The sequence below is a fragment of the Streptomyces sp. NPDC046716 genome (assembly GCF_040645755.1).
In the GTDB taxonomy this organism is placed as follows: Bacteria; Actinomycetota; Actinomycetes; order Streptomycetales; family Streptomycetaceae; genus Streptomyces.
The window spans coordinates 1-45,848 of the sequence record NZ_JBEYYU010000064.1; the positions used below are offsets into that span (position 1 = coordinate 1).

45 protein-coding genes, 1 rRNA gene and 1 riboswitch are annotated in these 45,848 nt (G+C 71.0%); of the genes, 13 read left to right on the top strand and 33 right to left on the bottom strand.

The window, feature by feature from the left end; genetic code table 11:
• Positions 1-229: 229 nt before the first annotated feature.
• Positions 230-1,135 carry a Gfo/Idh/MocA family oxidoreductase gene (locus tag ABZ930_RS33895; RefSeq protein WP_361556680.1) on the bottom strand — a complete coding sequence of 302 codons (906 nt, stop codon included), beginning with the start codon at positions 1,133-1,135 and terminating at the stop codon, positions 230-232.
• A 152-nt stretch (positions 1,136-1,287) separates the two neighbouring features.
• Here ABZ930_RS33895 and ABZ930_RS33900 point away from each other — a divergent pair, with 152 nt between their 5' ends.
• The gene (locus ABZ930_RS33900) at positions 1,288-1,755 is read left to right on the top strand and encodes a hypothetical protein (protein WP_361556683.1); all 468 of its coding nucleotides are present in this window, start codon (positions 1,288-1,290) and stop codon (positions 1,753-1,755) included.
• A 26-nt stretch (positions 1,756-1,781) separates the two neighbouring features.
• On the opposite strand, the gene ABZ930_RS33905 is transcribed toward ABZ930_RS33900, so the two are convergent.
• From ABZ930_RS33905 to ABZ930_RS33940, 8 genes are all read right to left on the bottom strand, one after another.
• Entirely contained in the window at positions 1,782-2,333 is a 552-nt protein-coding gene (locus ABZ930_RS33905; RefSeq protein ID WP_361556686.1) for a hypothetical protein, read from the bottom strand.
• 90 nt (positions 2,334-2,423) lie between these two features.
• The gene (locus tag ABZ930_RS33910; RefSeq protein WP_361556689.1) at positions 2,424-3,107 is read right to left on the bottom strand and encodes a uracil-DNA glycosylase; all 684 of its coding nucleotides are present in this window, start codon (positions 3,105-3,107) and stop codon (positions 2,424-2,426) included.
• A gap of 119 nt (positions 3,108-3,226) precedes the next feature.
• Positions 3,227-4,750 carry an ABC transporter substrate-binding protein gene (locus ABZ930_RS33915; RefSeq protein ID WP_361556792.1) on the bottom strand — a complete coding sequence of 508 codons (1,524 nt, stop codon included), beginning with the start codon at positions 4,748-4,750 and terminating at the stop codon, positions 3,227-3,229.
• A 187-nt stretch (positions 4,751-4,937) separates the two neighbouring features.
• A complete protein-coding gene (locus tag ABZ930_RS33920; RefSeq protein ID WP_353941207.1) occupies positions 4,938-5,693 on the bottom strand; it encodes an SDR family oxidoreductase in 756 nt (251 codons plus the stop codon).
• Between the two features lie 17 nt (positions 5,694-5,710).
• A complete protein-coding gene (fabG, locus tag ABZ930_RS33925; protein ID WP_111663656.1) occupies positions 5,711-6,472 on the bottom strand; it encodes a 3-oxoacyl-ACP reductase FabG in 762 nt (253 codons plus the stop codon).
• Positions 6,473-6,607: 135 nt separating this feature from the next.
• Positions 6,608-7,000 carry a DUF3037 domain-containing protein gene (locus ABZ930_RS33930; RefSeq protein ID WP_361556693.1) on the bottom strand — a complete coding sequence of 131 codons (393 nt, stop codon included), beginning with the start codon at positions 6,998-7,000 and terminating at the stop codon, positions 6,608-6,610.
• Positions 6,997-7,812 carry a HipA family kinase gene (locus ABZ930_RS33935; protein WP_361556696.1) on the bottom strand — a complete coding sequence of 272 codons (816 nt, stop codon included), beginning with the start codon at positions 7,810-7,812 and terminating at the stop codon, positions 6,997-6,999. The genes ABZ930_RS33930 and ABZ930_RS33935 overlap by 4 nt, the downstream gene beginning before the upstream one ends.
• Before the next feature lie 90 nt (positions 7,813-7,902).
• Positions 7,903-8,505 (bottom strand): DJ-1/PfpI family protein, encoded by a 603-nt coding sequence (locus ABZ930_RS33940; RefSeq protein WP_361556699.1) that lies wholly within the window; start codon positions 8,503-8,505, stop codon positions 7,903-7,905.
• A gap of 248 nt (positions 8,506-8,753) precedes the next feature.
• Here ABZ930_RS33940 and ABZ930_RS33945 point away from each other — a divergent pair, with 248 nt between their 5' ends.
• Positions 8,754-10,181 (top strand): SMI1/KNR4 family protein, encoded by a 1,428-nt coding sequence (locus tag ABZ930_RS33945; protein ID WP_361556702.1) that lies wholly within the window; start codon positions 8,754-8,756, stop codon positions 10,179-10,181.
• A 54-nt stretch (positions 10,182-10,235) separates the two neighbouring features.
• Here the strand turns inward: ABZ930_RS33945 and ABZ930_RS33950 are convergent, their stop codons facing one another.
• The gene (locus ABZ930_RS33950; protein WP_361556705.1) at positions 10,236-10,814 is read right to left on the bottom strand and encodes a DUF6245 family protein; all 579 of its coding nucleotides are present in this window, start codon (positions 10,812-10,814) and stop codon (positions 10,236-10,238) included.
• A 121-nt stretch (positions 10,815-10,935) separates the two neighbouring features.
• On the bottom strand, positions 10,936-13,485 hold the full coding sequence (locus tag ABZ930_RS33955) for a discoidin domain-containing protein (protein ID WP_361556708.1): 2,550 nt from the start codon (positions 13,483-13,485) through the stop codon (positions 10,936-10,938).
• Between the two features lie 661 nt (positions 13,486-14,146).
• Here ABZ930_RS33955 and ABZ930_RS33960 point away from each other — a divergent pair.
• Entirely contained in the window at positions 14,147-14,617 is a 471-nt protein-coding gene (locus ABZ930_RS33960; protein ID WP_361556711.1) for a Rieske (2Fe-2S) protein, read from the top strand.
• A gap of 24 nt (positions 14,618-14,641) precedes the next feature.
• Here the strand turns inward: ABZ930_RS33960 and ABZ930_RS33965 are convergent, their stop codons facing one another.
• On the bottom strand, positions 14,642-15,274 hold the full coding sequence (locus ABZ930_RS33965; RefSeq protein ID WP_361556714.1) for a cysteine hydrolase: 633 nt from the start codon (positions 15,272-15,274) through the stop codon (positions 14,642-14,644).
• 124 nt (positions 15,275-15,398) lie between these two features.
• On the opposite strand from ABZ930_RS33965, the gene ABZ930_RS33970 reads away from it, so the two are divergent.
• Positions 15,399-15,866 carry a pyridoxamine 5'-phosphate oxidase family protein gene (locus ABZ930_RS33970; protein ID WP_361556717.1) on the top strand — a complete coding sequence of 156 codons (468 nt, stop codon included), beginning with the start codon at positions 15,399-15,401 and terminating at the stop codon, positions 15,864-15,866.
• Between the two features lie 10 nt (positions 15,867-15,876).
• Here ABZ930_RS33970 and ABZ930_RS33975 read toward each other — a convergent pair whose 3' ends face one another.
• Complete coding sequence (locus ABZ930_RS33975; protein ID WP_361556720.1) at positions 15,877-16,794, bottom strand: LysR substrate-binding domain-containing protein; 918 nt, start codon at positions 16,792-16,794, stop codon at positions 15,877-15,879.
• Between the two features lie 202 nt (positions 16,795-16,996).
• A complete protein-coding gene (locus ABZ930_RS33980; protein ID WP_361556723.1) occupies positions 16,997-18,328 on the bottom strand; it encodes an aminotransferase class I/II-fold pyridoxal phosphate-dependent enzyme in 1,332 nt (443 codons plus the stop codon).
• Between the two features lie 37 nt (positions 18,329-18,365).
• On the opposite strand from ABZ930_RS33980, the gene ABZ930_RS33985 reads away from it, so the two are divergent.
• Positions 18,366-19,055 (top strand): pyridoxamine 5'-phosphate oxidase family protein, encoded by a 690-nt coding sequence (locus ABZ930_RS33985; protein WP_361556726.1) that lies wholly within the window; start codon positions 18,366-18,368, stop codon positions 19,053-19,055.
• Positions 19,055-19,699: an FMN-binding negative transcriptional regulator gene (locus ABZ930_RS33990; protein WP_361556729.1), complete on the top strand. Its 645-nt coding sequence runs from the start codon at positions 19,055-19,057 to the stop codon at positions 19,697-19,699. Before ABZ930_RS33985 ends, ABZ930_RS33990 begins: the two co-directional genes overlap by 1 nt.
• Before the next feature lie 8 nt (positions 19,700-19,707).
• Here the strand turns inward: ABZ930_RS33990 and ABZ930_RS33995 are convergent, their stop codons facing one another.
• From ABZ930_RS33995 to ABZ930_RS34005, 3 genes are all read right to left on the bottom strand, one after another.
• Positions 19,708-20,595, bottom strand: a complete 888-nt coding sequence (locus ABZ930_RS33995; RefSeq protein ID WP_361556795.1) for an EamA family transporter — start codon at positions 20,593-20,595, stop codon at positions 19,708-19,710.
• A 328-nt stretch (positions 20,596-20,923) separates the two neighbouring features.
• On the bottom strand, positions 20,924-21,946 hold the full coding sequence (locus ABZ930_RS34000; RefSeq protein ID WP_361556732.1) for an EamA family transporter: 1,023 nt from the start codon (positions 21,944-21,946) through the stop codon (positions 20,924-20,926).
• Between the two features lie 97 nt (positions 21,947-22,043).
• The gene (locus ABZ930_RS34005; protein ID WP_361556735.1) at positions 22,044-22,556 is read right to left on the bottom strand and encodes a Clp protease N-terminal domain-containing protein; all 513 of its coding nucleotides are present in this window, start codon (positions 22,554-22,556) and stop codon (positions 22,044-22,046) included.
• Between the two features lie 199 nt (positions 22,557-22,755).
• On the opposite strand from ABZ930_RS34005, the gene ABZ930_RS34010 reads away from it, so the two are divergent.
• Positions 22,756-22,944 carry a hypothetical protein gene (locus tag ABZ930_RS34010; protein ID WP_361556738.1) on the top strand — a complete coding sequence of 63 codons (189 nt, stop codon included), beginning with the start codon at positions 22,756-22,758 and terminating at the stop codon, positions 22,942-22,944.
• 109 nt (positions 22,945-23,053) lie between these two features.
• The gene (locus ABZ930_RS34015; RefSeq protein WP_361556741.1) at positions 23,054-23,482 is read left to right on the top strand and encodes an SRPBCC family protein; all 429 of its coding nucleotides are present in this window, start codon (positions 23,054-23,056) and stop codon (positions 23,480-23,482) included.
• A gap of 119 nt (positions 23,483-23,601) precedes the next feature.
• On the opposite strand, the gene ABZ930_RS34020 is transcribed toward ABZ930_RS34015, so the two are convergent.
• Entirely contained in the window at positions 23,602-24,213 is a 612-nt protein-coding gene (locus ABZ930_RS34020; protein WP_361556744.1) for a PadR family transcriptional regulator, read from the bottom strand.
• Positions 24,214-24,389: 176 nt separating this feature from the next.
• Between ABZ930_RS34020 and ABZ930_RS34025 the strand changes: the two genes are divergently transcribed.
• The gene (locus ABZ930_RS34025) at positions 24,390-25,205 is read left to right on the top strand and encodes a PhzF family phenazine biosynthesis protein (RefSeq protein ID WP_361556747.1); all 816 of its coding nucleotides are present in this window, start codon (positions 24,390-24,392) and stop codon (positions 25,203-25,205) included.
• A gap of 68 nt (positions 25,206-25,273) precedes the next feature.
• Here ABZ930_RS34025 and ABZ930_RS34030 read toward each other — a convergent pair whose 3' ends face one another.
• Together ABZ930_RS34030 and ABZ930_RS34035 are read right to left on the bottom strand one after the other, a co-directional pair.
• Complete coding sequence (locus ABZ930_RS34030; RefSeq protein WP_361556750.1) at positions 25,274-25,813, bottom strand: class I SAM-dependent methyltransferase; 540 nt, start codon at positions 25,811-25,813, stop codon at positions 25,274-25,276.
• A gap of 36 nt (positions 25,814-25,849) precedes the next feature.
• Positions 25,850-26,650, bottom strand: coding sequence for a type II CAAX endopeptidase family protein (locus ABZ930_RS34035; RefSeq protein ID WP_361556753.1), 801 nt, complete (start codon positions 26,648-26,650; stop codon positions 25,850-25,852).
• Positions 26,651-26,839: 189 nt separating this feature from the next.
• Between ABZ930_RS34035 and ABZ930_RS34040 the strand changes: the two genes are divergently transcribed.
• Positions 26,840-28,612 carry a substrate-binding and VWA domain-containing protein gene (locus ABZ930_RS34040; RefSeq protein ID WP_361556756.1) on the top strand — a complete coding sequence of 591 codons (1,773 nt, stop codon included), beginning with the start codon at positions 26,840-26,842 and terminating at the stop codon, positions 28,610-28,612.
• 15 nt (positions 28,613-28,627) lie between these two features.
• Here the strand turns inward: ABZ930_RS34040 and ABZ930_RS34045 are convergent, their stop codons facing one another.
• Positions 28,628-30,148, bottom strand: coding sequence for a glutamate-cysteine ligase family protein (locus ABZ930_RS34045; protein WP_361556759.1), 1,521 nt, complete (start codon positions 30,146-30,148; stop codon positions 28,628-28,630).
• A gap of 531 nt (positions 30,149-30,679) precedes the next feature.
• On the opposite strand from ABZ930_RS34045, the gene ABZ930_RS34050 reads away from it, so the two are divergent.
• Both ABZ930_RS34050 and ABZ930_RS34055 read left to right on the top strand, forming a co-directional pair.
• Entirely contained in the window at positions 30,680-31,267 is a 588-nt protein-coding gene (locus ABZ930_RS34050; protein ID WP_361556762.1) for a hypothetical protein, read from the top strand.
• 357 nt (positions 31,268-31,624) lie between these two features.
• Positions 31,625-31,825 carry a DUF5999 family protein gene (locus ABZ930_RS34055; protein ID WP_361556798.1) on the top strand — a complete coding sequence of 67 codons (201 nt, stop codon included), beginning with the start codon at positions 31,625-31,627 and terminating at the stop codon, positions 31,823-31,825.
• A gap of 70 nt (positions 31,826-31,895) precedes the next feature.
• On the opposite strand, the gene gcvP is transcribed toward ABZ930_RS34055, so the two are convergent.
• On the bottom strand, positions 31,896-34,784 hold the full coding sequence (gene gcvP / locus ABZ930_RS34060) for an aminomethyl-transferring glycine dehydrogenase (protein WP_361556765.1): 2,889 nt from the start codon (positions 34,782-34,784) through the stop codon (positions 31,896-31,898).
• Positions 34,785-34,968: 184 nt separating this feature from the next.
• A riboswitch (glycine riboswitch) is annotated at positions 34,969-35,065 on the bottom strand.
• A gap of 114 nt (positions 35,066-35,179) precedes the next feature.
• Here gcvP and ABZ930_RS34065 point away from each other — a divergent pair.
• Complete coding sequence (locus ABZ930_RS34065) at positions 35,180-35,554, top strand: PRC-barrel domain-containing protein (RefSeq protein WP_361556768.1); 375 nt, start codon at positions 35,180-35,182, stop codon at positions 35,552-35,554.
• Between the two features lie 64 nt (positions 35,555-35,618).
• Here the strand turns inward: ABZ930_RS34065 and ABZ930_RS34070 are convergent, their stop codons facing one another.
• From ABZ930_RS34070 to rrf, 11 genes are all read right to left on the bottom strand, one after another.
• Positions 35,619-36,980 carry a DNA polymerase IV gene (locus ABZ930_RS34070; RefSeq protein WP_361556771.1) on the bottom strand — a complete coding sequence of 454 codons (1,362 nt, stop codon included), beginning with the start codon at positions 36,978-36,980 and terminating at the stop codon, positions 35,619-35,621.
• Between the two features lie 46 nt (positions 36,981-37,026).
• The gene (locus tag ABZ930_RS34075; RefSeq protein WP_361556774.1) at positions 37,027-37,647 is read right to left on the bottom strand and encodes a MerR family transcriptional regulator; all 621 of its coding nucleotides are present in this window, start codon (positions 37,645-37,647) and stop codon (positions 37,027-37,029) included.
• A gap of 206 nt (positions 37,648-37,853) precedes the next feature.
• On the bottom strand, positions 37,854-38,327 hold the full coding sequence (locus tag ABZ930_RS34080; protein ID WP_005475662.1) for a bifunctional nuclease family protein: 474 nt from the start codon (positions 38,325-38,327) through the stop codon (positions 37,854-37,856).
• A gap of 86 nt (positions 38,328-38,413) precedes the next feature.
• Complete coding sequence (locus tag ABZ930_RS34085; protein WP_361556777.1) at positions 38,414-39,148, bottom strand: MerR family transcriptional regulator; 735 nt, start codon at positions 39,146-39,148, stop codon at positions 38,414-38,416.
• Between the two features lie 27 nt (positions 39,149-39,175).
• Positions 39,176-40,120 (bottom strand): FHA domain-containing protein, encoded by a 945-nt coding sequence (locus ABZ930_RS34090; RefSeq protein WP_361556801.1) that lies wholly within the window; start codon positions 40,118-40,120, stop codon positions 39,176-39,178.
• An 82-nt stretch (positions 40,121-40,202) separates the two neighbouring features.
• Positions 40,203-41,078, bottom strand: a complete 876-nt coding sequence (locus ABZ930_RS34095) for a DUF881 domain-containing protein (RefSeq protein WP_361556780.1) — start codon at positions 41,076-41,078, stop codon at positions 40,203-40,205.
• Positions 41,079-41,083: 5 nt separating this feature from the next.
• Positions 41,084-41,416, bottom strand: a complete 333-nt coding sequence (locus ABZ930_RS34100; RefSeq protein WP_111663691.1) for a small basic family protein — start codon at positions 41,414-41,416, stop codon at positions 41,084-41,086.
• Positions 41,413-42,315: a DUF881 domain-containing protein gene (locus ABZ930_RS34105; RefSeq protein ID WP_361556784.1), complete on the bottom strand. Its 903-nt coding sequence runs from the start codon at positions 42,313-42,315 to the stop codon at positions 41,413-41,415. The genes ABZ930_RS34100 and ABZ930_RS34105 overlap by 4 nt, the downstream gene beginning before the upstream one ends.
• A gap of 87 nt (positions 42,316-42,402) precedes the next feature.
• On the bottom strand, positions 42,403-44,898 hold the full coding sequence (locus tag ABZ930_RS34110) for a mannose-1-phosphate guanyltransferase (RefSeq protein ID WP_361556787.1): 2,496 nt from the start codon (positions 44,896-44,898) through the stop codon (positions 42,403-42,405).
• 115 nt (positions 44,899-45,013) lie between these two features.
• On the bottom strand, positions 45,014-45,622 hold the full coding sequence (locus ABZ930_RS34115) for a CDP-alcohol phosphatidyltransferase family protein (RefSeq protein ID WP_361556790.1): 609 nt from the start codon (positions 45,620-45,622) through the stop codon (positions 45,014-45,016).
• Positions 45,623-45,754: 132 nt separating this feature from the next.
• A 5S ribosomal RNA gene (rrf, locus tag ABZ930_RS34120) occupies positions 45,755-45,848 on the bottom strand; the annotation flags it as partial.

The window sequence follows — 45,848 nt, forward strand, 5'->3', positions numbered from 1 at the left end:
CGCCACCGACGCGGACGAGCGCTTGTTGTTCTCGGGGTGGTAGGCGACCCCGCGCCCCTGAAGGCATGCGCTGCGCGCAGCCTTCCCCTGGATGCCGCAGGCATCTCAGGGGCGCGGGGAACTGCGCGAGAAGCGGCCACCGGCCCGCGGCCGACCCACAACCCATGAGGGGCGCGGGGAACTGCGCGACCAGCCCCCACCGGCCCGCAGCCGGAAGCGCACCCCACCCTCAAACCCCGCCGAGCCCAACCCCCCGCACCACCTGCTCGCACAGCTCATGCGTGACCAGCGCATCCCGCCCGCTCACGACCTTCCCGGCCCGCACGGCGTCCAGGAACGCCAACGCCACCTGCTCGATCCCCCGCTGCCGCGCGACCGGCACCCAGTCCCCGCGCCGCCGCACCGACGGCTGCCCCTTGTGATCCACGACCTCGGCGAGATTGAGCACCTGCCGCTTGGTGTCCTGCCCGGAGACCTCGAGGATCTCCTCCGCTGAGCCGCTGAGCCGGTTCATCACCCCGAGCGCGGTGAACCCGTCCCCCGCGAGCTGCAGCACGACGTGGTGCAGCAGCCCGTCCTCGACCCGGGCGCGGACGGTGACGTCGTCGATCGTGCCGGGCACCAGGAAGCGCAGGGTGTCCACGACGTGGATGAAGTCGTCCAGGATCATCGTGCGCGGCTCCTCGGGGAGCCCGACCCGGTTCTTCTGCATCAGGATCAGCTCGCGCGGATGCTCCACGCACTGCGCGTACCCGGGCGCGTAACGCCGGTTGAAGCCGACGGCGAGACTGACCCCGCGCTCCTCGGCGAGTTCCACGAGACGTGCCGACTCGGCGAGTTCGTAGGCGAGGGGCTTGTCGACGTAGGTCGGCACGCCCGCTTCGAGCAGCCGCGTCACGATCTCGGGGTGCACGGCCGTCGGCGCGTGCACGAACGCGGCGTCGAGTCCCCGCGCCAGCAGCGCGTCCAGGTCGGCGTGGCGCTGGGCCGCCGGGATCCGGTACTGCTCGGCGACGCGGGTGAGGGTCGTGGCGGTGCGGGTCTGCAGATGCAGTTCGATGCCGGGTTGTGCGGCGAGCACGGGCAGATAGGCCTTCTGAGCGATGTCGCCGAGTCCGATGCAGCCGACCTTCACGTCCCGTACTCCTCTGTCTCGCCCCGTTGCCTGCGTCCGGGCAGCATACGGCGGGCGCGGCGCGGTCCACCCGGCCCGCCCCATCACCCGTGTGGGGCAACCTCGCCGCATCCTGTTCCCCCACCGGGCCACGGTCCGCCAGAGTGGCGCGGGTGCTCAGAACCACCAGCTCAGCCACGCTTCTGCTGACGGCGGCGGCCGCGGCCGTCACCGCTGCCACCGCCTCCGGATGTGTGAGCGTCAGCGCGCCGCCCGCTCCGGCCGCGGCCGCCCCGTCCGCCACGGCGCCCGCGCCGCGCCCGGAGGGTCACACCGCCGGCCGGCCGCTCGTCCAGGGCCCCGCACGCGAGGCCCTGCAGCGGACCGAACCGTCCCCCCACCGCTCCCCCGCCACCCGGCGGCCCGCGGAGCCGCCCCGCGCCCCCGTGCGCCATACCGTGCCGTCACCGCGCACGGCGCCGGACGCCGCGGCTCCCGCCCACACCACGGCGCCGCGCACCGCGATTCCCGCCGTCCCGGTGCCCCCGGGGACCGACGTCTGCGCCCTGGGCCGCCGGTACGGCGGCTGGGACCCGGACAGCCCTCAGGCGGTCGCCTGCAAGGACACCTACGGCGGTTGACCGCCCGCCCCGCTCGGAACAGCCCGTCAGGACCCGCTCCGCGGCGGCCCGAGCGGCTCGCCGCCGGGTCGGCCGTGTCCCCCGCCCTCGCCGGCGTCCCCGTCCTCCCCCGGCAGCCCCGCAAGCTCCCCCTCCAGCCGGGTCAGCGCGGCCCGCACCCCGACCGCGTGCCCGTCGTCCGCGGCTCCCCCGAGCGCGGCGGCCGCGGCCCGCGCCCGGGTCAGCTGTCCGCGGGCCGCGCCGGGGCGGCCCAGCTTCACGTAGTCGCCCGCCAGCCTCAGGTACAGCGACGGGTACAGGGCCCGCAGCGCCGCCGACGGCGGCTCGACGCAGGAGTCGGCGGCCGTCAACGCCCGCAGGTCCCATGCCAGTTCGTCCGTCGGGTCGGTCTGGGTTCGGGCCAGGTAGTGCGCGAGGGTGCAGCGGTGCAGTGGGTCGCCATGCTCGCCCAGCTCCGCCCACAGGCCGAGGAGACGGTCCCTCGCCTCCTCGCGGTCTCCGGCGTGGTGCAGCATGACCAGCTGCCCGATCCGGGTGGGCAGCGCGTCGTCCGCCGCCTGCTCGCGCTGCTCTGCCAAGGGTGCCTCCCAGCTCGGAAACCGGCTCGCCCACCGGTCACGGCTTCCGACGCTAACCGCCGCCGACGGCGATCCAGGGCAGGCGCGGCCTCAGCCGAGGTCCGGGATGCGCCAGTCGATCGGCTCGTGGCCCTGGGCCGCCACCGCCTCGTTGATCTGCGTGAAGGGCTGGGAGCCGAAGAACTTCTTCGCGGACAGCGGCGAGGGGTGCGCGCCCTTCACGACGATGTGCCGGTCGGTGTCGATGAGCGGGAGCTTCTTCTGCGCGTAGTTGCCCCACAGCACGAAGACCGCCGGGTCGGGCCGGTCGGCGACGGAGCGGATCACGGCGTCCGTGAACTTCTCCCAGCCCTTGCCCTTGTGCGAGTTGGCCTCGCCGGAGCGGACCGTGAGCACCGCGTTCAACAGCAGCACGCCCTGCTCGGCCCAGGGCATCAGATAGCCGTTGTCCGGGATCGGGGTGCCCAGCTCGGCCTGCATCTCCTTGTAGATGTTGCGCAGCGAGGGCGGCGTCTTCACCCCGGGGCGCACCGAGAAGCACAGGCCGTGCCCCTGGCCCTCGCCGTGGTACGGGTCCTGGCCGAGGACGAGGACCTTGACCTTGTCGTACGGCGTGGCGTCGAGCGCGGCGAAGACCTGGTCACGCGGCGGGTAGACGGGACCCTTGGCGCGCTCCTCCTCGACGAACTCGGTGAGCTCCTTGAAGTAGGGCTTCTGGAGTTCCTCGCCGAGGACGCCGCGCCAGGACTCGGGCAGCATCGCGGTGTCGGTCACGTCAACAACCTCCGGGGTACGAGCACTTGCACGGCCGCGCGCGCCGTCATGACACGCGCGGCCGCATCGACACCCAAGAACCTACCGGCGGCCACTGACAATCCGGGACGCTCCCCGGCTCACCAGCTCGTCTTGCGCTCCAGCTCCCACATCAACATGATCGTCGACGGGTCGAGGGCCCGCTCGCCGCCGGCGATCTCCTCGCTCGCGGCGATGTACTGCTTGCCCTGCCACAGCGGCAGCAGCTGGGCGTCCTCGGCCATGATCTGCTGGGCCCGCGCGAACTGCCGGACCACCGCGCCGCGGTCGCTCTCCCGGCGGGACTGCGGCAGCAGCTCGTCGGTGATCTCCGGCGAGATGTACGGCGTGCTCACCGCGTTCTCCTCGCCGACGAAGGGCGCGATGAAGTTGTCCGCGTCGGGGAAGTCGGGGAACCAGCCGCGTCCGAAGACCGGGTACTCGCCCTTGCGGTATCCGGCTTCGAAGGTGTTCCAGGGCCGGCTCTCCAGCTTCACCTCGAACAGCTTGGAGTCCTCCAGCTGCCGCTTCAGCTCCTCGAACTCGGGCTCGGTCGCGGAGCCGTACCGGTCCGTGGTGTACCAGAGGGTGAGCGGGACGGGCGCGTGGATGCCCGCCTTGGAGAGGATCCGGGCGGCCTTGGCGGCGCTCGGCGTGCCGTAGTCGTCGAAGAAGTCCGTGGTGTGCCCGACGAGGCCCGCCGGGACCATGGAGTACAGCGGGGTGACGGTGTCCCGGTAGACCGAGTGCGCGATGGCGCCGCGGTCGACGATCTGAGCGACCGCCTGGCGCACGGCCTTCTTGCCCGCCCACGGGTCCTTGGGGTTGAAGACGAGGTAGCTGGTCTCCATGCCGGCGCCCTCGACGAGCTGGAGCTCCTTCTCGTTCTTCTTGTCCTGGAGCTTCACCGCGTCGGAGGCGGCGAGACCGCGGAAGGTGGCGTCGATCTTCTTCGCCCGCAGGGCGGCGACCATGTCGGACGACGACGTGAAGTAGCGGATCGTCACGGCGCCGTTCTTGCGGTCGGCGAACCCCTTGTACGAGTCGTTCTTGACCAGCTCGGCCTTGTCGCCGGGGCTGTAGGACTTGAGCGTGTACGGGCCGGAGCCGGACACCTCCCGGTCCTTGCGCACGGACTTGGCCGGGTAGTCGTCGGGGTCGACGATCGACATGGCCGGGGTCGCGAGCACGTAGGGGAACGTGGCGTCGGCCTTCTTCAGGTGAAACGTCACATCACGATCGCCGCTGGTCGTGACGCGGTCGAGGCTGCCGAGCAGCCCCTCGGGGCCGCCCTTGAGCCCGATCGTCCGGATCCGGTCGATGGAGTACTTCACGGCGGCGGCGTCGAGGGCGTCCCCGTCGGAGAACGTCATGTCCTCCCGCAGCCGGCAGTGGTAGGTGCGGTTCCCGGTGCCCTTGAAGGAGCACTCGGCCGCGTCCGCCTTCGGCTGGGAGGCTCCGGACGGGAAGGCGACGAGCGTCTGGTAGACGTTCCGGAACAGCTCCCACGAGCCGTCCCAGGACGCGGCGGGATCCAGTGTGCTCGGGGCACTGGTGGTGCCCACCACGATCGGATCCTCGTCCTCGGAGTCGCTCGCGTTCACCACCCCGCATCCGGCCACCAGGGGTATGAACGTAGTCGCCGCCAACACGCGGGGGGCAAGCAACCGTCTGAACACGCGCACGCTCCTCGTTCGGCCATGCCATGGGATCGGCAGACCATATCGCAGTGCCCCGCCGGATCAACTACCTGATTCGGCGGGGCACTTGAGCTGCGGGAAGTTTGTCTGGTGTCGCCCGCAATCTGACGCGTCAGGCGACGCCCGCGTTGAGGAAGATCCCGCCGTCGACGACGAGTGTCTGCCCCGTGATCCAGTCCGACTGGGCCGAGGTGAGGAACGCGGCGGCGCCGCCGATGTCCTCCGGCACGCCGAGCCGGCCCAGCGGGTAGGCGGCCGCCGCCTCGGCCTCCCGGCCCTCGTACAGGGCCTGGGCGAACTTGGTCTTCACGACCGCCGGGGCGATCGAGTTGACCCGCACCTTCGGCGCGAACTCGTGCGCCAGCTGGAGCGTGAGGTTGACCATGGCGGCCTTGCTCATGCCGTACGCGCCGATGAACGGCGAGGCCGAGACCCCGGCCACGGAGGCGATGTTGACGATCGCGCCGCCGTTCTCGCTCTGCCACGCCTTCCAGGTCTGCTGGGCGAAGCCGAGCGCCGAGACGACGTTCGTCTCGAAGACCTTCCTGGCCACATTCAGGTCGAGTTCGGCGATCGGGCCGAACACGGGGTTCGTACCGGCGTTGTTGACGAGGAAGTCGACGCGGCCGAACGCCTCCATGGTGCGCTCGACGGCGGCGGCCTGGTGGGCCTCGTCGTGCGCCTTGCCCGCCACGTAGATGGCGCGGTCGGAACCGAGCTTCTCCACGGCCTCCTTGAGCGCGTCCTCACCGCGGCCGGTGATGCACACGCGGTCGCCGCGCGCGACGAGCGCCTCGGCGATGCCGTAGCCGATGCCCCGGCTCGCGCCGGTGACGAGGGCGACCTTGCCCGAGAGTTCAGCAGTCATGTCCGTTGTCCCCAGCCTTAGTTGAGCGGTCCGCCGGCCACGTACATGACCTGGCCGGAGACGAAGCCGGCCGCCTCGCCCGTGAAGAAGGCGATGGCGTTGGCGATGTCCTCGGGACGGCCCACGCGCTGCACCGGGATCTGGGTGGCGGCGGCCGCCTGGAACTCCTCGAAGCCCATGCCGACGCGCTCGGCGGTGGCCGCGGTCATGTCGGTGACGATGAAGCCCGGGGCGACGGAGTTGGCGGTGACGCCGAACTTGCCGAGTTCCTTGGCGAGGGTCTTGGTGAAGCCCTGGAGGCCGGCCTTGGCGGCGGAGTAGTTGACCTGGCCGCGGTTGCCGAGCGCCGAGGACGACGACAGGTTGACGATGCGGCCGAACTTGGCGTCCACCATGTGCTTCTGGACGGCCTTCGACATCAGGAACGCGCCGCGCAGGTGCACGTTCATGACGGTGTCCCAGTCCAGGGCGCTCATCTTGAACAGCAGGTTGTCGCGGAGCACGCCCGCGTTGTTGACCAGAATGGTCGGGGCGCCGAGCTCCTCGGCGATGCGCGCGACGGCGGCCTCGACCTGCGCCTCGTCGGACACGTCGCAGCCCACGGCGAGGGCCTTGCCACCGGCGGCGGTGATCTTCTCGACGGTGTCCTTGCAGGCGGCCTCGTCGAGGTCGATCACGGCGACGGCGCGGCCCTCTTCGGCCAGACGGATCGCGGTGGCGGCGCCGATGCCGCGCGCGGCTCCGGTGACGATCGCTACGCGCTGCTCAGTGGTGGACATGCTCTTCGGTCTCCTCGCCCTAGAGGTCGGCTGCTCGGCTTCGACATCGCTGAGCAACCGCTTAGTACCCTGTGCGTGTGACGCTAGAAGTCCTGACACCCGGTGTCAACGTACCCACCGGGTGCCCCTGATCACTCAGCGCACCAGAAGGGTGAGCAGCCGCTGTGCCTCGGCGGCCGGATCGCTGGTCAGCCCGGTGTGCACCGGCCCCGGCTGCACCACGGTCGAGCGCGGTGCGACGAGCCAGCGGTAGCGCCGCCCGGCGTCGTCGGCGGCCGCCTGCCCGGCCGCGGCTCCCCCGGCGCAGTGCCGCTCGACGGCGCCGAGCAGGGCCCGCACGCCCGCCACGTCCGCCTCGGGGTCGAGGGCGAGCAGCCGCGCTTCGTCGAGATGGGTGAGCGCGGTGACGTAGGACCGGGCGCGGCAGTAGACGACGACCCCGGCGTTGATCTGCTCGCCGCGTTCGACGCGGGGCACCACGCGCAGCAGGGCGTACTCGAAGACGTCGCGGGTCTCGTGCTGGCTCACCGGCCGGCTCCTTCGTGCGTGATCCAGCCGGTGGTCCGCGGCCCGGATCCGGCGGCAGGCCGCGGCAGGTCGATCCGTTCGTGAATGCCCGGGGCGCGCTCGAGCAGGGTCTCCACGTACGCGCGGCGCACGGCGTCCGGTCCGTCGAACCCGGGCTCGTCGGTCAGCCACACGTCGGGCACGTCGGCCGCGGCCTCCGCGAGCAGCTCCTCGGTGACGCGCGGCGCGAGGTCGGCGGCGGCCGCGGCGAGGTCGGGCCCGAAGGGGGCGAGGGCGTGGTCGGTGGCGTCGTACCGCTTGCCGGCCCAGGCCGGGGCGCCGCGCCAGTTGTGGTGCCAGATCATGGAGGCGCCGTGGTCGATGAGCCACAACTCGCCTTCCCAGACGAGCATGTTGGGGTTGCGCCAGGAGCGGTCGACGTTGTTGATGAGCGCGTCGAACCAGACGATCCGGCCCGCCTGGACCGGGTCGACGGCGTACGCGAGCGGGTCGAAGCCGAGCGCGCGCGGCAGGAACCGCATCCCGAGGTTGCTGCCGCCGCTGCCCTTGAGCAGCCCCTGCACCTCCGGGTCGGGCTCACCGAGGCCGATCACCGGATCGAGGTCGAGCGTGACCAGTCCGGGCACCCGGAAGCCGAGCCGGCGCGCGAGCTGCCCGCAGATCACCTCCGCGACGAGCGTCTTGCGGCCCTGTCCCGCGCCGGTGAACTTCATGACGTACGTGTCCTGGTCGTCCCCCTCGACGAGCCCGGGCAGCGAGCCGCCCTCGCGGAGGGGGGTGATGTAGCGGGTCGCGGTGACCTCTTTCAGCATGTCCCCAGGTCACCCATCTCTTCAGCCCTGCAATCCACGGTCCGGCATGAAGTGAGCATAGTAACCGAGGGTGATCATCGACGCGGCGGCTCACACCGGTGGCTGCGGGTCGTACTGGATGCCGCGCCGTACCTGCCGCGCGCGTTCTGGGGACGACAGCCGGGCGACGAGGTGGAGGGCCATGTCGATGCCGGCCGAGACTCCGGCGGAGGTGACCGTGTCGCCGTCGTCGACGAAACGGTCGTCGGCCCGCACGTCGATGGTCGGGTCGAGTTCCTTCAACCGTTCCAGTGCGCCCCAGTGGGTGGTCGCCGGACGTCCGGCGAGCAGGCCGGCCGCGGCGAAGACCAGTGAGCCGGTGCACACGCTCGTCATGAGCGGGACCGACCGGCGCTGGTGCCGCACCCACTCCAGGTGCCGACCGTCGTCGAGCTGCGGCCGGGTTCCCCGGCCGCCGGGATGCAGCAGGACGTCCAGCGCGGGCATGTCGTCCATCGAGTGGTGCGCTCCGACCGACAGCCCCTTCGTGCAGGTGACGGGCTTGCCGTCGGCGGAGAAGCAGAATGCCGCCCACTTGTCCTCGGGGAAGACCCGCGTCCAGTAGGACAGCACCTCCCAGGGACCGACCGCGTCCAGCTCCTCGACGTCGGGGAAGAGCAGAATGCCGATCTGCCGCACGTTTTCGTTGCTCATGGGGCGATCCAAGCACGTTGTCAGTGGCGGCCCCTAGGGCCTGTCTTCACACTCCCCTCGTCGCCCGAAGGGCGGCCCCGCGGCGTCTGGTGCGTGCTCTCAGGGGGTCCCCCCGGCCGAAGGCTGGGGGAGTGCCGGGCGCACGGCCTCGTACTGGACGTACTCGGCCTTGTGCCCGGTGCGGCGAGAGCACGTGCCAGGCGTCGCGGGGCAGAGGGGAGTGTGAAGACAGGCCCTAGGGTCGCCTCATGGCTGATCAGAGACTCACGTCCGCGGGGCTGCACGACTTCGCCACCTGGGCCCCCGTGCTGCGGCTCCTGCGGGACCACGGCACCGGTCGGCGGTCCGATGCCCTCGCGCGCGCGGCGGGGCGCATAGGACGGGACGGCTGGAGCCTGCCGCTGGAGCGGCCGCGGCCCAGGCCCGGGGTCGCCGCACAAGTCAGCGACCACCAGCAGGAGTTCGACGCGGTGGAGCGTGTGCGGGGCGCGCTGGCGGCGGCCGGGGTGGAGGGCGTTTCCTTCTCCGCGGAGTTCGCGCCGGCCGGGCAGGCGACGCTCCGCGTGATGGGGCCGAGCCCCGCCGTCGAATCCGGGATCGGCACGGCGCAGCCGGGGGCGCTGATCCTCGTCGACGGCGCGGTGCCCGAGCCCTGGCGCCGGCTCCCCGACCCGGCGCCCGGGGCGGTGCCCGGCCCGACGGCGGACCCGGCGCTGCTGGCCCGCACGGTGCGCGAGCGGGTGCCCGACGCCGTCGGCGCGAGCGGCGCGGAGATCGCCGCCACGGAGGCGCGGCTCGGCGTCGCCCTGCCCGAGGAGCTGAAGGCTCTCTACCAAGTCGCCCACCCGACGTGGGAGGAGGGCTCCGAGACCGGTCTCCAGGCCGCGGAGCGGATCGACGAAGCGATCGGGTGCGACCTCTTCCCGCTGGCCTCCTGCTATGTCGCCGACGCCGCGTCACGTCCCTCTCCCTGGGACCACGGCGCCATGGAGGCGGTCGTCACCGGGCCCGGCGCCCGCGTGCAGGGCCTGGTCGGCTCGCCGGGCTGGATCGTGTTCGGGGACAACGGCGGGGGCGACCGGCTCGCGGTCGACCTGACGCCGGGTCCCCACGGGCACATCGGGCAGATCATCCTGATCGGCCACGAGGGCTGCGTCGGCGCGGAGTTGATCGCGGAGTCCCTCACCGACCTGGTGCTGGACCGCTCGCCGCGCGCACCGCGGGGTGCGCGCGGCGAACAGCCACCGGCCGTGGCGCACGTCAACATCCGTGGCGTGGCGAGCGTCGAGGCCGCCGCCCACCCCGGCCTCGAGGTGCTGTCGATCGGGGTCTGGGACGACGCGCCGGTCAGCCTCGCCCCGGTCGTCGGACTGCCCCGGCTGCGCACGCTGTGCGCCTACCCGGGCACGCTCGCCGACCCGCTGGAGATCGCCCGGCTCGGCGGCCTGGAGTTCCTGCGGCTCGGTCCGCGGGAGTGGCGGGTGCTGCTCGACGCCGGGGCGGTTCCGCGCGGCCTGTCGGCCGCCTCCATCACGGACCACGGGCAGCAGGCCCTGCTGCCGACCGTCGACCTGGCCAACGAGATCCTGGCGCTGTGGGACCGCCCGCAGATCGTCCGCACGACACTCAAGGGCGACCTCGGCCCCGCCGCGCCGTCCACCGGCCCGGATTCCTGACGCCGCCGCCGAGCCGCGCGTCGGCTCGGCCGGACGCCCCATCGCCGCCGACGGTCACGCGGCCGGTGCGCCGCCGGGAGCCGTCTGCGGCCCGGCGGCCGACAGCGTGTCCAACGCCTCCACCGCGGCGACCAGATCCGCGCGCGCACTCGCGAGATCGGCGGGGACGTCCGCGGCACGCGGATCGTCGGGGCCGGTCACGGACATGCAGGACAACAGGTTCAGCAGGGCGTTGGCGGCGTGCGCCCCGGCCGTGCCGAGCGGATCGCGCTCCTCCTCGTGCACGTTCTTCAGGACGTTCCAGACGTGCCCCGTCTGCCAGTGCAGCAGGCCCATCACGCCGGTCCAGTCGGCGCCCGGCGTCTTGAACACCTGCTCGCGGGCCAGCGCCATCTCCTGGGGGCCCGCACCCGCCGCGAGCATGTTCCCCTCGGTCACCATCCCCGTACCGATGGAGGCGCCGTACAGGGCGTTGGCGAGGACGGCGGCGAGGACGTGCTCGCCGCCCACGGCCCGCGCCTGCTCCGCCAACTCCTCGGGCGTCGGCGACTGGGCGGAGACGCCGAGGGCGTGGATCGCGGCGGCTATGCGCGAGGGGTCGGGCGCGGGGTGGGGCTGATCGTGAGCTGGCATGACGAGGACCGTAGCGGGTCGGCGGGAGCGGGCACGAACGGGCTCTCGCGGAACGGCGTCCGCGCGGGACACCCCGGTCCGGGATGCCCCGCGCGGACGCGTCAGTGCGCCTGCCTCACGATCACGGGAACGACGTGATCTTGGACGGGACGGTACTGGTGCCCGAGGTCGGGGCGCCGGTGTTGTTCACGACATGGGCGTACTGGCCCTTGCCGCCGAGGGAGATGACCTGGATGTCGTGCAGCTTGATGCCCGACTTCACCGGGACCTGGAAGCCGTGCTGCTGCACGATGCTCGGATCCGAGGTGAAGTTGCAGTAGCTGCCCAGGCCCCACGCCTCATGCGTGTTGACGCTGTCGGCGACCTTGTAGGCCGCGTATCCAACGATGCCGTCGTGGGTGATGGAGGCGGCGTTGGGAGCGTCGTACGCCTTCTCGTTCTGGAAGAAGATCGTGCGGCCGCGCTCGCCGTTCCAGAGCACGTCGTACTTGTTGAAGTGCTCCACGAACAGGCCGGTGGTGAGGACGTCGTCGCCGTTCACGACGAGTCCGTAGTCGGCGCGGTTGGTCTCCCAGCCGACGCCTTCACCGTGGTCCGCACGCCAGATCCAGGTGTGGTCCACGATCACGTCGTCGCTGTTGACGACCACGGAGTTGGTGGCGAGGCCGGGGCCCGCGCCGCCGATCCGGACGAACACGTCCTGCATGGAGGTCGGGTTCGCGGCGTGGTCGGCGCTCGCGCCGGCCCCGCCGATCTGCAGCAGCGTGTCGGACTTCTTGGAACCCGCGTCGATGAGGAAGCCGGCCAGCTTCACACCGTCGACGTCGGCGACGTGCATGGCGTCGATGCCGTTGTCGGGGACGATCGTGGCGAGGCCCAGACCGAGGACCACGGTGTTGGCGCGGTTGACGTTGATGGTCTGGTCGAGGTGGTAGACGCCCGGGGTGAAGAGCAGGTTCAGGCCCTGGGAGAGCGCCTGGTTGATGGTGGCCGCGGTCGCGCCGGGCTTGACGACGTAGAACTGGCTCAGCGGGAGCGAGGTCCCCGCGTTGGCCGGCCAGGACACGCCGCGCGCGTTGGTGCGCTTGGCCGGGACGAAGACCTTGTAGTCGTTGCCGTCCAGGTACAGGAACGGCTTCTCGCGGGAGACCGGGGTGGTGTCGAGCGTCGTGTACGGGCCGGTGTCGAAGTCGGTCGCCGGGGCGCCCTGGACACCGCTGAACGTCATGTTCCAGACGCCGTTGGTCCAGCCGCCGACCGAGCTGTCGCGGGTGTACCACTGCTGCTGCGAGTACGGGCCGACGGTGCCGTCGATCTTGGAGTCGGCGATGTAACCGCCGGAGGCCCAGCCGTAGCCGTTCGGCGCGAGGTTGAGGCCGCCGGTGACGTGGATGCGGCGGAACGGCGCGGCCTGGGCGACGGCCCAGCGGTCGGTGCCGTTCACCGGGTTGAGGGAGAGGTTCTCGGCGGAGCGCCAGAAGTTCTGCGTGGCGTTGCCGTTGAACCAGCCCGCGTCGACGGTGACGTCACCGTTGATCCGCACGTCGTCGGGGTTGAGGCCGAGACCGGAGATCGAGGTGTAGAAGCCGAGTTGGGCGTTGATGTTGTTGTACGTGCCCGGCTTGAGCAGGAACTGGTAGCGCTGCGAGCCGAACTGGTTCGACTCCTGCTGGGCGAAGACCTGGTCGAACTTGCCCTGGAGGTTCGCCGTGCTGGGGTCGACGACGATGACGTTCGGGCCGAGGTCGCCGCCGCCCTCGACGGGCGGGGTGGTGGAGCCGGAGCCGGTGTGCACCGCGACCTCCCACAGCGAGTAGCCGTAGCCGGTGGCGCGGGTGGTGCCGTAGATCCGGAGATAGCGGCCGGTGCCGCTGACGTCGTACGAGGTGGTGCCGCCGGTGGCGCCGGTGACGTCCTTCAGGGTCGTCCAGCTCTGGCCGTCGGCGGAGGCCTGGATCTTGAAGGCCTTGGCGTACGCGGCCTCCCAGTTGAGGTCCACCTTGCAGATGCTCTGCGACGAGCCGAGGTCGACCTGGACCCACTGCGGGTCGGCGGCGGCGCTGGACCAGCGGGTGGCGGTGTCGCCGTCGAACGCGGCGGAGGCCGGGGTGCCGCCGTTCTCCGTGGTGGACGCGGTCGCCGGGTGGCCCTTGGCGGCGTTCGCGGTCGAGCAGCCGTCGGCCGGCGGGGTGGTCCCGGAGCCGCCGAAGACCTGGAACTCCCAGAGCGAGTAGCCGTATTGCGTGGCCCGGGTGACGCCGGTCATCCGGACGTACCGGCCGGAGCCGGAGACGTCGAGGGTGTCGGTGCCGCCGTCGGAGCCGGTGACCGACTTCAGGTCGGACCAGGTGCTTCCGTTGTCGGAGACCTGGATCTTGTAGTCCTTCGCGTAGGCGGCCTCCCAGTTGAGGACGACCTTGCTGAGCGTCGCCGACGCCCCGAGGTCGACCTGGAGCCACTGGTTGTCGGTCGCCGCGGACGACCAGCGGGTGCCGGTGTCACCGTCGACGGCGTACGCCGCGGGCGTCCCGCCGTTCTCGGTGGAGGAGGCCGTGACGGTCTTGCCCTGGGAGAGCGGTGTGTCGGCGGCCGCCGCCGAGGAGGCCTGGGCGGGGATGGTCAGCAGCGCCGCCGCCGTGGCGAGCGCGATCCCCAAGGATCTGTGTCTCATGCGTGTCACTCCGTGCGGGGGTGAGGGTGAAACGGCCGAAGCAGCCTTCACCAAGTGAGCGCACGTCTGGATGGACGGGCGCAGTGGAGCGCACTCCTACCGTGTCCGGAAGAGTTCAACGGCCAGAGAAAACCACTTAGTTCGCGGTTTGATTTAAGGGTCGAGGCAAGAGTTCGGCAAGACCTCGGCAGCGTCTTCTTTTCACAACTCGAACGGACCGATCATCGAACCAGCGGCGAAATGAGCCCGCACGAGCCGCCCACCTGCTCCGACAGCACATCCGCGGGGCAGCCCTCGCCCACGCGCCGTCAGAGAATGGACGCAAGTGCCGCGCGCCGCTGTGGGGTGGTCAGGCCCGCGAGTCCTACGACGCCGTGGTCACCGCGACCGCCCTGCACGCCCTGCACACGGACCGGCAGGCCCGGGCGCGGGAGGACGGAGCCGTGGACCGGGCCGGCTGGTGGCACGACGCGGCAACGGATCCGCGGCTGTCCGAGGTGTGCTTCCCCCGATGGGATGACATAACGGGTCCCGGTGACGTCGGTGAGCCCGGGGCCGGGTTATGAGATCAGCGAGGCGTTGAACACTCCGGGACGACCACACGTACCGGAGTGGGAACCCCCCACGGACCCGGCCCGCTCGATCGAAAGGAACCGACGGCATGACCGTTTCGCAGGAGTCCGCCCCCACCGATCCCTCCGTCCCCACCGGCCCCACCGCCCTCGGCCCGTGCCGCCGAAGCGTCGTCGCGGCGGTCGGCGCGGTCGGGATCGCCGCGGCGCTCACCGCGTGCGGTTCCGACGACGGCGGGTCGCAGCCCGCGGGCAACGCCTCGGCGGCCGGCGGTGACGCGCTCGCCAAGACCTCGGACATCCCGGAGGGCGGCGGCAAGATCTTCGCCGATCAGGGGGTCGTGGTGACCCAGCCCAAGAAGGGCGAGTTCAAGGCGTTCACCGCCACCTGTACGCACCAGGGCTGCAAGGTGACGAAGGTCGAGGGCGGCACCATCGACTGCCCGTGCCACGGCAGCAAGTTCTCCATCGAGGACGGCAGCGTCAAGAACCCGCCGGCCACCCAGCCGCTGCCCGCGAAGCAGATCAAGGTCAGCGGCGACTCGATCAGCCTCGCCTGACGGAGGCGTCCGCGGCCGCGGGCGTCAGCGGCGCTTCCACGCGGCGAGCACGTCCTGCGTCGTCGTCACGGTGGCGACCAGGGCGAGCGTGTGGCGGATCATCGCCGGGGTGTAGTCGGAGGGCACCCCGGCGATGGCGTCCCCGGGGACGACGACGTCGTAGCCGAGGTTCACGGCGTCGAAGACGGCGTTCGGGACGGCCACGTTGGCGGAGACCCCGGTGACGACGAGGGTGCGGCAGCCGAGATTGCGCAGCAGCGGGTCGACGTCCGTGCCCGCGATCGGGGAGAGCCCGTGCAGCCGCCGGACGACGAGGTCCTCGTCGGCGACCTCGATGGGCGGGGCGATCCGCACGGCCTTGCTGCCGGTGAGCTGTTGCACGGGCAGGCGTTCGGCGGCGCGGAAGAGGCGGCCGTTGCGGTTCGCGCCGCGGCCGTCGGGGCGGCGCTCCGCGACCGCGTGCAGGACCTGCGCGCCGCTCTCGTGCGCGGCGGCCACGAGCCGCGCGACCCGGACGAGGGCCCCGGACTTCCGTGCCTCGTCCGCCAGTTCGGGCAGGGCGCTGTCGGTGCCGACCACACCCTGCTGGCACTCCACGGTGAGCAGTACCGTGTGGGCCGGGGCGAGCAGTTCGACCAGTTTCTCGTGCGTCGGCATGATTCTCCCTGCCCGTCGTCGGTCCCATGGGGGCTGCTGGAGAGTAGCCACCATTGCGCCCGGAGGGAAGAGCACCCATGCTGTTTTCCTGACGCACCGTCAGCACATGTTCGGAGGAGCAGCCATGACCGTCGCCCAGCGCAGGGGCCGCAGAATCATGATGAGTCCCGACGAGCGGGACGCCTTCCTCGCGGAGCAGCGCACCTGCCGCGTGGCCACGGTGTCGGCCGACGGCACCCCGCACGTCAGCCCGCTGTGGTTCCTGTGGGACGGGACCTCATTGTGGCTGTACTCCCTTGCCCGCAGCCGCCGTTGGGCCGATCTGCGGGCCGACGGACGGGTGGCCGTGGTCGTCGACGCGGGCGAGGACTACGGCGAACTGCGCGGTGTCGAACTCTCCGGCCGCGTCGAGTTCGTCGGCGAGTCCCCGCGCACGGGCGAGCCGTGCCCCGAACTCGAGGCCCCGGAGCTGCGGTTCGCCGAGAAGAACTTCGGCCTGCCCACCATGGTGTACGACGGGCGGCACGCCTGGGCCCGGCTGACCCCGGACAAGATCGCCTCATGGGACTTCCGGAAACTGGCCGAGCTGTAGACCGGCCCCCTCACCCCTCGGCGAGCCGGCCGAGTTCCGCACCGGCTTTCCGCAGCGCGTCGGCGGCCGCCCTGATGGACGGCCGCCGGTCGGCGTCCGCCCGCCACACCACGTACACATGACGCCGCACCCGCTGCCGCACCGGCACGGTCACCACACCCTCCGGTACCGGGTCGCGCCCGAGCAGCGGCGCGACGCACACGCCCAACCCCGCTGCCACCAGACCGAGTTGCGTATGGGTCTCGGCGGCCCGGTGGACGATCTGGGGCTCGATGCCCTTGGCCCGCAGGGTGAACATCAGCCACTCATGACAGAACTCGCCCTCGCCCCAGGTGATCCACTCGTCGTCCGCGAAGTCCTCCAGGCCCACCTCGGCGGAACCGGCGAGAGGGTGGCCGACATGCAGGGCGACATCGGCGGGGTCGTCCATGACGCTCGCCTTCACCAGGCCGTCGGGCAGCGGCATCGGCTTGTTGTACCAGTCGAGGGCGACGGCCAGATCGAGGTCACCGCGCAGCACTCCCGCGACTCCCGCCTCGGGCTCCAACTCCATCGACCGCACCCGTAGTTGGGGGTGCTCGGCGCGCAGCGCGGCCAACGCCCGCGGGAACAGCCCGCGCGCGGCGGTCGGGAACGCCGAGACCCGCAGCTCGCCCACGACCCGCCCGCGCTGCGCCTCCAGGTCCGACTGGGCCAGCTCGACCTGGGAGAGGATGCGCGCCGCGTGCTCGGCGAGCAGCCGCCCCGCGTCCGTGAGCCGCACCCCGCGCCCGTGCTTGGCGAGCAGCCGCTGCCCCGCCTCGCGCTCCAGCTTGGCCATCTGCTGCGAGACGGCGGACGTCGTGACGTGCAGCGCGTCGGCGGCACCACTGACGGATCCGTACCGAGCGAGCGCATCGAGGACCCGCAGCCGCTCCAGGTTCAACATAAACCGATGCTAAGCAATATCCCCGCCCCCGCCCCGCCGCCTTGGGCAATCTGCCGCCAAGGGCGGCAGGGTGGGCAAGGCGGCCCCCCAGCGCGGGGCGAGCGCCCATCAAGCCCGAACCCGAGCCCGCCCTCCCGGCGCAGAACAACCACCCAGCCGGCCCGACCCCCCGCGCCCCAACCCCGCCACCACAAAACCCCGCTCACACATACCCCCACCCACCCCCAGGCCGAACAGCCGCAGCCACCACCTCCGCAACCCCGGCAACCTCATCGACCCCCACCCGCGACACAGTGATCCGCACCCCGGGCGCGGCCCCGATCCGGAACCGCGCGCCCGGCGCCACCGCCCACCCGCCGTGCAACAACCGCGCCACCGCCCCGGTCTCGTCCGGCACCGGCACCCACACGTTCATCCCGCTGCGCCCGTACGCGACGACCCCCCGCTCCGCGAGCCCCGCGATCAACGCATCCCGCCGCTCCCCGTACGAGGCGGCGACGGCCCGCGCGTCGACGGCCCCGCTCGCCCACAGCCCGGCCACCGCGCGCTGGGTGATCCGGCTGACCCAGCCGGGCCCGAGCCGCTGCCGCCCACGCACCCGGTCGACGGTCCCGCCGTCCCCGGTGAGGACGGCGAGCCGCAGGTCGGGCCCGTACGCCTTGGCCACCGAGCGCACGAACGCCCAGCGCCGGGTCACCCCGGCGAGCGGCCGCAGCGGCAGATCGACGATGCCGTGCCCGTGGTCGTCCTCGACGAGCAGCACGTCCTCGTACCCGGCGAGGACCGCACGCAACTCCGCCGCGCGTCCCGCGCTCACGGCGGCCCCGGTCGGGTTCTGCGCCCGGCAGGTCACGACGACGGCCCGGGCCCCCTCCCGCAGCGCCCGCTCCACGTCGTCCGGCAGCGGCCCGTCGTCGTCCACGCCGACCGGCACGACCCGCAGCCCCAGCGCGGGCACGAGATCGAGCATGCTGCCCCACCCCGGATCCTCGACGGCGACGGCGTCCCCGGCCTTCAGATGGACGGCGAGGACCCGCTCGATGGCGTCGAGCGAACCGGAGGTGACGGCGACGGGCCCGTCGGGCACCCCGTCCGCGTCGAACGCCGCGCGGGCCAGCCGCACCAGTTCGGGCTCCAGCGCATCACTTCCGTACAGCACGGGTTCCGCGTCACCGGCCGCGGCCGCCGCGGCGAACACGTCCGCCAGCTTCGGCAGCAGCGCGACGTCCGGATTCCCGTCGGAGACGTCCCGCACGCCCGCCGGCACCTCCACCCGGATGCGCTCGCGGGCGGTGATGGCGGGCTTCGGCCGCACCCGGCTGCCGCGCCGCCCGGCCGTCTCGATGACCCCGCGCTCGCGCAGGGTCCGGTACGCCGCCGCGACCGTATTGGGGTTCACCCCGAGCCGCTCGGCCAACTCCCGCATCGGCGGCAGCAGTTGTCCCGGTTCCAGACCGCCGTCGGCCACCGCCTGCTCGACGCTCGCGGAAATCTCTGCTGCGCGCCGACCTCTGATCGGATACTCTCCTAGCACAAACAGCAGTTTGCACTAGTGCAATGGAGTTCGCAACATGAGCGTGGCCGCCGAGCAGCAGTCGCCGTCCCAGCCCGACGCCTACACCCCCACGGACCGCACCGTTCCCACCCGGTCCAAGGAACGCGCCTCCTACGACCGCGCCTTCGTGCACGCGATACTCGACGAGGCGTACGTGTGCCATCTCGGCTTCGTGCGCGACGGCGCCCCGGTGGTACTGCCCACCCTCTACGGCCGGATCGGCGACCGTCTCTACGTCCACGGCTCGACCGGTTCGCGGCCGCTGCGCATGGCGGGACAGCAGGACCCGGGGCTCGCGGTCTGCCTGACGGTGACGCACGTCGACGGCCTGGTGCTGGCCCGCTCGGCGTTCCACCACTCCATCAACTACCGCTCGGTGGTGATCCACGGCACGGCGCACCAGGTCACGGACGCGGACGAGAAGCGGCGCGCGCTCGACGCCCTCGTCGACCACGTCGTCCCGGGCCGGGCCGCCGACTCCCGTCCGGCCAACGCCAAGGAGCTCGCCGCGACCGCCGTGCTCAGCCTCGACCTGGCGGAGGTCTCGGCGAAGGTGCGCAGCGGCGGCCCGAACGACGAGCCGGAGGACATGGACCTGCCGCACTGGTCGGGCGTGGTCCCGCTCCAGAAGGGGTACGGCGCCCTGGTCCCCTCGTCCGATCTCGCCGCCTCCGTCGACGTCCCGGACTACCTCCGGGAGCTGTGATGCTGATCCACCCCTGGGACGCGGCGCGCAGCGACACCGAGTGGCAGCAGTGGCTCGCCGCCCACGACTTCGGACAGCTCGCGGTCAACGGACCGGCGGGCGAGCCCCCGTTCGTCCAGCCGATGCACTTCGCGTACGAGGCCGGGGGCGGCGAGCACGGTGAGGTGCTCGCCCACCTGGCCCGCCCGAACCCGATGTGGCCCGCTCTGGACGCCCGTCCCGAGGTCCTGCTGAGCGTCGTCGACGACTACGCGTTCGTCCGGGGCCCCTGGCAGGCGCTGCCCGGCGCACCGCCCGAGCACGGTACGCCGACCAGCGTCTACACGGCCGTACAACTCCGCTGCACCGCGCACATCGTGGACGACCCGGAGGAGAAGGCCGCGCTGCTCAACCGCCAGATGGGCCGCTTCCAGCCGCCGGGCATGTCGGCCACGGCGGCAGTCGGCGAGGAACCGTACGGGCGGCTGCTCTCCGGCATCCGGGGCCTGCGGCTCGAAGTCACCGACGTACGCGCCAAGTTCAAGTACGCGGGCCACAAGCCCGATGAGGTCCAGGACCGGATCGGACGCGGGCTCGCCGAGCGCGGCGAACCCCGTGACGCCGCCGCGCTCGCGGCCCAGCGGCGGCGGCGCCAGGAGGCCTAGCCCTCTGCTCAGCGGGCCGATCGGGCCTCCGCGACGGCGAGACCGGCCACCGCGACCAGCATCAGCGCCGTGCCCGTCACGGTGGCCGGGGTCAGCTCCTCGCCCAGCAGCGTCACGGCGATGACCGCCGCGCCCACGGGTTCGAGCAGCATGATCACGGACACGGTGGCGGAGCGCACGACGGCGGCGCCCGCGAAGTACAGACCGTAGGCCAGCGCGGTGGGCACGGACGTCACGTACGCCAGCAGAGCGATCACGGCCCAGAGCTGGGTGGTGTGCGGGACGAATCCGTCGGCCGCGCCGAACGGCAGCAGCACGACGGTGGCGACGGCGAAGGTCCCCACCGTCGTCCCGAGCCCGTCCGCGGACCGTCCGTCCCGGCCGAACCACCGGGTGAGCAGCGTCATCACGGCGTACCCGGCCGCCGACACCAGCGCCCACAGCACACCCGCGGGCCGTACGGTCGCGTCCCCGCCGCCCAGCACGAGCACGGCGAGCCCGCCGAGCGCACCGGTGACGGCGAGCAGCCCGCCCCCGCCGATCCGCTCCCCCATCGTGACCCTCGCGCCCACCGCGATCAGGACGGGCCCGGCGCCGAGCGTGACGACGGTGCCGACCGCGAGCCCGGTCGCCTCCACGGCGGCGAAGTAGGCGGTCTGGAAGACGGCGAGCGAGAGCCCGAGCACACCGAGCCGGACGGCCGACGCGCTCCTTGGTTCCCGCACCGACGCGCGCGGCACGGGGCCGCGCAGCACCCGCGCCACGAGCAGCAGCAGAAACCCTCCGGCGCACCGCCAGAACGACAGGGCGCCGGCCCCCAGGTCGCTCACCCGGAACATCAGCGAGGCGGCCGCACCCGCGGTGCCCCAGGCGATACCGGCGACGATCAGATACATCAGGCCGCGGGCGACCGGCAGTCGGCCGGACGCGGGCAGCGCGGAAACAGCGGGCACGGCAGAGCCGGCCGGAACAGCGTTCGACACGTGGTTCTCCACGAAGGCGGGCCCCGGGAACGTCACGGGGCCGAGGGACACGGACCGTCGTCGGCGAGCAGCCGTGCCCCCGGGAACCACCTGGGAAGAACACCCGCCACCCGCACCGGGACCCGACGGAGCGCCCCGACGGCGATCACGCGCGTACGCGCACCCTCAGGGGACGAAAACCGGCGGGCCCTAGCGGGCCGGCGGCGAGAGAACGAGCCAGTGGCTGTGCATGATCAGCACCCTAGACAGGGGTCTTCGACGAGGACAACACGGTTTCCGGCTCGACGGCCGCGGGCGGCGCGGCCGTCTTCGACGACTGCGCGATGAACGCCCCGACCAGCACCACGGCACCGCCGAACAGCTGCGGCGCCGACAGATGCTCCCCGAGCATGATCCACGCGAGTACGGTCGCGATGACCGCCTCCAGACAGGCCACCACCCCGGCCACCTGCGGAGAAAGGCGGCGCACGGAGACCACCCCGGTGACGTAGGCGACGACGGTGGCGAGCAGCACGATCCAGCACAGCAGCAGCCAGGCGGGCACGGCGGTGCCGTTCATGTCGGCGCTGCCCGCGAGGACCGACCAGTCCATGCCCCAGGGCCGGGCGATGACGGTGAGCAGCGCGGCGCCGACGAGCAGTCCGTACGCGATCACGCCGAGCGGGTCGGGGACGGCCCGCCCGTGCTCGTCGGCGTCGCTGCCCTGGTCGGACAGGACGAAGTAGCCGACCTGGCAGCAGGCGGCGCCGAGCGCGAGCAGCAGCCCGAGCACGTCGAAGCTCAGCCCCGCCCACACCTCGACGACACAGGCGAGGCCGCCGACGGCGAGGACCACGCCCAGCGCGGCGGCCCTGGTCACCGGTTTGCGCTGCACGAACCGGACCCAGCCGAGCACCAGCGCGGGCGCCAGGTACTCGATGAGCAGGGCGACGCCGACGGGGATGCGGGAGAGCGCGGCGAAGTAGCAGGCCTGGACACCGGCGACGGCGAGCAGTCCGAACCCGGCGAGCAGCAGCGGCCGTTCGCGGACCAGCGAGCGGTGCCGCCACGCGATGGGCAGCATGACGAGCGCGGCTCCGGCGACCCGCAGCCACACCACGTGCAGCGAGTCGAGCCCCGCCTCGATCAGCGGCTTGGCCGCGACTCCCGAACCGCCGAAGGCGAGCGCGGAGACCAGGGCGAGCCCGAGCCCGAACCCCCGCCCGGCCGTCGCCCGGCTCTCCTGTGCCCCTGCGGACCCCTGAGATCCCTGTGACCCGTGCATCGGCACATCATGACAGGGCCGGTCATGACCGTCATCCCCGATGACCCCTGTCTCACGGCCCGGACATCCGCACCGGTCGATTCCCGCCCGTACCCCGCTAATTCAGCCGCCGACGCAGTCCGTCGACGTCCACTCCGGCCCGGCCGAGCACCTCCACGGCCCGTGATTCCGCGTCCGTCGCGAGCGCGGCCAGCACGTCGACACCGCGCGCCCGCTCGTCCCCGCGCTCCACGGCCCGCCGGGTGCCCGCCTCCATCGCGGCGGCCGCGACGGGCGACCAGCCGGGGGCGCCGCCGCGCACCACGGGCACGGCCCCGGAGTCCTCCACGGTCCCCTGCCACTGGAGCCCGTAGCCGATGCTGCGCTGCACGAGATAGCCGAGCAGCCGGGCCACCTGGCCGCCGTCGGCGAAGGCGGCGCGCACGTCGGGGTCGGTCTCCAGGAGGGAGTGCAGCAGGTGGGCGGAGTCCACCTGCCGGTCCCCGTCCCGCACCGCACGCCGCCGGGCCCCCGCGACGACCAGGGCCAGCTCGTCGCTGAGCGGGGCGTCGTCGGGATCGGTCGGAAGGTGGCCGCACGCGTCGGCGCCGGACGGGAGAGAGCTTTGCACGTACCCCACCCCATCAGCCCCGATGCACCGGAGCATCCCCGGAGGGGAGCATCTTCGCGTCCGACGCAAGGTGGGCACGGGCGAGCGACGTCTCCTCCTTGCGGATGACATCCCGGAGCTCCACCCGGAGGGGCGCGAGTTCTCCCGCACTGCGCCCCGAACGCAACCGCAACCCCCGCGCCGCTCGTCCGTCACAGTCATGGAGAGCACGTGCTGGCTCGTGGCCCTGCCCGCGACAGACGGCAGGCTCTACGTGTACCGGGTGTACGCCCCGGACGACGCGCTGCCCGCCGACCTGTTCTGGGACGCCTGGCACTGCCACGACGAGGGCCCGCACCCGCGCGCGTACGACCTGTTCGACGCGGCGGAGATCCAGCTGCTGAGCTGAGTGCACGGACCCCGCATTTCTGACGGTTCATCAGTATTGAATGTTCGAGGCCGTCCGGCTACGTTCCGCGACGACGCACCATGGCTCACTACTCGTAAGGGGTGGCCGCATGGCCGAAGTCAGCACGGAAGCACGCATCGAGGCACCGGCCGAGAAGGTCTGGGCCAAGCTCACCGACTTCTCCGTGTACGGAGAGTGGAACGCCACCCACACGAGCTTCCCGAAGGGCCCCCCGGCCTCACTGGAGGTGGGCGGCCAGTTCGAGGAGAACATGAAGCTGATGGGCTTCCCGGCCGAGGTCACCTGGACCGTCGAGGACCTGGCGGACGCCCGCACGCTGGCGATCAGGGGCAAGGGTCCGATGGGTGTGAACGTCGGCACCCGGTACACCCTGACCGCGGACGGCGACGCGACGACGGTCCGCGTCGACGGCGAGTTCACGGGCGCGGCCGTCTCCCTGATGGCGGGCAAACTGAAGGACTCGGCGACGGCGGCGCTCAACGAGTCGCTGCGCAAGCTGGCCGGCCTGGTGACCTGAGGCCACCCGCTCCCCCGTACCCATGAGGGCCTACGCACACGAAGAGGCGCCCCGCACATCTCGTACGGGACGCCTCTTCACCTGTCTGCCCCCGGCCTCGGCCCGGGCCCGCACGGGGCTCAGTCCTCGTTGGCAAGGATCAGGTACAGCTTCTTGCGCGCTTCGTTGATGACGCCGATGGCCTGCTCGCGCTGGCCCTTGCTGCCGGTCTTCCAGACCTGCCCGAACGCCTCCATCAGACCGAAGCTGGCCTGCCGGATCTCGTTCATGGCCTCCCAGTCGACGCCGCGGCCGGCCTCCTCCCAGGGGGCCTCGGGGCCCTCCTCGGCGGCGGCGGTGCCCGCGTCGGTCAGCGAGAACAGCTTCTTGCCGCCCTCACTGGCGCTGGTGATCAGGCCCTCGTCCTCCAGCAGCTGGAGCGTCGGGTAGACCGAGCCGGGGCTCGGCTTCCACGCGCCGCCGCTGCGCTCGGCGATCTCCTGGATCATCTCGTAGCCGTGCATCGAGCGGTCCTTGAGCAGCGCCAGGATCGAGGCGCGCACATCGCCGCGCCGGGCCCTGCCGCGCGGGCCGCCGCCGCGACCGCCGCGACCGCCCCAGGGGCCGCCGGGGCCGGGGCCGAAGCCGGGCCCGAAGGGTCCGAACGCCCGCCGCTCCTCGAATCCGGGCCGGCCTTCATGGCGGCCGGGTCCGTAGTGTCCATGTCCGTGGTCGTGTCCGTGGGTACGCATGGGAATCAGTCCTTTCACAACTGATCGAGGGTTTCGATGACCGCGATCATTGACCGATCGCGATGGCTCAACGATATATCGGAACACTTCGTTTGGCAACAGTCGCCGAGGGCTGCCGTGTCCGCGCAGGTCAGGCGGTGTACGGCGGGGCGGGGAGGGCGCCTACCGTCCCGGGTATGCGGATTCGAATCGTGGACGCCTTCAGCTCCCGCCCCTTCGCCGGCAACCCCGCCGGCGTCCTGCTCCTCGACGCCTTCCCCGACGACGCCTGGCTGCGGAACGTGGCCAGGGAGGTCAACCACGCCGAGACGGCCTTCGCGCACCCGCTGCCCGAGGGCGGTGACGCGGACTGGGCCCTGCGCTGGTTCACGCCCGCCACGGAAGTGGCCATGTGCGGTCACGCGACCCTCGCGACGGCGCACGTGCTGCACTCCACGGGGATCACGAAGGGGCCGGTGCGGTTCGCCACCCTCAGCGGGGTCCTCGTGGCCACGCCGAACGAGGACGGTTCCCTCACCCTGGACTTCCCGACCGCGCCGCTCACCGAGGAGCCGACGCCCGCCGGTCTCGCCGAGGCGCTCGGCGCCCGGCCGCTCTCCGTGCGCGACACCGGCCCCTCCGTCGGCGACCTGCTGGTCGAACTCCCCGACGAGCGCACCGTCCTGGCCCTCGCCCCGGACCTCAAGGCGCTCGGCGCGCACTCCGCACGCGGCGTCATCGCCACCGCGCCCGCCGAGGACCCGGCGCGGGGCTACGACTTCGTGTCCCGCTGCTTCTTCCCGAACGTCGGCATCGACGAGGACCCGGTGACCGGCAGCGCCCACACCGCGCTGGCCCCGTTCTGGGCCGAGCGCCTCGGCCGCACCGAGCTGACGGGCCTCCAGGCGTCGACCCGCACCGGCCTGGTCAAGGTCGCACTACGGGGCGAGCGCACGCTGCTCACCGGATCCGCGGTGACGGTGATCGACGGCGAGCTCAACAGCCGCCCCTAGGGCCTGTCTTCACACCCCGCTCTGCCGGACGACGAGCGGGGTGTGAAGACAGGCCCCAGAGCCCGCCGCTACGACCGCCGGGTGGCCACGATCGCCGAGGTGAGCGGGGTCGTGAGCACCTCGGTCGCCGCCAGGGCCGGGTGCGTCAGACAGAAGAAGCGCAACGCGTCGGCCTCCCCCTCGAACCGAGGCGGCCAGTCGGCGGACGGGGTGAAGTCGTCCATGACGAGCACGCCACCGGGGGCGAGCAGCGAGACGACGCGCTCGGCGTCGTCCCGCTTGCCGCCGCCGTCGCAGAAGAAGACGTCGAAGGGCGCGTGCCGTTCCAGCAGCCGCCAGTCCCCATGGAGCACGCTCACCCGGTCGTCGCCGACGAAGATCCCGGCCGCCCGCCGGGCCAGTCCCTCGTCCCGCTCCACCGTGACCAGCCGCGCCCCGCCCCCGAGCCCGCTGTCCAGCCAGGCGGCACCCACCCCCGCGCCGGTGCCGCTCTCGGCGATCGTCCCGCGCGGCTTCGAGGCGGCAGCCGCTCTCAGCAGCCGCCCCACCTCGCGCAGGCAGCTCTTGGCGAACCCCAGCCGGGCCACGATCCGCTCCGCCTCCGCCACCCGCTCGTACAGAACGGACCGCCCCCGCGCGGGCACTCAGGCGGTAGGCAGCCAGTCCACCTTCCCCGCGAGCAGCGCGTATCCCACGAACGCGCCGACATCCAGCAGGGTGTGGGCGACGACCAGCGGCCCGACGCGTCCCCACCGCCGGTACAGGAAGGCGAAGACGACGCCCATCGCGAGGTTCCCGAAGAACCCGCCGATGCCCTGGTACAGGTGGTAAGAGCCGCGCAGCACGGACGACGCGACGAGCGCCGTGCCGGGGGTCCACCCCAACTGCCCCAGCCTGCGCAGCAGATACCCGACGACGATGACCTCCTCGAGGACGGCGTTCTGCGCCGCCGAGAGGATCAGCACGGGGAACTTCCACCACACGTCGGGCAGCGCCTCGGGCACCACGGTGAGGTTGAACCCGAGCCCCCGGGCCGCCAGATAGAAGGCGATACCGCAGCTGCCGATCACGGCGGCGATCGCGGCGCCGCGCGCCGAGTCGAACCACGGCCGGGTCCGGTCGAAGCCGATCGTGCGCAGGCTCCCGCCCTCCCGCAGCAGGAGGTGCGCGACGAGCGCGACGGGCACGAGCGCGCTGGCGATGCCGAACAACTGCCACGCCAGATCCAGCCACGGACGCCCGGGCGCCGCCGAGGCGTTGAGGGTCGCCGCCTGATCCTTCAGACCCCCCGGTTTGGTGACCGATCCGACAAAGCTGATCAGCGCGGACACGCCACTCGCACCGAGCGAAAGCCCCAGAACGAGCAACGTCTCGTCCCGTAGAAATCGCCGTGAAAGCCGCTCGCCGGGAAAAGATCCGGCCACCGACCCTGGTTCCACCTGCACACCTGCCTTAGTTGTGTATTCCCGCCTCATCCCTCACGTCGCCCCGCTAGGGTCTCGAATGCAGGTACGAAGATCGCGCGCGACAGGCCGAGGGGGACGGGGCGCCGCAGTCCGGCGAACCGCTCCCCTCTCTTGCTTCACCGCTTATATCGCAACTGCCTTCACGGCTCAGGGAGGGGCTCCAACGTCATGGGACGTCACAGCAGCATGCCCGACGAATACGGGACGGCCACGGCCGACCGCCGACCGCGATCGCGCGGCCGCACGGTGGCCATCGCGACGGCCCTGGTCCTCGTCGTCGCGGCAGGCACGGCCGTGGCGCTCCGCAGCGACCTGCTCGGTCTCGGCGACTCCTGCGGAAAAACGGTCCATCTCAGCGTGGCCGCCTCCCCCGACATCGCCCCGGCGCTGCGCGCCGCCGCCACCCACGCGAGGGACCAGAAGCTGACCTCGGACGGGGCCTGCCTCGACGTGGCGGTCTCCGCCCACGACTCGTACAAGGTCGCCGACACCCTGCGCAGCGGGAAGGGCGACGCGGGCTTCCAGGTCTGGGTGCCGGACGCGGAGCTGTGGATCAAGCGGGTCGAGCAGAACGACAAGGCGACGAGCGTGTCCACGACCGGCACGGTCGCCACCTCACCGATCGGCGTCGGCATGGTCCCCTCGGCCGCCAAGTCCTTCGGCTTCCCCGAGAAGAAGTACAGCTGGACGGAGCTGGCGGGCGCCGCGCTCCAGGAGAACAAGCTCCGGCTGGGCGCCGCCGATCCGGCCCGCAGCGCCACGGGGCTGCTGACGCTCACCCAACTCGCCGCGGCCTCGGCGAAGTCCGGCGACGACGGCACCCAGGCCGCCGCCATGGCGAAGGTCCTCTCCCAGCGCACGTCCGACAGCGACGGGCAGCTGATGGACACGGTCGCCCGTGACGAGTCCGGCACCGAGCGGGGCAACCCGAAGCGCAACGAGGCACTGGTCCTCTCCGAACAGGCCGCCTTCGCGCACAACGCCGAGGTGGGCGAATCGGGCGCCCTCGACCTCTTCTATCCCAAGGACGGCTCGCCCGAGCTGAACTACCCCTTCACGCTGGTCGACGAGTCCTCCCTCAGCACGGAGGAGAGCCGCGCCGCGGTCCGCTTCATGACGCTGCTCAACACCACCGCCGGCCACCGCATCCTCAGCAAGTACGGCTTCCGCAACGAGGACTCCGCGGTCGTGAAGTCGGTCGCCGAGGGCGCCGGCGGCCGCGCCCCGCAGCCGTACGCCGACGCCGCCTCGGAACCGGCCACGGACGAGCAGCTGGAGCAGACCCTCGGCATGTGGACGATCACGGTGCAGAGCGCCCGCGTCCTCGTGGTCGTCGACGCCTCCGGCTCGATGGCGAACCCGGCGCCGGGCCGCTCCGAGACCCGGATGGAGGTGACCAAGGCCTCGATGCTGGCGGCCCTGTCCACCTCCTTCACCGACGAGGACGACATCGGCCTGTGGGAGTTCGCGACCAAGCTGGACGGCGATCGCGACTACAAGAAGCTCGTCCCGACCGCGCGCCTCGGCGACCGCGGCAGCTCCGGCACCCAGCGCGAGCGCCTCTCCGCCGCGTTCGCCGCGCTCCAGCCGGTGCCGGACGGCGCGACGGGCCTGTACGACACGACGCTCGCCGCCTACAAGGACGCCAAGGCGTCGTACAAGAAGGGCAAGTTCAACGCCGTGGTCGTGGTGACCGACGGCGTGAACGAGGACCCCGGCTCGATCTCCCGCAGCAGCCTGGTCCAGCAGTTGCAGTCGCTGACCGACCCCGAGCGGCCCGTGCCGCTCATCGCGATCGCCGTCGGCCCGAACACCGACAAGGACGAGATCGAGCAGATCGCCGAGGCCACCGGCGGCTCGGGCCACCAGGTCCGCGACCCCGCCGACATCCAGCAGGTCATCCTCAAGGCCATCATGGAGGCGGGCGCGAGAACCAACTGATCGGCGACCGGCCGATCAGCGCAGCGGCACCGCGGGCTCCGGCAGCCCGACGGGCCAGGTGTGGACCGGCTCGCCGAGGTGCATCAGCTCGGCGTACCGGCGGGTGGTCGCCGCGAGCGCCGCGTCCCGTGCGAGGCCGCTCTCCAGGGCCCGGTGGTAGGTCGCGGCCTGCCACTGCGCCCCGTTCGTCCGCCGGGCGCAGCGCTCCTCGATGACCCCCAGATAGAAGTCCCGGTCGGCGGGTTCGACGCCCCACGCGTCGAGCCCGGCGGCCGCGAGCGGCAGCAGTTCCTCCCGTACGAGCGTCACGGCCGGCACCTCCTCCATGCCGCCGAACCGGCCCCGGCGCGGCCACTGCAGCCGCGCCTCGATCCCGTACCGGCACGCGGCGTCGAAGTTCCGCGACGCCGCGTCGAAGGAGAGCCGCGACCACACGGGCCGCGCGTCCTCGGCGAGCGCCCGTACGACGCCGTAGTAGAAGGCCGCGTTGGCGATCACGTCGGTGACGGTGGGCCCGGCCGGCAGCACCCGGTTCTCCACCCGCAGATGCGGCACCCCGTCGGCGACCCCGTACACGGGCCGGTTCCACCGGTACACGGTGCCGTTGTGCAGCACGAGTTCGGCGAGACTAGGTGTGCCGCCCTTCTCGATGACCTCCAGCGGCCGTTCGTCGTCGAGCAGCGGCAGCAGTGGCGGGAAGTACCGCAGATTCTCCTCGAAGAGGTCGTACGCGGAATCGATCCAGCGCTCCCCGAACCAGGTGCGCGGCCGTACTCCTTGGGCGACGAGTTCCGGCGGCCGGGTGTCCGTCGACTGCTGGAACAACGGCGGCCGCGACTCCCGCCACAGCTCCCGCCCGAACAGGAACGGCGAATTGGCACCGAGTGCAATCTGTACGGCGGCGACCGCCTGCGCCGCGTTCCACACCGCGGCGAAACGTCCCGGTGTGACCTGGAGGTGCAGCTGCACCGAGGTGCACGCCGCCTCCGGTGCGATCGACGCGGAGGTGCAGCTCAGCCGCTCGACGCCGTCGATGTCGAGGGAGAACTCCTCGCCGCGCGCGGCCACGATCTGGTCGTTGAGCAGGGTGTAGCGATCGACGTCCGACAGATTCGCGGAGACGAGATCGTCCGCGCTCAGCGTCGGCAGAATACCGATCATCACGATTCCCGCCGCGACCTCGTTGGCTTTGCGGTGCGCATAGCCGAGACCGGTCCGCAGCTCTTCCGCCAGCTGGTCGAGCACCCGCCCGCCGAGGCGGTGCGGCGCGATATTAACTTCGAGATTGAACATCGCGAGTTCCGTCTGGAAATCGCGGCTCGCAATCCTCTCCAGTACTTCTGCATTCATCATTCTCGGCATACCGTCGGGCCCGGCGAGATTCAGCTCGATCTCCAGACCCATGAGATTCTTGGGACGGTCGAACCGCTTCTCGTCCAGCAGCCTCTGGAGTCCCTCGAGACACTCCCTGTGCTTGTCCCGGTAGCGCCGTCGGTCTGCCATGTCGACCGCGCCCGCAACGACCTTCTCCCCCATGGAAGCGTCCCTCCTCGCTCGGGCAGCCCGCCCACCCGGCCGTTTGTCACGGTGGATGATGCCCAGGCAATGTGATCGATAACGCCCCGCTCGGGCCCGCGGGGCAGTACGCTCCACGCTGTTACCCCGAGGCACATTCCTTAGGCATGCGGCCCCGCGCAGATTCACCGGCCCGAGATCTGGTGAAAAACGCCGACGAGAACCGGCCGACCGCTTGACCTAAAGACACCGAGGTCACGGTCGGGCCCCTCGCGGAAACCGCGATAAAAGTCCGCAAAATAGGGCCGAAACTCAGGCTGATTAAGCCCTTGCCGTTGCCACGGGGTCTGGTAGCCGAAACACCGAGTGAACATACGTCGTATAAACTCCGCGAACGAGACAGAGTGTGGGCGCCCGTGGCCGATGCCCCCGCCCTCTCTGGCCCGCCACGCACCTTCTGTGTACTCACGTGCCCCCAGCAGCAGACAGCGCCGTCCGCTCTCCCGCACCGCCCCCAGCACCACGTGCCTGTCGAATGAGAGGCGACCCACCATGCCGCTGCATGTCCCTCCGGCCCCCGCGCCCGCCCTGCGCACCGTCCTCACGGCTCTCGGTTCCCCCACCGCCGTCCGTGAGGCGCGGACCCCGTCACTGCGTGCCGCCCAAGGGCCCGCGAGCCCCGAACTCCCGCTACCCGTCCATGTCCTGGACCACATCACCGAGACCACGGGCCCCTCGCGCGCCCGTCTCACCGGCTGGCGCTTCCTGATCCGCTGTGGGGAGCGGGCCGTGGCCGCCGCCGACACGATGCTCACCCCCGACGGCTGGGCCTTCTCGCACTTCTTCGAGGGCCCCTACGTCACGTCCACCGAGCGCGCGCTGCGCCAGGCGGAGGCCCTGCCCCAGCACTACCAGCCCCGGCTGCTGTCGGTGCCCGAGCTGTACATGCTCACGCTGTGGCTGCACGGGGACCACACCGCCGACGCGGCGACCGGTCATCCGGCGGCCGACGACATCCTGGTCCCGCTCGCGCCGGCCCCGCCCGGCATCGCGGCCCACCGCCCGCACCGCGTCGCCGAGTTGCTGCCGGTCCTCACCCACCGGCTGACGCCCGCGCGCGCCACGACCCTGCTCGCCTGACGCGGCCGGACACCGTACCGCTCGACCCGCCCGGAGACCTGTGCCCCGCGCCGCCCGCCGTCCGGCCGCGGGGCACAGCCCTGTCCGCACACGAGCGCCCCGACCGGACTAGCCCCATCCGGCCACCCCGAACCACCCGAAGGGACAGTGCCGTTGAGCTGAACCGTCCGCACGGGTGACGCGTCTCCAACCTGTGAGGACCGCTGCTACGAAATCCCTGCGGATTGACGCCCACAGGGCAACACTGGGTTCCGACCGACTGACAACGGGGGTGCGGCCATGAACAAGCCTTCACGCCGCAGCACGGACAGCGACGCCAGCGTCATCGACATCACTACGCAGCGAAAGATCCCATCCATGTGCCAGCACCAGCCACCGTGCCCGACAGCAGACTCCGCGGACCGCGAGGCCGCGCTCCCAGTGGCCCACCACCCGGAGCAGGGCTGGAGCCTCCTGTGCAACGGAGTCCTGCTCTTCGAGGACACCGGCGAACTGCTGCCCAACGGCACCATCATCGCCCCGCACCGCCCACTGGGCGCGGTGGTGACAGCGGCCTAGCGCCCCGAAAGGGGCGCGGGGAACGGCGCGACCAGCCACCGACAACGGCTGGCCGCGCACCCCCGTCGGCTCACCCCTCGTAGGCGTCCATGGGCGGGCAGGAACACACGAGGTTCCGGTCACCGAACGCCTGGTCGATGCGCCGCACCGGCGGCCAGTACTTGTCAGCGGCAACCACCCCGGCAGGGAAGACCGCCTCGTCACGGCTGTACGCGTGCTCCCACTCCCCGCCGAGCATCCCGGCCGTGTGCGGAGCATTCCGCAGGGGATTGTCATCACCGGACCACTCGCCGGAGGCGACCCGCTCGATCTCACCCCGGATCGCGATCATCGCGTCGCAGAACCGGTCGAGCTCGATGAGGTCCTCGCTCTCGGTCGGCTCGATCATCAGCGTCCCGGTGACCGGGAACGACATGGTCGGCGCGTGGAACCCGTAGTCGATCAGCCGCTTGGCGATGTCGTCGACGCTGACCCCGGTCGCCTTGCTGAGCGGCCGCAGATCGATGATGCACTCGTGCGCGACGAGCCCGCCGGGCCCGGTGTACAGCACCGGGAAGTGCGGTTCGAGCCGCTTGGCGATGTAGTTGGCCGAGAGCACGGCCACCTGCGTGGCCCGCTTCAGCCCCTCGCCGCCCATGAGCCGGACGTACGCCCAGGAGATCGGCAGGATTCCGGCGGAGCCCCACGGCGCGGCGGAGATCGGCCCGACCCCCGTCTCGGGACCGGCGCTCGGCTGCAGCGGGTGGTTCGGCAGGTACGGCGCCAGGTGCGCGCGCACACCGACGGGACCGACACCCGGACCACCGCCGCCGTGCGGGATGCAGAACGTCTTGTGCAGGTTCAGGTGCGAGACGTCGCCACCGAAGTGGCCCGGCTTGGCCAGCCCCACCAGGGCGTTGAGGTTGGCACCGTCGACGTACACCTGACCGCCGGCGTCGTGCACGGCGGCGCAGATGTCCGCGACGTGCTCCTCGAACACACCGTGAGTAGACGGGTACGTGATCATGAGCACGGCCAGCTGATCGGCGTACTGCTCGATCTTGGCGCGCAGGTCCTCGACGTCGATCTCGCCGTCGTCGGCGGTCTTCACGACGACGACCTTCATGCCGGCCATGACCGCGCTCGCCGCGTTGGTGCCGTGCGCCGAGGACGGAATGAGGCAGACGGTCCGCTGGTCGTCCCCGTTGGCCCGGTGGTAGCCGCGGACGGCGAGCAGCCCGGCGAGCTCGCCCTGCGACCCGGCGTTCGGCTGGAGCGAGACGTTGTCGTAGCCGGTGACCTCGGCGAGCCGCTCCTCCAGCTCACGGATGAGCGTGAGGTAGCCCTGCGCCTGCTCGGCCGGCGCGAAGGGGTGCAGCTGTCCGAACTCGGGCCAGGTGACCGGCTCCATCTCCGTCGTCGCGTTGAGCTTCATCGTGCAGGAGCCGAGCGGGATCATGCCGCGGTCCAGCGCGTAGTCGCGGTCGGCGAGCCGGCGCAGGTAGCGCAGCATCGCGGTCTCGGAGCGGTACTGGTGGAAGACGGGGTGGGTCAGGTAGGCGTCGCCGCGCAGCCGCGCGTCCGGCAGCGCGTCCTCGGTCGCGGCGTCCAGCGCCTGGATGTCGGCGCCCGCGACGCCGAAGGCCTCCCAGACGATGCCGAGCTGGGCGCGGGTGGTGGTCTCGTCGCAGGCGACCGAGACCCGGTCGGCGTCGACGAGCCGCAGGTTCACCCCGTTCTCCCGCGCGGCGCTCACCACGGCGGCGGCCCGGCCCGGCACCCGTACGGTCACGGTGTCGAAGTACGCCTGGTGCACGACCTCGACACCGCCCGCCGTGAGTCCTGCGGCCAGCAGGGTGGCGTAGCGGTGGGTGCGCCGTGCGATGGACTTCAGCCCGTCGGGCCCGTGGTAGACGGCGTACATGCCGGCCATGACGGCGAGCAGCACCTGTGCGGTGCAGATGTTGCTGGTCGCCTTCTCGCGGCGGATGTGCTGCTCGCGCGTCTGGAGGGCGAGGCGGTACGCCTTGTTGCCGTCGGCGTCGACGGAGACGCCCACGAGACGGCCCGGCAGCGAGCGCGCGAACTTCTCGCGGACCGCCATGTAACCGGCGTGCGGCCCGCCGAAGCCCATCGGCACACCGAACCGCTGCGTGGTGCCGACGGCGATGTCCGCGCCCAGCTCACCGGGCGAGGTCAGCAGCGTCAGAGCGAGCAGGTCGGCGGCGACGGTGACGATGGCGCCCAGCTCGTGCGCCTGGTCGATGACGGGCTTGATGTCGCGCACCGCGCCGGAGGCACCGGGGTACTGCACCAGCACACCGACGACCCCGCGCTCGGCGACCTCGGCGGGGATGCCGTCGCTCAGGTCGGCGACGACGATCTCGACGCCGGTCGGCTCGGCCCGGGTCCGGATCACGGCGACGGTCTGCGGCAGCGCGTCGGCGTCGATGACGTACACGCCGTTCTTGACCTTGCCGATGCGCCGTGACAGCGCCATGGCCTCGGCGGCGGCCGTGCCCTCGTCGAGCAGCGAGGCGCCGGAGGTCGGCAGCCCGGTCAGCTCGGCGACCATGGTCTGGAAGTTGAGCAGCGCCTCCAGGCGGCCCTGCGAGATCTCCGGCTGGTAGGGCGTGTACGCCGTGTACCAGGAGGGGTTCTCCATGACGTTGCGCAGGATGACGGGCGGCGTGAACGTCCCGTAGTAGCCGAGCCCGATCATCGAGCCGAGCACCTGATTGCGGTCGGCGAGCGAGCGGAGCTCCTCGAGCACCTCGGCCTCGGTGCGGGCCGCGGGCAGCTCCAGCGCCTCGGTGCTCTTGATCACGTCCGGCACCGCGGCCGCCGTCAGCTCGTCGAGCGAGCCGTAGCCGACCTGCGCGAGCATCTTGGCCTGAGCGGCGTCGTCGGGACCGATGTGGCGCTGTTCGAAGGGGATTCCCTGTTCCAGCTGCGCGAGCGGAATGCGGTGGGCGGTCATGGCGGAGGCCTCCTGGTCATTGCGACCTGCGAGGGGCACCACGGCGCTGGTGCCCGGACGGCCTCCCCCTCTGTCATCTCAACCTGAGAGCTTCACCGGCCGCCCGCCCGAATCACGGGGCACACCGGCTTTCACCGTCGGTGAGGGCGGGCACCGTGCACCCCGCCCTGCTTTCCAGAGTGACCTCGTCCGTGCGGTACAGGGGCCTGAGAGATTCCGGGGAGGATTTGCTCCTTCGGCGTCCTCCGACGGCAGTCGGTGGACTCTCCCGCACGGGGTCAGCAGCCATTCGCCAGCCTACCAGCGGCGACCTGGCCGTCACCCTCGAGTGGCCGCCTTCCCCAATGTGCTCTTTCGTAGTGCTTACAGACGAGTTGCGACCTGCTGGAGGGCCCGTGCAGACCGACATCGATCCGCGCAACCTGATCGGCCGCAAGGCGCTCGACCGCAACGGAACGAAGATCGGCACCATCGACGAGGTCTACCTCGACGACGCCACGGGCGTTCCGGAGTGGGCGGCCATACGGACCGGCCTGTTCAGCCGGGACGCCTTCGTCCCCCTGGAGCCGAGCGAACTGGTCGACGGCACCCTGCGCGTCCCCTTCGAACGCTCCCTGATCAAGGACGCCCCCGACTTCGGCGTGGGCCGCCACCTCTCCCCCGAACAGGAACTGCAGCTCTACCACCACTACGGCCTCGACGTATCGGCCCCGGAGAACCCGGACCTGTCCTTCGGCCACATCGCAGGCACGGAAACCGACCCGACCTGACCCCCGCCAGGGGCGCGGGGAACTGCGCGACCAGCCACACTCCACGCGTACCCGGATCGCCCCCTCACCCGGCAGCCACCTCCACGAGCGGCAACGGATCAGCGGCCTCCAACAACGGGTCGTCGACGGAGAACGTCCGCACCCGCCCCGGCTCCACGGAGTAAGGCGTCTCGAACCGCACGGTGACCCGCCCGACCCCACTCCCCTGCACCCACCCGCGCCCGAACTCGGCGTGCCGCACATCGTGCCCGGCCATCCATCGCCGCGCCGCAGGCTCCTCGACCACGTCCTCGACCGGACCGACCGTCTCCTCGGCCTCCTCCACCACGGCTGCCGCCGCCTCCTCGGAAGCGGCGGCGGCCTGGGCGAACAGGTCCTCCTGCGTGAAGTCGGCGAGCCCGCTGACACCTACTCCGAGCAGCCGCACGCCGCCGGTGGTGTCCACGCCCTCGAGGAGCCGCGCGGCGGCCTCCCGGACCACCCCCGGATCATCGGTCGGCCCGCGCAGCGTCTCGGACCGCGTCAGGGTCGAGAAGTCGTACCGCCGCACCTTCAGCACCACGGTCCGCCCCGATCTCCCGGCGGCCCGCAGCCGCTCCACGCACCGGTCGGCGAGCCGCTGCACCTCCATGCGGACCCGCACCCGGTCATGGATGTCGACGTCGTACGTGTCCTCGACGGAGACGGACTTGGAGTCCCGCTCGGCGACGACCGGCCGCTCGTCCCGCGCGAGCGCCATCGCGTGCAGATGACTTCCGTGGGCCTTCCCCAGCATCCGTACGAGCTCGTCCTCGCCCGCCTCGGCGATCTCCTCGACGGTGTGGATCCCCGCCCGGCGCAGATGGTCCCCGGTGGCCGGCCCGACGCCCGGCAGGATCCGTACGGACTTCGGCCCGAGCAGCTCCCGCTCGGTCCCCGGCGGTATCAGCAGCAGCCCGTCCGGCTTGGCCTCCTCGGAGGCGATCTTCGCGAGCATCTTGGAGACGGCGAGCCCCACGGATCCGCTGAGCCCGGTCACCCGTCGGATGTCACCGCGCAACTTCAGCCCCACGGCTTCCGCGGAACGCGCGTCCCAGGCCGTCTCACCGGCCTCCAGATCGACGAACGCCTCGTCCAGGCTCAAGGGCTCCACGAGCGGCGAAAGCTCCCGCAGAAGGGCCATCACCTGCTCGCTGATCTCCCGGTACAGCCGGAACCGGGGCACGAGGTACGCGGCGTTCGGCGCGAGCCGCCGCGCCTGCCCCATCGGCATGGCGGAGTGCACCCCGAACCTGCGCGCCTCGTACGAGGCGGTGGCCACGACCCCGCGCGGTCCGAGCCCGCCCACGACGACGGCTTTCCCGCGCAGGCTGGGCTTCGCCGCCTGCTCCGCGGAGGCGTAGAAGGCATCCATGTCGAGATGCAGAATCGTCGGTGCGGTTCTCACACCACCGATGCTGCCCTACGGCACTGACAACGCGGCCGCACCACCGTCACACGGCCCGGTTGCGCCGCCTCGCGAGCTCGTCCGCGGGATTCGTCCTGACGATGGTCTCGCCGGTGTCCACCCGCTCCCCGTGCAGCTGCGACAGCGCGCTCTCCACGTCCCGCCAGACGACCCCCACCGCGATGCCGAAGATCCCCTGCCCGCCCTGGAGCAGGTCGTGGACCTCGTCCGGCGACGTGCACTCGTACACGGTGGCGCCGTCGCTCATGAGGGTCATGCGCTCGAGGTCCCGGAAACCCCGCTCCCGCAGGTGCTGCACCGCGGTCCGGATGTTCTGCAGGGAGACCCCCGTGTCGAGGAACCGCTTCACGACCTTCAGGACGACGACGTCCCGGAAGCTGTAGAGCCGCTGGGTCCCCGACCCGTACGCGGGCCGCACACTGGGCTCGACCAGGCCGGTCCTGGCCCAGTAGTCGAGCTGCCGATAGGTGATGCCGGCCGCCGCACACGCGGTCGGTCCCCGGTATCCGATCTCCTCGGAAGTCGCGTCGCCATCCGCTCCCGCCGCCACAGACACCGCCTGCGGACGCTGCGGAATGTGATCGGCCGCGCTGCCGTGAAACGTGTACGGACCGCCCGTAGCCGTACCGTCGCCGCTGCTTCTCACGCCGACCTCCTCTTATGACCTGCCCTGTCGACGGTAAGCAGTCACTGGGGGTGCGTCAACGAACGCCACACTCGCCACGCCGAGTGATAATCACCCTAAGAGTGGTTTCGCGTACCCCGCAGCGGGGAAAGGCTAGCCGAATGCGCCGAGGCGGCCGCCACCAGGCGACCGCCTCACTTCACGACCCTCAGGTCACTATCTGCCGATCACTGACTGTTCGTCCCGAAATCTTCGGGCGAGATCTGATCGAGGAACTCGCGGAACTTCTCCACCTCGTCCTCCTGCTCGTCCGGAATCGCGATCCCGGCGTCGTCCAGCACCCCGTCGCTGCCGAAGATCGGCGTACCGGTGCGCAGGGCGAGGGCTATGGCGTCCGACGGGCGGGCGCTGACCTCCACGCCGCTCGCGAACACCAGCTCCGCGTAGAAGACGCCTTCCCGCAGGTCCGTGATGCGTACTTCCGTGAGCTCCTGCCCGACCGCCTCCAGCACGTCCTTGAACAGGTCGTGCGTCAGCGGACGCGCGGGGGCCATGCCCTGCTGAGCGAAGGCGATGGCCGTCGCCTCCCCCGGTCCGATCCAGATGGGGAGGTAGCGGTCGCCTCCCACTTCACGCAGGAGCACGATCGGCTGGTTGGAGGGCATTTCGACCCGGACACCTACGACGTCGAGCTCGTTCACACAGCAACCCTAGGACGTGCCCGGCAGGTTTGGGTAGTCGGGCATGCGCCGGATGCCGGGCCGACGGCGCTCACCCGCCCCTGCGATCAGGGAAGACGCACCCCGAGAGCGGTCTGCACAAGTGCCGCGTGCAGCTTCACCGTGAGCCCCGCGAGCTCCTTGGCGCGCGCCTGCGCGAGCGTCCTGGTCTGCGGGTTGCGGTGCACCTTCAGCGGTGCGACGACGGAGTCCACCAGGCCCGCCTCGCGGTCCGCGGCGGCCCGCATGACCCGCAGGTGGCGCGGGCCGATCCCGAACCGGCCGAGCTCGCCGATCAGCTCGGCGACCAGTACCGCCGAGGCGTCGTACCCGCCGTCGGGCAGTTGGGCGATGAGCCCGTACGACTCCCACTCGTCGAGCTCCGCCTCGTCGGTCCCGGCGGCGGCGAGCAGCTCGTCCCGGCCGACGCGGGCGGCGGTCGGAGCGTCTCCGCTCTCCTCCGCGACGGCGTCGCCGGGCCGCCCCGGCGCGGGCACGGGCAGGGACTCGCCCCGCTCCAGGGCGTCGAGCTGCTCCTTGATGACCTTCAGCGGCAGGTAGTGGTCCCGCTGCATCCGCAGGACGTGGGCGAGTCGCTCGACGTCTTCCGGGCTGAACTTGCGGTAGCCCGAGGGCGTCCGCTGCGGCTCGATGAGCCCCTCCGACTCCAGGAACCGAATCTTGGAGATCGTGACTTCGGGAAACTCGTCGCGCAGCACGTTCAGTACGGTGCCGATGCTCATCAGCCGACTGTCCACGGTGGCGGTGCCGCTGCCGGCACCGCCCCTCGGTGTGTGAAGCATGGACCTTCCTGACGGTTCGCTGGTGGGTCAGATACCTCGCTGGGTCGCCGCGTAGAAGACCAGCCGGTACTTGCCGATCTGCACCTCGTCGCCGTTGTTCAGCGTCACCGAGTCGATGCGCTCACGGTTCACGTACGTGCCGTTGAGGCTGCCGACGTCGGCGACGGTGAACGAGCCGTCCTGGAGGCGACGGAACTCCACGTGGCGGCGCGACACGGTCACGTCGTCCAGGAAGATGTCGCTCTGCGGATGCCGGCCCGCCGTGGTCAGCTCGCCGTCGAGGAGGAAGCGGCTGCCCGAGTTCGGACCGCGTCGCACCACCAGGAGCGCCGAGCCCAGCGGCAGCGCGTCGACCGCGGCCTGCGCCTCGGGCGACAGCGTCGGAAGCTGCGTCTGACCGGTGGCCTCGGGGTCGTAGGACTCGAGACCGGAGATGGAGATCGTGGAGGTGGTCTCCGACGGCCCCTCGGCCGCCACCCCGCCCCGCAGCGGCGCACCGCAGTTGGAACAGAACCGGCTGTTCTCGCCGTTCCGGTTCCCACACCTCTGACACACCAGAGCCGACATGGACGGATCCTCCTGCCGCGGCTGCCCCGCGGGGGCTTGGGACGCGTACGGGCCAGGGCCAAACCCTCCACCCGAACTTGAGGTTGACGGTTCCCCGAAACCTATGCGGCCGGAACCGGCAGGGTCAACAGACGACGCGCCCTGTCCGCCCGAATTGTCACCGCCGACCTGGTCCCGGAACAGCGGGCGCTCGCCCACCTGCGTCTCCGGCACGTCTCCCTGGCGCGACGCACGGTGACGACCATCTTCACGTGCGCTCTTGCCGAACAACTTCGCAAACAACTTCACGGGCGATTCCCCTTGACCGAAACAGACCCGCCCGTGGGGCAGGACGAACCCTGACTGCACACATCGGCGTACATCACGAACACGGACATCCTCACAACGTCCGTATCCGCCAAACAGTTTCCACCACGCACCCCGCCTACGGTGCGCCGACCCCCCGCAACCTCATGCCCTCGCACTACATCCCCCATGCACATACGCCTCACTGGGAGGACGACCGAGCGTAATCAGGCTGTCGCGCTGCTCGCAAGGCGTCCACGACGATCTTCTCCGAACGGCTCACGTCCACGGTGGCCTGCTCCTTCTCCAGCGTCTGCACCACACCTCCGGGGATGTTGAGGGCCGGTTCGAGGTCCTGCGGCTTGCCGATGACCTTGAAGGTGTACGGCTGATTGATCTTGTGTCCATCGACGCTGACCCCCTTCCCTCCGGTTCCGTCCGTCAGGTATGTGTTCGCCACGACACGCACCCCGTTCACCTGGATCGCCTCGGCGCCCGCGGCCCGCAGCTCCTGGATCGCGTCGAGCAGCATGTCCGCCTCGACGGCCCCCTTCGTGTCCCTGACGGTCATCGTGATCCCCGGACCCTGCGCCGCGACGGTTCCCGCCAGAATGCCGAGTTGACGTTCCTTCTCGACGGTCTGCTTGCGGGCCTCCTCGGCCTGGTCCGAACTGTTCTCCAGCTCGGTGCGCTGGTCCTCGAGACCTTGCTTCTCATCTTCCAGACGCTGAGTCCGGTCATCGAGTTCATCGAGGATGCGCACGAGATCTTCCTGACGCGCACCGCGCAGCGCGCTGTTGTCGCTGTTGGACCGCACCTGGATGGCGAGTCCGAGGCCCAGTACGAACAACAGCACGGCCACGATCAGTTGAGCGCGTGACACGCGCGGCGGCCACAGTCCCTTCACCAGACGCTGACGCCCGGTCAGCTGCGGCTCGCCCACCGGCTCCGGCAGGACCTCCTCGGGCGCGGCCGCCCTGACCTCCGCCGGCAGCTCCTTGCGCAGCCGGTACGAGGGCTCGGCGCCCTCCCGATTCTCACGGGACTCGGGGTTCTGGGGAGCCTCGTCGGGGTTCATCGGCCTCACGCCCGGAACACGTGCCGCCGGATGGCGGCGGCGTTGGAGAAGATCCGGATGCCGAGGACCACCACGACACCGGTCGACAGCTGCGCGCCCACGCCCAACTTGTCGCCCAGGAAGACGATCAGCGCGGCCACGACCACGTTCGACAGGAACGACACGACGAACACCTTGTCGTCGAAGATCCCGTCCAGCATGGCGCGCAGCCCGCCGAACACCGCGTCGAGCGCCGCGACGACGGCGATCGGAAGGTAAGGCTCCACCACCGCCGGAACCTCGGGACGGATGAACAACCCGACCACGACTCCCACGACGAGGCCCAGTACGGCGATCACGATGTGCCCTTCTGCTCTGCTCTCGGCTGTGCTGTACGTACGATCACGCTCGGCGCGGCGGGGATCTTGACGTCGTCCAGCGTCGAAATGCTGTTCCGGATCCCGAAGTTCTCCGTCAGGGCGTGCAGGTACAACCCGTCGGAGCTGTTCTGGAACCGGGTGCTCAGCCGCTGCCCGTCCCCCACCGCGAGCACCGTGTACGGCGGCACCAGCGGCTTGTTGTCGACCAGTATCGCGTCACCGGCGGCCCTGATGGCGGACAGGGCGGTGAGCCGCTGCCCGTTGATGCTCACGGCCTCGGCCCCGGACTCCCACAGGCCGTTGACGACGCGCTGCATGTCCCGGTCCCGCACCCGCCCGGTGTCGGAGAAGTCCGCGCTCTCGCGAGGCCCTCCGGTGCCGCTCTGAGCGGATTTGGCATCGTCGACGACCAGCTTGACGCCCGGCCCGTGCACGGCGACGGCCCCCGACAGCATCCCGACCAACTCGCCCTGCTCACCGCCGTGTTTCTTCAGCGCCTCGCGCTGTTTGTTCCCCACGTCGGTGCGGAGCGAGTCGACCTGGCCCTCCAGCCTGTCGGCGGTCTCGCTCTCCTGGTCGATCCGGTCGATCAGCTCTTCGCGCTCCTTGGCCACGACCGGCGCCGCGATCCGGGCCTGCGCGGCCCCGACGGTGACGACCAGCGCGGCCAGCACCAGGCCGGCGGCGAGCCCCAGCTTCGCCCGCAGTGTCTTCGGCAGCCCGCTCTGCCCCTGGGCCCGCTTGCGGGCCGCGGATTCCGCGTACCCGTCGTCCAGGCTGTGGTCCATCACGTTCGTCAGCAGCGACATGGACGCATCGGGGCGCGTGGGGCGCTCGGGGCTGCTCCGAACGCGGTGCTGCTGCGGCATGCCGCACATCGTCGCACGACGTGCCCGCTACCTCCGAATGGCCCCACGGACGAACCGGCCACCGCCCCACCGGACGGTGACCGGCCCGACGCGGGCTCAGCGGCCGGCGCTGTCCACGACGGCCGTCCACTCGTCGAGGAGCGCTTGAGCGGAGGCGTCGTCGGGGCCCTCGGCCCACAGGTGGGTGACGGCCTCGGCCGGGTCGGGCAGCACCATGACCCAGCGTCCGTCGGCCTCGACGACCCGTACCCCGTCGGTGGTGTCCACGAACCGGTCACCGGCCTCTTCGACGACCCGCCGCATGACGAGTCCCTTGACGGCCCACGGTGTCGCCAGGTCCCGCTTGAGCACGTGCGCCCGCGGGATCCGCGCGTCGATCTGGCTCAAGGTCAGCTGGGTCCGCGCGACAAGACCGATGAGCCGGACGAACGCGGCGGTCCCGTCGAACACACTGCTGAACTCGGGCACGATGAATCCGCCGCGCCCGTCACCGCCGAAGATGGTCCCGTCGTCGCGCCCCACACGCGTGAGGTCGTCGGGCGACGTCGTCGTCCATTCGACCTGCGTCCCGTGGTACGCGGCGACCTGCTCCGCGATCCGGGTGGTGGTGACGGGCAGCGCGACCCGCCCACTGCGGCGATCGGCGGCCACGAGGTCGAGCATCACAAGCAGCGCCCGGTCGTCCTCGACGATCCGGCCCTTCTCGTCGACGAGCGAGAGCCGCTCACCGACCGGGTCGAACCGGACACCGAAGGCGGCCCGCGCCGAGGCGACGATCTCCCCGAGCCGGACGAGCCCGGACCGTCGTGCGTCGGCGGTCTCCGTGGGCCGCGACTCGTCGAGCCCCGGGTTGATGGTCAGCGAGTCGACCCCGAGCCGCCCCAGGAGGCTGGGCAGCACGAGCCCGGCACTGCCGTTGGAGGCGTCGACGACGACCTTGAGGCCCGCGTCGGCGATCCCCTTGGTGTCGACGTTCCTGAGAAGCGACCCGGTGTACGAGTCGAAGACGCTCGAGGGGAAGTGCAGATCCCCGATCTCTCCCGGGAACGCGCGACGGTACTCCTGGCGGGCGTACACGCGGTCCAGCTTGCGCTGGCTGCCCTGCGAGAGGTCGGCACCGCGCTCGTCGAAGAACATGATGTCGACGGAGTCCGGTACCCCGGGCGTCGTACGGATCATGATCCCGCCGGCACTGCCCCGCGCGGTCTGCTGCCGGGCCACGGGCAGCGGCACGTTCTCCAGGTCCCGAACGTCGATGGCGCTGGCCTGCAGGGCGGAGATGACGGCCCGCTTCAGCGCCCGCGCGCCACGGGAGTGGTCACGGGCGGTCGTGACGGTGGACCCCTTCTTCAGGGTCGTGGCGTACGCCCCCGCGAGCCGCACGGCCAGCTCCGGAGTGATCTCGACATTGAGGATTCCGGAGACACCACGGGCCCCGAACAGATGGGCCTGCCCGCGGGACTCCCAGATCACCGACGTATTGACGAAGGCGCCGGCCTCGATCGTCTTGAACGGGTAGACCCGCACATTGCCCTGGATGATCGATTCCTCACCGACGAGGCATTCGTCGCCGATGACGGCGCCGTCCTCGATCCGGGAGGCACGCATGATGTCGGTGTTCTTCCCGACGACACAGCCGCGCAGATTGCTGTGCTGCCCGATGTAGACGTTGTCGTGAACGACGGCCTTGTGCAGAAAGGCGCCGCTCTTCACGACGACGTTGGAGCCCACGACGGTGTGTTCACGAATCTCGACATCGGCTTCGACCTTGGCGTAGTCACCGATGTACAGCGGCCCGCGCAGCACGGCGTCCGGATGCACCTCGGCGCCCTCGGCGACCCACACCCCCGGCGAGATCTCGAACCCGTCGAGCTCGACGTCGACCTTCCCCTCGAGCACATCGGCCTGGGCCTTCACATAGCTCTCGTGGGTACCGACGTCCTCCCAGTACCCCTCGGCCACGTACCCGTAGACCGGCTTGCCCTCCTTCATCAGCTGCGGGAAGACATCGCCGGACCAGTCGACGGGCACATCGGCTTCGACGTAGTCGAATACCTCGGGCTCCATGACATAAATACCCGTGTTCACGGTGTCCGAGAAGACCTGACCCCAGGTCGGCTTCTCGAGGAACCGTTCCACCTTCCCCTCTTCGTCGACAATGGTGATGCCGAATTCCAGAGGGTTGGGCACACGCGTCAGGCATACGGTGACGAGCGCACCCTTTTCCTTGTGGAAATTGATGAGCTCGGTGAGGTCGAAATCAGTCAGAGCGTCACCGGAGATCACGAGAAAGGCGTCGTCCTTCAGCGCCTCCTCCGCGTTCTTCACGCTGCCGGCGGTGCCGAGTGGCTTCTCCTCGTTGGCATAGGTGAGCTCCATACCGAGCTCTTCGCCGTCCCCGAAGTAGTTCTTGACCAGCGAGGCCAGGAACTGAACGGTGACTACGGTTTCGCTGAGCCCATGCCGCTTGAGCAACCTGAGCACATGCTCCATGATCGGCCGATTGGCCACGGGCAGGAGCGGCTTGGGCATACTCGAGGTCATGGGGCGAAGGCGTGTGCCTTCGCCTCCGGCCATCACGACGGCCTTCATGTCGGAAGCGTCCTCCTTGAAGAGACGACGGTCTAACCGACTGCGCTCGTCAAGTATCGCTCACCAGGATGAACAGCGGGAGCGACCTGGCCTCACCCGGCGCTGGATGGCGAGCTCAATCGGCCGTGGAGTCCGCTTTGACGACGCGGCGGACCTGGACCACGTAGAGGATCCCTGCCCACCAATACAGCGTTGTACCCCATCCAGCGAACGCCCATCCGAAAATAGCAGCGAGTTCATGGATCCAGCCGCTTCCGTCACTGAGCAGCAAGAGCGGGAACGCATACATCAGGTTGAAGGTGGCCGCCTTGCCCAGGAAGTTCACCTGGGGCGGCGGATAGCCGTGGCGCCTGAGGATCCCCACCATCACCAGTAGGAGCAGTTCTCGCGCAAGCAGTGCAGCCGTCAACCAAATGGGGAGAATGTCGCGCCAGGTCAAGCCGACCAAGGTGGACAGAATGTAGAGCCGGTCGGCGGCGGGGTCGAGCAGCCGGCCGAGGCTGCTGATCTGATTCCAGCGGCGCGCGAGCTTCCCGTCGAGATAGTCGCTGACACCACTCAGCGCGAGCACGAGCAGTGCCCATCCATCACTCTTCGGCCCGCCGAACTCCGGCCTGAGGATCAGCCACAGGAACAGGGGTACGCCGACGAGCCGCGCCATGCTGAGGATGTTCGGGATGGTGAGGACCCGGTCTGTCTGGACACGGGTCTCTTGGACCTCCACCCGGGGGCCTCCTGGGTAATTAAGCCAACGATGCCCCCTGACTTTACCCTCAGCCCTGCCCGGCGGACGCGAGGGGCCCCCGTAAACGCAGAAAACCCCCGTGCCGATGGCACGGGGGTTTTCTCAAAAATAGTTCGGCGGCGTCCTACTCTCCCACAGGGTCCCCCCTGCAGTACCATCGGCGCTGTAAGGCTTAGCTTCCGGGTTCGGAATGTAACCGGGCGTT

Bases quoted from the DNA above. Each gene is read 5' to 3' on its own strand.
- ABZ930_RS33920 (WP_353941207.1), bottom strand. From the start codon at position 5,693: ATGACTGCTGAACTCTCGGGCAAGGTCGCCCTCGTCACCGGCGCGAGC.
- fabG (WP_111663656.1), bottom strand. From the start codon at position 6,472: ATGTCCACCACTGAGCAGCGCGTAGCGATCGTCACCGGAGCCGCGCGC.
- ABZ930_RS33935 (WP_361556696.1), bottom strand. From the start codon at position 7,812: ATGCTGAAAGAGGTCACCGCGACCCGCTACATCACCCCCCTCCGCGAG.
- ABZ930_RS33940 (WP_361556699.1), bottom strand. From the start codon at position 8,505: ATGAGCAACGAAAACGTGCGGCAGATCGGCATTCTGCTCTTCCCCGAC.
- ABZ930_RS33945 (WP_361556702.1), top strand. From the start codon at position 8,754: ATGGCTGATCAGAGACTCACGTCCGCGGGGCTGCACGACTTCGCCACC.
- ABZ930_RS33950 (WP_361556705.1), bottom strand. From the start codon at position 10,814: ATGCCAGCTCACGATCAGCCCCACCCCGCGCCCGACCCCTCGCGCATA.
- ABZ930_RS33955 (WP_361556708.1), bottom strand. From the start codon at position 13,485: ATGAGACACAGATCCTTGGGGATCGCGCTCGCCACGGCGGCGGCGCTG.
- ABZ930_RS33960 (WP_361556711.1), top strand. From the start codon at position 14,147: ATGACCGTTTCGCAGGAGTCCGCCCCCACCGATCCCTCCGTCCCCACC.
- ABZ930_RS33965 (WP_361556714.1), bottom strand. From the start codon at position 15,274: ATGCCGACGCACGAGAAACTGGTCGAACTGCTCGCCCCGGCCCACACG.
- ABZ930_RS33970 (WP_361556717.1), top strand. From the start codon at position 15,399: ATGACCGTCGCCCAGCGCAGGGGCCGCAGAATCATGATGAGTCCCGAC.
- ABZ930_RS33975 (WP_361556720.1), bottom strand. From the start codon at position 16,794: ATGTTGAACCTGGAGCGGCTGCGGGTCCTCGATGCGCTCGCTCGGTAC.
- ABZ930_RS33985 (WP_361556726.1), top strand. From the start codon at position 18,366: ATGAGCGTGGCCGCCGAGCAGCAGTCGCCGTCCCAGCCCGACGCCTAC.
- ABZ930_RS33990 (WP_361556729.1), top strand. From the start codon at position 19,055: ATGCTGATCCACCCCTGGGACGCGGCGCGCAGCGACACCGAGTGGCAG.
- ABZ930_RS33995 (WP_361556795.1), bottom strand. From the start codon at position 20,595: ATGTATCTGATCGTCGCCGGTATCGCCTGGGGCACCGCGGGTGCGGCC.
- ABZ930_RS34000 (WP_361556732.1), bottom strand. From the start codon at position 21,946: ATGCACGGGTCACAGGGATCTCAGGGGTCCGCAGGGGCACAGGAGAGC.
- ABZ930_RS34010 (WP_361556738.1), top strand. From the start codon at position 22,756: ATGGAGAGCACGTGCTGGCTCGTGGCCCTGCCCGCGACAGACGGCAGG.
- ABZ930_RS34015 (WP_361556741.1), top strand. From the start codon at position 23,054: ATGGCCGAAGTCAGCACGGAAGCACGCATCGAGGCACCGGCCGAGAAG.
- ABZ930_RS34020 (WP_361556744.1), bottom strand. From the start codon at position 24,213: ATGCGTACCCACGGACACGACCACGGACATGGACACTACGGACCCGGC.
- ABZ930_RS34025 (WP_361556747.1), top strand. From the start codon at position 24,390: ATGCGGATTCGAATCGTGGACGCCTTCAGCTCCCGCCCCTTCGCCGGC.
- ABZ930_RS34040 (WP_361556756.1), top strand. From the start codon at position 26,840: ATGGGACGTCACAGCAGCATGCCCGACGAATACGGGACGGCCACGGCC.
- ABZ930_RS34045 (WP_361556759.1), bottom strand. From the start codon at position 30,148: ATGGGGGAGAAGGTCGTTGCGGGCGCGGTCGACATGGCAGACCGACGG.
- ABZ930_RS34050 (WP_361556762.1), top strand. From the start codon at position 30,680: ATGCCGCTGCATGTCCCTCCGGCCCCCGCGCCCGCCCTGCGCACCGTC.
- ABZ930_RS34055 (WP_361556798.1), top strand. From the start codon at position 31,625: ATGTGCCAGCACCAGCCACCGTGCCCGACAGCAGACTCCGCGGACCGC.
- gcvP (WP_361556765.1), bottom strand. From the start codon at position 34,784: ATGACCGCCCACCGCATTCCGCTCGCGCAGCTGGAACAGGGAATCCCC.
- ABZ930_RS34085 (WP_361556777.1), bottom strand. From the start codon at position 39,148: ATGCTTCACACACCGAGGGGCGGTGCCGGCAGCGGCACCGCCACCGTG.
- ABZ930_RS34095 (WP_361556780.1), bottom strand. From the start codon at position 41,078: ATGAACCCCGACGAGGCTCCCCAGAACCCCGAGTCCCGTGAGAATCGG.
- ABZ930_RS34105 (WP_361556784.1), bottom strand. From the start codon at position 42,315: ATGTGCGGCATGCCGCAGCAGCACCGCGTTCGGAGCAGCCCCGAGCGC.
- ABZ930_RS34110 (WP_361556787.1), bottom strand. From the start codon at position 44,898: ATGAAGGCCGTCGTGATGGCCGGAGGCGAAGGCACACGCCTTCGCCCC.